General features: G+C 34.6%; 54 protein-coding genes, 2 pseudogenes, 1 riboswitch and 2 other annotated features (1 of these 59 cut by a window edge). Of the genes and pseudogenes, 44 read left to right on the top strand and 12 right to left on the bottom strand.

What is annotated here, in order from left to right:
* The 7 genes from hflX to ACK1U5_RS09635 all read left to right on the top strand — a co-directional run.
* A protein-coding gene (gene hflX, locus ACK1U5_RS09665; RefSeq protein ID WP_065704389.1) for a GTPase HflX crosses the window boundary here: on the top strand, positions 1-315 show its final stretch. 945 nt of this gene lie to the left of the window's left edge; 315 of the gene's 1,260 nt are visible here — the last part of the coding sequence; the start codon falls outside the window, past its left edge; the stop codon is at positions 313-315.
* Positions 316-526: 211 nt separating this feature from the next.
* Complete coding sequence (locus ACK1U5_RS09660; protein WP_001149411.1) at positions 527-1,738, top strand: MFS transporter; 1,212 nt, start codon at positions 527-529, stop codon at positions 1,736-1,738.
* Between the two features lie 10 nt (positions 1,739-1,748).
* Positions 1,749-2,666: a cysteine synthase A gene (cysK, locus tag ACK1U5_RS09655; protein WP_000762273.1), complete on the top strand. Its 918-nt coding sequence runs from the start codon at positions 1,749-1,751 to the stop codon at positions 2,664-2,666.
* Positions 2,667-2,744: 78 nt separating this feature from the next.
* Positions 2,745-3,257: a GNAT family N-acetyltransferase gene (locus ACK1U5_RS09650; RefSeq protein ID WP_000771279.1), complete on the top strand. Its 513-nt coding sequence runs from the start codon at positions 2,745-2,747 to the stop codon at positions 3,255-3,257.
* 92 nt (positions 3,258-3,349) lie between these two features.
* Entirely contained in the window at positions 3,350-4,177 is an 828-nt protein-coding gene (locus tag ACK1U5_RS09645) for a DUF4037 domain-containing protein (protein ID WP_000523213.1), read from the top strand.
* Positions 4,178-4,200: 23 nt separating this feature from the next.
* The gene (locus tag ACK1U5_RS09640) at positions 4,201-4,776 is read left to right on the top strand and encodes a hypothetical protein (protein WP_000505545.1); all 576 of its coding nucleotides are present in this window, start codon (positions 4,201-4,203) and stop codon (positions 4,774-4,776) included.
* A gap of 243 nt (positions 4,777-5,019) precedes the next feature.
* Positions 5,020-5,242: a binding site (T-box leader), on the top strand.
* Positions 5,243-5,541: 299 nt separating this feature from the next.
* Positions 5,542-6,879, top strand: coding sequence for a sodium-dependent transporter (locus ACK1U5_RS09635; protein ID WP_001088188.1), 1,338 nt, complete (start codon positions 5,542-5,544; stop codon positions 6,877-6,879).
* Positions 6,880-6,918: 39 nt separating this feature from the next.
* Here the strand turns inward: ACK1U5_RS09635 and ACK1U5_RS09630 are convergent, their stop codons facing one another.
* On the bottom strand, positions 6,919-7,623 hold the full coding sequence (locus ACK1U5_RS09630) for a polysaccharide deacetylase family protein (RefSeq protein ID WP_000726864.1): 705 nt from the start codon (positions 7,621-7,623) through the stop codon (positions 6,919-6,921).
* 326 nt (positions 7,624-7,949) lie between these two features.
* Between ACK1U5_RS09630 and ACK1U5_RS09625 the strand changes: the two genes are divergently transcribed.
* The 5 genes and pseudogenes from ACK1U5_RS09625 to ACK1U5_RS09605 all read left to right on the top strand — a co-directional run bounded on the left by ACK1U5_RS09625 (position 7,950) and on the right by ACK1U5_RS09605 (position 10,554).
* Positions 7,950-8,213: a CD3324 family protein gene (locus ACK1U5_RS09625; protein WP_000878325.1), complete on the top strand. Its 264-nt coding sequence runs from the start codon at positions 7,950-7,952 to the stop codon at positions 8,211-8,213.
* Positions 8,214-8,373: 160 nt separating this feature from the next.
* Entirely contained in the window at positions 8,374-9,060 is a 687-nt protein-coding gene (locus ACK1U5_RS09620) for a DUF421 domain-containing protein (protein ID WP_001015535.1), read from the top strand.
* Positions 9,061-9,170: 110 nt separating this feature from the next.
* Positions 9,171-9,812: a FusB/FusC family EF-G-binding protein gene (locus ACK1U5_RS09615; RefSeq protein ID WP_000387073.1), complete on the top strand. Its 642-nt coding sequence runs from the start codon at positions 9,171-9,173 to the stop codon at positions 9,810-9,812.
* A 142-nt stretch (positions 9,813-9,954) separates the two neighbouring features.
* Positions 9,955-10,113, top strand: a pseudogene (locus ACK1U5_RS09610) (RCC1-like domain-containing protein); the annotation flags it as partial.
* 240 nt (positions 10,114-10,353) lie between these two features.
* Complete coding sequence (locus ACK1U5_RS09605) at positions 10,354-10,554, top strand: hypothetical protein (RefSeq protein ID WP_000913386.1); 201 nt, start codon at positions 10,354-10,356, stop codon at positions 10,552-10,554.
* A gap of 163 nt (positions 10,555-10,717) precedes the next feature.
* Here the strand turns inward: ACK1U5_RS09605 and msrA are convergent, their stop codons facing one another.
* Together msrA and ACK1U5_RS09595 are read right to left on the bottom strand one after the other, a co-directional pair.
* Positions 10,718-11,254, bottom strand: a complete 537-nt coding sequence (msrA, locus tag ACK1U5_RS09600) for a peptide-methionine (S)-S-oxide reductase MsrA (protein ID WP_001291887.1) — start codon at positions 11,252-11,254, stop codon at positions 10,718-10,720.
* Positions 11,255-11,344: 90 nt separating this feature from the next.
* Positions 11,345-12,103, bottom strand: coding sequence for an SDR family oxidoreductase (locus ACK1U5_RS09595; protein WP_000911808.1), 759 nt, complete (start codon positions 12,101-12,103; stop codon positions 11,345-11,347).
* 545 nt (positions 12,104-12,648) lie between these two features.
* Positions 12,649-12,888, top strand: a binding site (T-box leader).
* Between the two features lie 149 nt (positions 12,889-13,037).
* Between ACK1U5_RS09595 and ilvE the strand changes: the two genes are divergently transcribed.
* The 6 genes from ilvE to ilvA are packed head-to-tail and all read left to right on the top strand — an operon-like array spanning position 13,038 to position 19,938.
* Positions 13,038-13,937, top strand: a complete 900-nt coding sequence (gene ilvE, locus ACK1U5_RS09590) for a branched-chain-amino-acid transaminase (protein ID WP_069605012.1) — start codon at positions 13,038-13,040, stop codon at positions 13,935-13,937.
* Positions 13,938-13,959: 22 nt separating this feature from the next.
* Positions 13,960-15,675 (top strand): acetolactate synthase large subunit, encoded by a 1,716-nt coding sequence (gene ilvB, locus ACK1U5_RS09585; RefSeq protein WP_000813474.1) that lies wholly within the window; start codon positions 13,960-13,962, stop codon positions 15,673-15,675.
* Complete coding sequence (locus ACK1U5_RS09580) at positions 15,672-15,902, top strand: ACT domain-containing protein (RefSeq protein WP_000019916.1); 231 nt, start codon at positions 15,672-15,674, stop codon at positions 15,900-15,902. Before ilvB ends, ACK1U5_RS09580 begins: the two co-directional genes overlap by 4 nt.
* 14 nt (positions 15,903-15,916) lie before the next feature.
* On the top strand, positions 15,917-16,924 hold the full coding sequence (gene ilvC, locus ACK1U5_RS09575; protein WP_069605014.1) for a ketol-acid reductoisomerase: 1,008 nt from the start codon (positions 15,917-15,919) through the stop codon (positions 16,922-16,924).
* 46 nt (positions 16,925-16,970) lie between these two features.
* The gene (gene ilvD / locus ACK1U5_RS09570) at positions 16,971-18,644 is read left to right on the top strand and encodes a dihydroxy-acid dehydratase (protein WP_001255817.1); all 1,674 of its coding nucleotides are present in this window, start codon (positions 16,971-16,973) and stop codon (positions 18,642-18,644) included.
* Positions 18,645-18,675: 31 nt separating this feature from the next.
* Positions 18,676-19,938 carry a threonine ammonia-lyase IlvA gene (gene ilvA, locus ACK1U5_RS09565; RefSeq protein WP_000250325.1) on the top strand — a complete coding sequence of 421 codons (1,263 nt, stop codon included), beginning with the start codon at positions 18,676-18,678 and terminating at the stop codon, positions 19,936-19,938.
* Between the two features lie 80 nt (positions 19,939-20,018).
* Here the strand turns inward: ilvA and ACK1U5_RS09560 are convergent.
* Both ACK1U5_RS09560 and ACK1U5_RS09555 read right to left on the bottom strand, forming a co-directional pair.
* Positions 20,019-20,247 (bottom strand): annotated as a pseudogene (locus ACK1U5_RS09560) (hypothetical protein).
* A 52-nt stretch (positions 20,248-20,299) separates the two neighbouring features.
* Positions 20,300-21,403 (bottom strand): CapA family protein, encoded by a 1,104-nt coding sequence (locus tag ACK1U5_RS09555; protein WP_044584344.1) that lies wholly within the window; start codon positions 21,401-21,403, stop codon positions 20,300-20,302.
* A 204-nt stretch (positions 21,404-21,607) separates the two neighbouring features.
* On the opposite strand from ACK1U5_RS09555, the gene ACK1U5_RS09550 reads away from it, so the two are divergent.
* From ACK1U5_RS09550 to ACK1U5_RS09540, 3 genes are all read left to right on the top strand, one after another.
* The gene (locus ACK1U5_RS09550; RefSeq protein WP_000236035.1) at positions 21,608-22,324 is read left to right on the top strand and encodes a DUF554 domain-containing protein; all 717 of its coding nucleotides are present in this window, start codon (positions 21,608-21,610) and stop codon (positions 22,322-22,324) included.
* Positions 22,325-22,342: 18 nt separating this feature from the next.
* Positions 22,343-23,203 carry a GNAT family N-acetyltransferase gene (locus ACK1U5_RS09545; RefSeq protein ID WP_069605015.1) on the top strand — a complete coding sequence of 287 codons (861 nt, stop codon included), beginning with the start codon at positions 22,343-22,345 and terminating at the stop codon, positions 23,201-23,203.
* A gap of 167 nt (positions 23,204-23,370) precedes the next feature.
* Positions 23,371-24,585: a multidrug efflux MFS transporter gene (locus ACK1U5_RS09540; RefSeq protein WP_000179303.1), complete on the top strand. Its 1,215-nt coding sequence runs from the start codon at positions 23,371-23,373 to the stop codon at positions 24,583-24,585.
* 53 nt (positions 24,586-24,638) lie between these two features.
* On the opposite strand, the gene ACK1U5_RS09535 is transcribed toward ACK1U5_RS09540, so the two are convergent.
* Entirely contained in the window at positions 24,639-25,400 is a 762-nt protein-coding gene (locus ACK1U5_RS09535) for a DODA-type extradiol aromatic ring-opening family dioxygenase (protein WP_025966212.1), read from the bottom strand.
* A gap of 207 nt (positions 25,401-25,607) precedes the next feature.
* Between ACK1U5_RS09535 and ACK1U5_RS09530 the strand changes: the two genes are divergently transcribed.
* From ACK1U5_RS09530 to ACK1U5_RS09500, 7 genes are all read left to right on the top strand, one after another.
* Positions 25,608-26,531, top strand: coding sequence for an alpha/beta hydrolase (locus ACK1U5_RS09530; protein WP_025966213.1), 924 nt, complete (start codon positions 25,608-25,610; stop codon positions 26,529-26,531).
* A 294-nt stretch (positions 26,532-26,825) separates the two neighbouring features.
* Positions 26,826-27,470 (top strand): LytTR family DNA-binding domain-containing protein, encoded by a 645-nt coding sequence (locus ACK1U5_RS09525; RefSeq protein WP_000390207.1) that lies wholly within the window; start codon positions 26,826-26,828, stop codon positions 27,468-27,470.
* 127 nt (positions 27,471-27,597) lie between these two features.
* Entirely contained in the window at positions 27,598-29,112 is a 1,515-nt protein-coding gene (locus tag ACK1U5_RS09520; RefSeq protein WP_000429821.1) for an acetyl-CoA hydrolase/transferase family protein, read from the top strand.
* Between the two features lie 226 nt (positions 29,113-29,338).
* Positions 29,339-29,782, top strand: coding sequence for a GNAT family N-acetyltransferase (locus ACK1U5_RS09515; RefSeq protein ID WP_000701894.1), 444 nt, complete (start codon positions 29,339-29,341; stop codon positions 29,780-29,782).
* A gap of 27 nt (positions 29,783-29,809) precedes the next feature.
* The gene (locus tag ACK1U5_RS09510) at positions 29,810-30,169 is read left to right on the top strand and encodes a YunG family protein (RefSeq protein WP_000342912.1); all 360 of its coding nucleotides are present in this window, start codon (positions 29,810-29,812) and stop codon (positions 30,167-30,169) included.
* 53 nt (positions 30,170-30,222) lie between these two features.
* Entirely contained in the window at positions 30,223-31,548 is a 1,326-nt protein-coding gene (locus tag ACK1U5_RS09505) for a bifunctional S-methyl-5'-thioadenosine deaminase/S-adenosylhomocysteine deaminase (protein WP_002004854.1), read from the top strand.
* Positions 31,549-31,701: 153 nt separating this feature from the next.
* Positions 31,702-33,330, top strand: a complete 1,629-nt coding sequence (locus ACK1U5_RS09500) for a peptide ABC transporter substrate-binding protein (protein WP_000823520.1) — start codon at positions 31,702-31,704, stop codon at positions 33,328-33,330.
* Between the two features lie 51 nt (positions 33,331-33,381).
* Here the strand turns inward: ACK1U5_RS09500 and ACK1U5_RS09495 are convergent, their stop codons facing one another.
* Positions 33,382-33,912 carry a GNAT family N-acetyltransferase gene (locus tag ACK1U5_RS09495; protein WP_000483972.1) on the bottom strand — a complete coding sequence of 177 codons (531 nt, stop codon included), beginning with the start codon at positions 33,910-33,912 and terminating at the stop codon, positions 33,382-33,384.
* 142 nt (positions 33,913-34,054) lie between these two features.
* Here ACK1U5_RS09495 and ACK1U5_RS09490 point away from each other — a divergent pair, with 142 nt between their 5' ends.
* The 3 genes from ACK1U5_RS09490 (at position 34,055) to ACK1U5_RS09480 (ending at position 36,751) form a co-directional block, all read left to right on the top strand.
* A complete protein-coding gene (locus ACK1U5_RS09490; protein ID WP_000414525.1) occupies positions 34,055-34,753 on the top strand; it encodes a response regulator transcription factor in 699 nt (232 codons plus the stop codon).
* A complete protein-coding gene (locus ACK1U5_RS09485) occupies positions 34,719-35,819 on the top strand; it encodes a HAMP domain-containing sensor histidine kinase (protein ID WP_113710724.1) in 1,101 nt (366 codons plus the stop codon). Before ACK1U5_RS09490 ends, ACK1U5_RS09485 begins: the two co-directional genes overlap by 35 nt.
* A gap of 71 nt (positions 35,820-35,890) precedes the next feature.
* Positions 35,891-36,751: a M23 family metallopeptidase gene (locus ACK1U5_RS09480; RefSeq protein WP_000265535.1), complete on the top strand. Its 861-nt coding sequence runs from the start codon at positions 35,891-35,893 to the stop codon at positions 36,749-36,751.
* Positions 36,752-36,810: 59 nt separating this feature from the next.
* On the opposite strand, the gene ACK1U5_RS09475 is transcribed toward ACK1U5_RS09480, so the two are convergent.
* On the bottom strand, positions 36,811-38,106 hold the full coding sequence (locus tag ACK1U5_RS09475; protein WP_069605017.1) for an Nramp family divalent metal transporter: 1,296 nt from the start codon (positions 38,104-38,106) through the stop codon (positions 36,811-36,813).
* 473 nt (positions 38,107-38,579) lie between these two features.
* Between ACK1U5_RS09475 and trhO the strand changes: the two genes are divergently transcribed.
* Positions 38,580-39,539, top strand: a complete 960-nt coding sequence (trhO, locus tag ACK1U5_RS09470; RefSeq protein WP_000246218.1) for an oxygen-dependent tRNA uridine(34) hydroxylase TrhO — start codon at positions 38,580-38,582, stop codon at positions 39,537-39,539.
* A gap of 250 nt (positions 39,540-39,789) precedes the next feature.
* Here the strand turns inward: trhO and ACK1U5_RS09465 are convergent, their stop codons facing one another.
* Positions 39,790-41,265: a hypothetical protein gene (locus ACK1U5_RS09465; protein ID WP_000387425.1), complete on the bottom strand. Its 1,476-nt coding sequence runs from the start codon at positions 41,263-41,265 to the stop codon at positions 39,790-39,792.
* A gap of 175 nt (positions 41,266-41,440) precedes the next feature.
* On the opposite strand from ACK1U5_RS09465, the gene panE reads away from it, so the two are divergent.
* Positions 41,441-42,385: a 2-dehydropantoate 2-reductase gene (gene panE, locus ACK1U5_RS09460; protein WP_001221896.1), complete on the top strand. Its 945-nt coding sequence runs from the start codon at positions 41,441-41,443 to the stop codon at positions 42,383-42,385.
* A 64-nt stretch (positions 42,386-42,449) separates the two neighbouring features.
* Here the strand turns inward: panE and ACK1U5_RS09455 are convergent, their stop codons facing one another.
* The gene (locus tag ACK1U5_RS09455; protein WP_000031873.1) at positions 42,450-42,578 is read right to left on the bottom strand and encodes a hypothetical protein; all 129 of its coding nucleotides are present in this window, start codon (positions 42,576-42,578) and stop codon (positions 42,450-42,452) included.
* Between the two features lie 140 nt (positions 42,579-42,718).
* Positions 42,719-42,865, top strand: a riboswitch (cyclic di-AMP (ydaO/yuaA leader).
* Positions 42,866-43,009: 144 nt separating this feature from the next.
* Here ACK1U5_RS09455 and ACK1U5_RS09450 point away from each other — a divergent pair.
* From ACK1U5_RS09450 to ACK1U5_RS09430, 5 genes are all read left to right on the top strand, one after another.
* Positions 43,010-44,836: an APC family permease gene (locus tag ACK1U5_RS09450; protein WP_000254887.1), complete on the top strand. Its 1,827-nt coding sequence runs from the start codon at positions 43,010-43,012 to the stop codon at positions 44,834-44,836.
* A gap of 598 nt (positions 44,837-45,434) precedes the next feature.
* Positions 45,435-46,595, top strand: a complete 1,161-nt coding sequence (nheA, locus tag ACK1U5_RS09445; RefSeq protein ID WP_000751833.1) for a non-hemolytic enterotoxin NHE subunit A — start codon at positions 45,435-45,437, stop codon at positions 46,593-46,595.
* Positions 46,596-46,632: 37 nt separating this feature from the next.
* On the top strand, positions 46,633-47,841 hold the full coding sequence (gene nheB, locus ACK1U5_RS09440; RefSeq protein WP_000162975.1) for a non-hemolytic enterotoxin NHE subunit B: 1,209 nt from the start codon (positions 46,633-46,635) through the stop codon (positions 47,839-47,841).
* 107 nt (positions 47,842-47,948) lie between these two features.
* The gene (gene nheC / locus ACK1U5_RS09435) at positions 47,949-49,028 is read left to right on the top strand and encodes a non-hemolytic enterotoxin NHE subunit C (RefSeq protein WP_001171982.1); all 1,080 of its coding nucleotides are present in this window, start codon (positions 47,949-47,951) and stop codon (positions 49,026-49,028) included.
* Positions 49,029-49,259: 231 nt separating this feature from the next.
* Complete coding sequence (locus ACK1U5_RS09430; RefSeq protein WP_000432987.1) at positions 49,260-49,886, top strand: LysE family translocator; 627 nt, start codon at positions 49,260-49,262, stop codon at positions 49,884-49,886.
* 123 nt (positions 49,887-50,009) lie between these two features.
* Here ACK1U5_RS09430 and ACK1U5_RS09425 read toward each other — a convergent pair whose 3' ends face one another.
* The gene (locus tag ACK1U5_RS09425; RefSeq protein ID WP_000637518.1) at positions 50,010-50,321 is read right to left on the bottom strand and encodes a heavy metal-binding domain-containing protein; all 312 of its coding nucleotides are present in this window, start codon (positions 50,319-50,321) and stop codon (positions 50,010-50,012) included.
* Positions 50,322-50,450: 129 nt separating this feature from the next.
* Positions 50,451-51,104 (bottom strand): CPBP family intramembrane glutamic endopeptidase, encoded by a 654-nt coding sequence (locus ACK1U5_RS09420; protein WP_001009300.1) that lies wholly within the window; start codon positions 51,102-51,104, stop codon positions 50,451-50,453.
* A 640-nt stretch (positions 51,105-51,744) separates the two neighbouring features.
* Here ACK1U5_RS09420 and ACK1U5_RS09415 point away from each other — a divergent pair.
* The 6 genes from ACK1U5_RS09415 (at position 51,745) to ACK1U5_RS09390 (ending at position 57,669) form a co-directional block, all read left to right on the top strand.
* Positions 51,745-52,335 carry a TetR/AcrR family transcriptional regulator gene (locus ACK1U5_RS09415; protein ID WP_000169648.1) on the top strand — a complete coding sequence of 197 codons (591 nt, stop codon included), beginning with the start codon at positions 51,745-51,747 and terminating at the stop codon, positions 52,333-52,335.
* Positions 52,336-52,694: 359 nt separating this feature from the next.
* A complete protein-coding gene (locus ACK1U5_RS09410; RefSeq protein WP_000409785.1) occupies positions 52,695-53,642 on the top strand; it encodes a sugar-binding transcriptional regulator in 948 nt (315 codons plus the stop codon).
* 304 nt (positions 53,643-53,946) lie between these two features.
* Complete coding sequence (gene deoC, locus ACK1U5_RS09405; RefSeq protein ID WP_001017441.1) at positions 53,947-54,618, top strand: deoxyribose-phosphate aldolase; 672 nt, start codon at positions 53,947-53,949, stop codon at positions 54,616-54,618.
* 102 nt (positions 54,619-54,720) lie between these two features.
* Entirely contained in the window at positions 54,721-55,902 is a 1,182-nt protein-coding gene (locus ACK1U5_RS09400) for a NupC/NupG family nucleoside CNT transporter (protein ID WP_000876192.1), read from the top strand.
* A 36-nt stretch (positions 55,903-55,938) separates the two neighbouring features.
* A complete protein-coding gene (locus ACK1U5_RS09395) occupies positions 55,939-57,240 on the top strand; it encodes a pyrimidine-nucleoside phosphorylase (protein ID WP_069605412.1) in 1,302 nt (433 codons plus the stop codon).
* 33 nt (positions 57,241-57,273) lie between these two features.
* Positions 57,274-57,669 (top strand): cytidine deaminase, encoded by a 396-nt coding sequence (locus tag ACK1U5_RS09390; protein ID WP_000516778.1) that lies wholly within the window; start codon positions 57,274-57,276, stop codon positions 57,667-57,669.
* The last annotated feature ends 2 nt before the right edge of the window (positions 57,670-57,671 follow it).

Raw genomic sequence — 57,671 nt, 5'->3', positions numbered from 1 at the left:
AATATTCCAACGATCTATGCTTATAACAAATCAGATATGGTGGATGTTGAAATTCCGAAAGTACAAGAAGACCGCGTGTATTTATCTGCGAAGAAACATGTTGGAATTGAAGAGCTTGTAGAAATGATTCGTTCCCATATTTATAAAGAATATACGAAATGTGAAATGTTAATTCCGTATGATCACGGACAGGTAGTTGCGTATTTCAATAATCATGCGCACGTTTTATCAACGAGTTATGAAAATGAAGGTACGAAACTAGAAGTGGAATGTAAGACGAGCGATTATGAGAAGTATAAGCGTTTTGCAATTTAATGTAAGAGGCAACCCAGTTTGTGATTGGGTTGCCTTTTTCTATAATGTTTTACTGCTGAAAGTTACAAGGATGCAAGTCAATGATGGGAGTTAAGTTATATTTCTGGAAAAAGAAATGAAAGCAGTATAGAATAGAAATGTTTCAAAAGTCAGAATTTATTACACCTACTGTAATAAATATATATTTTGTACAGAAAGGAGCGATTCACATATGCAGGCAGTTTCACAAAAAAACACAGTAGAAACACCGACAATATATCGAATATTATTTGCGATTAGTTTCGGACATTTTTTAAATGATTCGATGCAAGCAGTTGTGCCGGCGTTGTTTCCTATTTTGGAAAAAACGATGAATTTATCCTATATGCAAGTAGGGTGGATTGCGTTTGCGTTAAATATGACGTCATCGATTATGCAACCGGTGTTTGGTATGTATTCAGATAAGAAGCCGTCACCATTTTTATTACCACTCGGTATGTTTTCAAGTATGCTTGGAATGATTGGACTCGCGTTTGCACCAAACTTTATTATTGTTATTATTTCTGTTTTATTTATTGGCTTAGGTTCCGCAGTCTTTCATCCAGAAGGCGCTCGTGTTGCCTATATGGCGGCAGGTGCAAAACGAGGGTTAGCGCAAGCGATTTATCAAGTTGGGGGAAACACGGGGAATTCTTTAGCTCCTATTTTTACAGCGCTAATTTTCGTTCCACTCGGTCAAATTGGTTCATTAGGTTTTACAGCATTTGCAGCAGTAGGAATTGCATTATTAATTTTCGTATCGAATTGGTACAAAAATGAATTAGCAACCGGCGCTGTAAGAAGGAAGAAGAGAGCTGCGCTTGAGGCGGAAAATGCAATTGTAAGTACACACATTAAATTTGTTATTATACTTCTTGTTTTTCTTACTTTTGTGCGCTCTTGGTACGGTGCCGGTATCGGGAATTTCTATCAATTTTACTTAATTGAGCATTATGGTTTATCTATAAAAAATGCCCAGTATTTCGTATTCGCATTTATGATTGCTGGTGTGTTAGGCACTTTCTTCGGGGGACCGTTAGCAGATCGATTTGGTAAGAAAAACATCATCGTATTTTCAATGTTAGGTTCAGCGCCACTTGCGCTGTTATTACCACATGTCTCACTTGTGTGGGTCGTACCTTTATTTTTATGTATCGGTTTTATTAGTTCAAGTAGTTTTAGTGTAATTGTTGTATACGCGCAAGAGCTTGTTCCGGGAAAAGTAGGGATGGTATCAGGTCTAATTGTAGGTCTTGCGTTCGGCCTTGGTGCTCTAGGTGCTGTAGTACTAGGAAAGTTAGCTGATATATATAGCCTTCAGTTCATTATGATATTATGTAGTTGTTTACCGTTAATTGGACTTACTTCATGGTTATTACCAAGTGATAAGAAAACGATAGAATAGGGGATGCACTATGAAATTATGTGAAAACGTAACAGAATTAATAGGAGATACACCTGTCGTCCGATTATCTAAATTTATTCCGGAAGACGCAGCGGACGTGTATGTGAAACTAGAAATGTTTAATCCATCACGTAGTGTGAAAGACCGTGCTGCTTATAATTTACTTCACGTTGCAGAAGAAAATGGTCTCATTAAACCAGGGGATACAATTATTGAACCGACAAGCGGGAATACAGGAATTGGTTTAGCGATGAACGCAGCAGCTAAAGGGTATAAAGCGATTTTAATTATGCCAGACAATATGTCAAAAGAGCGTATTAATTTATTGAAAGCATACGGGGCAGAAGTAGTTTTAACACCAGCAGAACAAAGAATGCCAGGAGCAATTGCGAAGGCGTTAGAACTGCAAAAACAAATACCGAATAGTTTTATCCCGCAACAATTTGAAAATCCAGCTAATCCGAATATTCACCGTTATACGACTGCACTTGAAATTTACGAACAAATGGATGGAGAGCTTGATGCTTTTGTTGCAACGGCAGGAACAGGCGGAACGATTACAGGGACTGGTGAAACGTTAAAAGAGAAATTGCCAAACTTATATATTGCAGTAGTGGAACCGAAAGGATCTCCCGTTTTATCCGGTGGTGTACCAGGTCCTCATAAACTAGTAGGAACAAGCCCAGGATTTATTCCGAAAAACTTAAATACAGAAGTGTATAACGAAATTATTCAAATTGCAGACGAAGAGGCTTTAACGACAATGAGAAACTTAGCTAGACAAGAAGGATTATTAGTTGGGCCATCTTCTGGAGCATCTGTTTACGCTGCAATCATGATAGCGAAACGTCTAGGCGTTGGTAAAAAAGTTTTATGTATTGCGCCTGATACAGGTGAACGTTATTTGAGCATGGGGTTATTTGAATAAAAAGGATAGAAACACCTTAATAGTGAATAGCTGCTATTAAGGTGTTTGTTTTATGGAATGAAGAGGGGGAGAAGAACAATGAAACTATTAAAACCAATCCATGAATATAGTGAGCGTATTACGGCGTATAGACAAGCGTTTTTACACTCAGGGGAACAACCACATGGAAGTAGTTCTTTACAAAACTTTGATTCTCTTGATGAATGGTTTGAAAAAGTGAGTAAACAAGAACTAGGAGAAAATTTACTAGCTAATCGAGTGCCATCTAGTCAGTTTTTAAGTTTTGAAAAAGGGGAACTTATAGGTTTTGTGAATATTAGACATAGATTAAATCCAGAATTATTACGGGAAAGCGGTCATATTGGATATAGTGTCCATCCGAATAAACGTCGCCACGGTTACGCTACGAAACAACTACAACTTGCATTAGCTGAAGCGCAAAAATTAGGATTGCAGAAAGTATTAATAACTTGCGATAAATCCAATATCGGTTCTGCTAAAACGATTCAAAAGGTTGGAGGTGTGTTAGAAAATGAAGTAGTTTCTTCTCGTACTGGTGAAGTTATTCAGCGCTATTGGATAGAAATATGATTAAGTAGGAATTTGAAAAGGTAATGCAAGCTGTAATATCGAAATAGATAAATGAAATATAGGGGATTACTGCAATTTTAGGGGGAAATGAAATGGGATTAAAAGAGAGAGCGATAGAGATGTCAGAGATTTATAGGCAAAATCCGAAAGTAGAAGCTATTATTTTAGCGGGTTCAGTAGCTAGAAAGCTTGAAGATGAACATTCAGATATAGAATTACATATTTTATGGTCAACACCGCCGGAAGATGAGGATCGTAGGGCCCCTATTTATCATATTGATGGGAAAATATTATCGTATCATCCGTATGAGGAAGAAGAATGGTCGGAAACGTATTTAACGAAAGAGGGAATTAAATTAGAGATTAGTAACTTTTTAACAGAGACAGTAGAGAAAGTAATTTCGGATGTGGTGGATCAATATGATATAAATTATGAAAAACAATGTATTGTATCATCCATTCATGATGGTGTTAGTTTGTATGGAGAAGGGAAAGTGAATGAATTAAAAGAAAAAGTAGCGGCATATCCAGATGAACTAGCAAAACTGATGATTTCAGAAAATCTATGGTTAAGTAATCGTTGGCACAATCGAAAGGCGCTTTTAAAACGGAAAGATTGGCTTATGCTTTATGACGTTATTTGCGAAGTACAAAGGAACGTATTCGGTGTTTTATTTGGTTTGAATAAAATGTACGTACATCATCCAGCGTTTAAATGGATGCCTAATAATGTGGAACGAATGACTATTAAACCTGAAAAATTATATGAACGTATGGCGGACACATTAATAGGGAATCCAGAAAAAAGTGTGCAGGAGTTAGAGTTGCTAATAGAAGAAGTGTTGCAACAAGTTCATACATACGCGCCAGGAGTAAATGTGGATGAGCAAGAAAAATCTATTTTTTATTTTGTGAAATAGAAAATAGTAATAAGGGGGAAGTTATGGGTTTTTTTAATAGGTTTTTTAAAAAAGTTGAAAAAGTAAATGAGCAAGAAGCTACTCTTCATGAATTAAGTGAAGAATTGTATGTTGAATCACCGGTAGAGGAAGCGACTAGTTACTGGGTATCAATGGCACAAAATATAATTGTTAATGCTGTAAAAGCGGCTGACAATGATGTGGAACGTGCCTTCGTGTTATTGAATTTGAAGAAAGGTGAGGCTTCATTTGATATTTTTTATCAAATAAATGGGCAATTGTATTTCTGGGATCAGCTAGAAAATGAGACGATAAGAAATAGAATTCAGAACGAGTTGTTACCGCAAGCTCCAGAAGTTTCAAATGCAGTAAATGAGCAATTTCGTGGAGCTGATCACCCTATAATTTCGTTCGCACAATTGCAGTTTGAATGGGAAACGAAAGCCTGGTTCTCACATATAATTTGGGAAGATAGCCTTGCTGCTCAATTGCCCAAAACTCAAATTCTAAATGAATGGTTTCGTGTAATTAAAGAAGAAACAAAAAATAGACCACTGGATAGTGATGCGAAATTTTCTTGGTATCCATCAAACTCTTAAAAAATGAATACAGAGAGACAGGTTATGTTTCTAGATGATTTGTATTATTGAATAAGTATCAATAATACGTAATTCTTTTTCTATTGCCTGTTAGAATTCGTTATGTACTAAGCTACTTGTTTTCTAAACTAAAACTTATATTTCGAATTTTTAAATAGATTGTAATACATAAAAATTCGAAATATAAGTTGACACTATTTTTAATGTGTGATAAAAATGATAGTAATCAATTCGGAAAATAATATTTGGGCAATGAAAGGGTATAGTAGTGAATATCTCCCTATTTCAGAGAGCTGATGGTTGGTGTGAATCAGTATATAGATTATTCATGAAGTTCGTCCTGGAGCATCTTTCATAAATCTCATATTTTGAGGAAATGAAAGACGGTAGTTTATACCGTTATCAAATAAAGTGGTGAAGATTTTTTCACAACTAGGGTGGTACCGCGATATTTATCGTCCCTACGTATTTACGTAGGGACGTTTTTTATTTAGGTCCTAACTTTGGTGTGGCTTCATAACTAGGGTGGTACCGCGATATTTTATCGTCCCTACGTTTTTGCGTAGGGGCGTTTTTATTTAGGTGGTTTCTTAGTGTTCTTCACAACTAGGGTGGTACCGCGATATTTTTGTCGTCCCTACGTATTTACGTAGGGGCGTTTTTTTATTATTAGGGAGGAAGTGAACGTATTAGAAAAGAGTATTGATAGAACAATATAAATACCGAATTGTAACAAAGAAAAAGAGATAGAGAGGAGATTAACAAATGAATTCACAGCAATGGACATCGAAATTAGGTTTCGTATTAGCTGCAGCAGGTTCGGCAATTGGTCTTGGGGCGATTTGGAAATTCCCATATATGGCCGGCATTGGAGGAGGCGGCGCGTTCTTCCTAATTTTCATCGGTTTCACATTATTAATTGGTTTACCACTATTATTAGCTGAATTCGTTATCGGAAGAAGTACACAAAAAGAGGCCGTTGATGCATATAGAGAAATCGCACCAAAAACATTATGGCCATGGTTAGGGAAATTAGGAATTGTAACTTGTTTCATACTACTTTCTTTCTACAGTGTTGTAGGAGGCTGGATTTTATTATACTTATGGAATGCAATTACAGGTAGACTATGGGAAGGAAATGGGGCATACGAAGCTACGTTTGGTGAAATCATTTCCAATCCATATTTAGCAGTTGGGTCACAGCTATTATTCATCCTAATTACTATTTTCATCGTAAGTAAAGGTGTACAAAATGGTGTTGAAAAAGTAAATAAATATTTCATGCCAGCATTATTCGTTTTATTCTTTGTTTTAATCGTTCGTGCACTTACGTTAGATGGTGCTGGAGAAGGAGTTCGTTTCTTCTTACAACCTGACTTCTCACATGTAACATCAGAAGTTATATTATACGCAATGGGGCAATCGTTCTTCTCATTATCTGTCGGGGTAGCCGTTATGGTAACGTATAGCTCATACTTACCGAAAGAAGAAAGCTTACCACGTTCAGCATTTTCTATCGTAGCCTTAACTCTTGTTATTACATTACTTGCAGGACTTGCAATTTTCCCAGTAGTGTTCGCATTTGGAATGGAACCATCTCAAGGACCTGGGCTATTATTTATCGTACTGCCAGCTATTTTCAGTAAAATGGCATTCGGAAAATTATTCTTCATCGTTTTCTTATTACTATTCTTCTTTGCTACTATTACATCAGCAATTTCGATGTTAGAAATTAGTGTTGCATCGTTAACATCAAAAGGTAAAGGGAAACGTGAAAAAATGGCCTTAATCGTAGGGTTATTAATCTTCGTTGTTGGGGTACCATCAGCATTATCATTCGGTATATTAAGTGATCTGAAGATTTTCGGGAAGACAGTCTTTGATTTAGCGGACTATGCAGTAAGTAACGTATTAATGCCACTTGGTGTATTATTAGTTTCTATCTTTGTTCCTTTAAAAATGAAGAAAGATGTATTAATGAAAGAGCTAGGTGTAAGTAAAAATAAAGGATACAAAGTATTTGTGTTATGGTTATTCTTACTTCGCTTTATCGCACCAATTGCGATTATTATCGTATTCTTAAATGTACTTGGCATTATATAAATAGAAAGGTAGCGTATCATACAAAGATACGCTACCTTTTTATTTTGCTCTTTTTTGCAGTTCGTTTACCGTTACGAACTGATATCCCTTCTTAGATAAAGAATCTAAAATACCTTCAATCGTTTGTAAATTTTCATTAGACTCATCATACATAGAGTGCAGTAAAATGATAGAACCTGGTTTTACATTTTTATTAACGTATTTAATTTTATCAGCCGCAGATTTATAAAAAGTATCGGGCTCAAGATCCCATGTGATTGTTTCGATATTGTTTTTATTTAAATAATATGGCAGCCCTATTAACTTCTTACCGTTAGGGGGCCTAAAATCAATTTCGCCTGTAAATCCTGTTTGGCGGATTAATGAATTCGTTTTTTCTATTTCACCTTTAATAAAAGAAGGTGTTTTGAAAACCATTCTATTATGAGAATATGTATGGTTTCCAAGTTGGTGCCCAGATTGCGCGATAGCTTCTCCTAACGATAAATTTTTCTCTAATTCATTTCCAATTAAAAAGAAAGTAGCTTTAGCGTTGTATTTATCTAGTAGCGGTAATATTTGTTTTACATTGTTAGTAGGGCCATCATCAAAAGTTAAAGCGATCACTTTTTCATTTGTTTCTACACATTGTGTTAAATTTCCAAATAATTGAAAGCTTCTTGCGTTCATCAATTTGTATGTTCCGAATAATGCCGTGATAATAAAAAATAGTGTAACGATCGTAATGATAATTTTTTTCTTCATAATGTAACCTCACAATGATTTTTGATTCAATTAAAAAGTATTATATCAAACTAAGTAATTTCGTGCTTTAAGAAGGGCGTGGATGCAAGGAGAAGGAATTTATCATATAATAAAATACAAAAGGTATATTAGGAGGTGTTTATATGGCGATTATAATTCAATTGCCAGACACTGCAACGTCTCATGCAAAGCCAAGTATGGAAATGGCGATACTTTGCGTGAGGTAGACAAGTAATATACAATCGCCTATATGAGCTCGTATCATTTTTTATATTTGGCTTTGCACCTTATTGAAATGAACCATAAAAAATAAGGGGCGAGCAGAAATGAAATACGTAAAAGCTAATGCTGTTTTACCGGAGAGTTTAATTACTGAAATTCAAAAGTATATACAAGGTGAAACAATTTACATTCCGAAACAAGAAACGAAACATTATAAATGGGGTACACGATCTGGCGGAAGAAAACAATTAGATGAAAGAAATAAAGCAATTAAAGAAGCGTTTAAAAGTGGGATTGCTATTCATCAACTTGCAGAAGAATATTTTCTTTCTGGGGAAACGATTAAAAAGATTGTGTATTCTAAATAAGAGGAAAAGAGTCTGATTCATATATTACTTTGAATCAGACTCTTTTTGTTTTATATGTATTGGATATATGAAGTGTGAACGGGCATGATAATAGAAAAAATGTGCCGTTTTTTTATTAAATGCTATACAGAACATTTGAAGAGTAGAAAGGTGAACATATATGAATCATATTGGACAAATAACGATAGAGCTTTTAATTGGTTTTTTTGTTCTATTAATTGCTACAAAAATATTAGGGAAAACACAAATATCTCAGCTAACGCCCTTTGATTTTATTTCTGCAATCGTCCTAGGTGAGCTCGTTGGAAATTCAATATATGATCCTAAAATTAAAGTATGGTCTATTTTATATTCAGTATTTGTTTGGGTAATTTTAATTTATACTATTGAAGTGATAACACAAAAAGTAAGAGGGACAAGAAGGTTTTTTGAAGGATATCCTTCAATTATTATTCGTAATGGAAAGATTGATCGTGAACAATTAAGCGTAAATCATTTGGATATAAACCAATTACAACAAATGCTTAGGCAACAAAAAGATATATTTTCAATCCGAGAAGTTGAATATATGATATTGGAACCTAACGGAAACATAAGCGTTTTGAAAAAAAGTAAATACGAATCTCCTACTGTAAATGATTTAAGTTTAAAACATAAGCCTGTATACTTACCAATTTCATTAATTAGTGATGGAAAAGTAGTTAAGGATAATTTGAGGGAAGCGGGATTTGATGAAGGGTGGCTTTATAAACAAATAAAGCAAAAAGGAATTACTAAATTTGAAGACGTATTATATGCGGAATGGAAAACAGATGATGGCTTCTTTTGTCAGGAAATGCAGCGGTAGAGAATAAGTGATATATGTAATGTTTGTTTCTAAGTTATCTTTTACATATCAAAAAACGTAATCATTGTATACAATAAAACTAGATCAACAATTTGTATGGAGTGATAAAGATGGAAGCGTTTATTAGAAGTGATCAATATAATTTTATAAAATCACAAGCTTATATTTTAGCAAACGGGCATGCAACGGCAAATGATAGAGGTGTAATTCAAGCGTTAAAATCGCTTGCGATTGAAAAGATAATACATGTATTTGAGAATTTAACGGATGAACAGAAAGAGTTAATTGATACGGTATTAACAGTTCAAAATAGAGAAGATGCAGAATCATTTTTAATGAAAATAAATCCGTATGTAATTCCGTTTCAAGAAGTTACAGCACAAACATTAAAAAAGTTATTTCCTAAGGCGAAAAAGTTAAAACTTCCTGATATGGAAGAAATGGATATGAAAGAAATATCTTATTTAAGCTGGATTGATAAGGGATCAAGCAGGAAATTTATTATAGCGAAAAATGATAAAAATAAATTTGTTGGTCTGCAAGGAACGTTCCAAAGTTTAAATAAAAAAAGCATTTGTTCATTATGTCATGGGCATGAAGAAGTAGGAATGTTTTTAGTTGAAATTAAAGGCGATGTACCAGGAACTTTCGTTAAAAAGGGAAACTACATTTGCAAAGATGGTGTAGCTTGCAATCAGAATATGAAATCGCTAGATAAATTGAACGATTTTATTGACCGCTTGAAGAAATAACGAGAAAACCTCTAGTATTTAAACTGGAGGTTTTTATTTTTTAAAGAAGTAAAATAAACTTTCTTTGTAAATGTAGATTTATAATGAAATTTGATAAAAATATCTATTATGATACAGTTGCTTATATGCAAGGAGGTAAAACATGGATTACCTTTTATCGAAAGAAAAAGTGAAGCGATGGCCCAAAGATATGATAGCGGCGGGGCGTTGTCATACTGTTGGCCTTAAATCGGATGGCACGGTAGTCGCGGTAGGTAATAATGAATTTGGCCAATGCGATGTAGGTAGCTGGCGCGACATTCGGTTGCCTGGCAAATAGTCAATTTACAATAAATGATTAGTAATATTATTCTATTTTAGGAGTAATTATGGAATAGGATATGTAGAAAATAATTAAACTTAAATCTACTGAATAAGAATCTCTTTTGAAAAGGGATTCTTATTATTTTTCATAAAATGAGGGTCTAAATGGAATTTTTGAACAAACTATATTTCAAAATTACAGTAGAAGATATAAATAAAGTATAGAGGAGATAAAGAAATGCTTAAAAAGTTTTTGCTTTCTTTACCGGATGTTTTACTTATATGTATCGTTCTTTACATAACGTACACAAATTCTTTTAGTTTTGGACAGATGTTAGTAATTTCAATTGCAATCGGAATTATTGGTGGTCTTGTTATAAGGATTGGTAAGGATGTATTTATGTATATAAGGTGGACAATGAAACAGAGGAAATCTTGAATACGTTGTATTGCTATTAGGAGGAGATGAAATGACTAAGAAAAAGAGTAGAGTGAAAAATGAAGTAGCGCTTTGGGCATTAACAGCGGTTGTTCTCATCATTGTATGGTACTTTTATCAAAAATAAAAACGCATCGTATTAAAAAAGCACGATGCGTTTTTATTATTTTTTTTGCCAATTTTCTTTAATAAAGTCTTCACGACCAGATTCCTTTTGCTCAGTAGCATATTTCTCTGGATTCTTTTTATAGAAATGTTGGTGGTATTCCTCTGCTGCGTAAAAAGGTGCAGCAGGACGAATTTCAGTCACGATTGGATCTTTAAACATACCGCTTTCTGTAAGAGCTTGTTTTGATTTTTCAGCAAGCCCTTTTTGTGTTTCGTTATGATAAAAAATAGCGGTACGATAAGATGGACCACGGTCAAAAAATTGTCCGCCATCATCAGTTGGATCGATTTGTGGCCAATATAAGTCTAGTAATTTCTGATAAGGAAAAATAGAAGGATCGAATGTAATTTGAACAACTTCTAAATGTCCAGATGTTCCAGCTTTTACTTGTTCATATGTTGGGTTTTCTACATGACCTCCTGCATAGCCAGAAAGTACTTTATGAATACCAGGAAGTTCATCAAATGGTTTTACCATGCACCAAAAGCAACCGCCTGCGAAGGTTGCGAGTTCGTATGTTTTTTCGGACATTGCTGTAATCCTCCTAAATGTATATGTTTTATATAGTATTATATAAATTGTTTTATTGCGCAATAAAAAAGATTTGAAAATATATGTTTTTTATAAACAAGATCCTCCGCTCACATCAATTAATTGTCCAGTTACCCAGCGGCTGTCTGGAGAAGCAAGGAATGCAGCAGTATCGGCAATGTCTTCTACTTCACCTAAGCGATTGAAAGCGGAAATAGTAGTAGCGTACTGCTTCATCATCGGGTCGCTCAAGAGTTCTGCATTCATATCTGTTTTAATAAATCCTGGAAGTATTGCATTCACCGTTATTCCTCGTGCTCCAAGCTGTTTTGCTAGCGTAAAAGTCATTGTATTAATAGCGCCTTTCGTCATACTATATGCAACAAAATCAGGTAAAGAAATGCGGGTGGCAGCGGATGAAATATTAATAATTCGGCTATTGTCACGTAAACGTGGCAGTGCTTGTTGAATGATAAAGAATGGTGCTTTTGCATTTACTGAAAACATTCTATCAAAAAATTGTTCAGTCGTTTCTTCAATAAAAGCACCAGGACCAATGCCAGCATTGTTTATTAAAATATCAAATTGTGTTTCACCAGTGCGCTTTTGTAATTCAGTATCTAAAGCGTTATAAAGGTTTTCTACACCGTGTAAGGATTCTAAATTTGCGCCGATAGAAAAAGCTTGGCCACCATCTGATCGAATTTCATGAACAGTTTCTTCAGCGTCATCTTTTCGATTACCGTAATGAACAGCAACCAATGCACCGTCATTTGCTAAACGTTTAGCGATCGCTCGTCCAATTCCTCGGCTTGCTCCTGTAACTAACGCTACTTTCCCTTTTAACATAGTTTCCTCATCTCCTCATAAACTTTATAAGTTTTTCTTTATGTAGTAATGCAAACATACTTAAGTAATATATGAGTGTATGTAAGTAATGCATTCCAATTTTGATTTGAGAAAAAATAAATAGAATGAATTTTGATTTTTTTGAGAAAACATGTTGACAACGAAAAGAACAACGTCCTATAATACGTGTAACAAATAAAAGTTAATTAAGAATTTTCTAACTTTATATGTTGTATATGCAAAGAAGAGGAAAGTAGATGATTATGATCGTTTCAGAGAGCTACTCCAAGGCTGTGAGGGTAGTAACAATCGAATCATTGAAGATCACCTCGGAGCATCGCTTGCGAAAGGGAAACTGAGTAGAGGGCGGCGGCATCGTCTCCGGTAAAAGGACGGAGGTCTGATTGGACCTACAAAGCTTATATTTCGTGAGAAGTATAAGGAAGCTGAGTGGTAACGCGAAACTCTCGCCTCAGCAATCAAAGCTACTAAATTGTAGTAGTTGATTGCTGAGGCGAGAGTTTTTATTTTTAAAAATAGAAGAAGAGAATGCGTAGAAGAGGAGAGTAAATGATAAAGATTGTTTCAGAGAGCTGCCCCGAGGCTGTGAGGGTGGTAACAATTCACTCATTGAAAATCACCTTGGAGCACTACTTTTGAAAACTAGTAAAAAGTAGCGGGGTTGTTCCCGATAGAAAAACAAAAGTCTAATTGGACTTGCAGAGCTTATATTTCGTGAGAAGTATAAGGAAGCTGAGTGGTACCACGATTCCCTCGTCTCAGCAATGGATTGCTACAAGTATGTAAGTAATCGATTGTTGAGACGAGTATATTTTTAAGATTTATATACTGAATATTCTGTTAAAATTACTCATCTCAGCAATCGATGTAGAAATAGATTGCAAAAATAGAGAAAAAAGAGGAGCGATGTGAGATGGGAAACCAGTACATTTACATGAATGGGGAATTTGTAGAAAAAGAAAAGGCAGTTGTTTCAGTGTATGATCACGGTTTTTTATACGGAGACGGTGTATTTGAAGGGATTCGTAGTTACGGAGGAAATGTATTTTGTTTAAAAGAACATGTGAAACGATTGTATGAATCAGCGAAATCTATTTTACTAACAATTCCAATGACGGTAGAAGAAATGGAAGAAGCAGTTTTACATACACTCCAAAAAAATGAATACGCTGATGCTTATATTCGCTTAATTGTCTCAAGAGGAAAAGGTGACTTAGGACTCGATCCGAGAAGTTGTGTGAAGCCGAGCGTAATTATCATTACAGAACAATTAAAGTTATTCCCACAAGAATTTTATGATAATGGGCTAAGCGTTGTATCTGTTGCATCAAGACGTAATACGCCAGACGCGTTAGATCCACGTATTAAGTCAATGAATTATTTAAATAACGTACTTGTAAAAATTGAGGCGGCACAAGCAGGAGTGTTAGAGGCTCTTATGTTAAATCAACAAGGATATGTTTGTGAAGGTTCTGGCGATAATGTTTTCGTTGTGAAAGATGGAAAAGTATTAACCCCGCCATCCTATTTAGGGGCATTAGAAGGTATTACGAGAAATAGTGTTATCGAGCTATGTGAACGACTGAGTATTCCGTGTGAGGAAAGACCATTCACTCGCCATGACGTATATGTAGCGGATGAAGTATTTTTAACAGGAACAGCAGCGGAGTTAATTCCAGTTGTAAAAGTTGATTCGAGAGAAATTGGAGATGGGAAACCAGGAAGTGTAACGAAACAATTGACCGAAGAATTTAAAAAATTAACGAGAGAAAGAGGAGTACGTGTTCCCGGGCTGACGGAAAGCTTAGCATAAATAAGGAGAGGAGTTAATTGAAATGAAGCAGCAGTATACAGCGTATGAGAAGTTACAGTGTGAAGAAATGACAGGCGCTGGGCACGTGATTCAAGGTTTGAAGAAATTGGGTGTAACGACCGTTTTCGGCTATCCAGGCGGAGCGATTTTACCAGTATACGATGCGTTATACGAAAGTGGTTTGAAACATGTTTTAACTCGTCATGAACAAGCTGCCATTCATGCGGCTGAAGGATATGCGAGAGCTTCTGGGAAGGTCGGGGTAGTCTTTGCTACCTCTGGCCCAGGGGCGACAAATTTAGTTACGGGCTTAGCAGACGCTTATATGGATTCGATTCCTTTAGTTGTCATTACCGGCCAAGTTGCAACGCCTTTAATTGGTAAAGATGGATTTCAAGAAGCGGATGTTGTCGGAATTACAGTACCTGTTACGAAGCATAATTACCAAGTTCGTGATGTAAATCATGTATCACGAATTGTGCAAGAAGCTTTTTACATCGCCAAAAGCGGACGACCGGGACCAGTATTAATCGATATTCCAAAAGATGTTCAAAATGCAAAAGTCACCAGTTTCTTTAATGAAGAAGTTGATATTCCGGGGTACAAACCAGAACTTGTACCAGACAGCATGAAACTTAGAGAGGTGGCTAAAGCAATTTCAAAATCAAAGCGTCCACTTCTTTATATTGGAGGAGGTGTCATTCATTCAGGTGGATCCGATGAACTCTTCGAATTCGCAAGGGAGAACCGTATTCCAGTCGTTTCAACTTTAATGGGACTTGGTGCATATCCACCGGGAGATCCATTGTTTCTAGGGATGCTTGGTATGCATGGGACATACGCTGCTAATATGGCGGTAACAGAATGTGATTTACTACTTGCATTAGGTGTTCGCTTCGATGATCGTGTAACAGGGAAATTAGAACTTTTTTCTCCGCACTCGAAAAAAGTACATATTGATATTGATCCTTCTGAGTTTCATAAAAATGTAACTGTAGAGCATCCGATTGTTGGTGATGTGAAAAAAGCGTTACACATGTTGTTACATATGTCTATTTATACACAAACAGATGAATGGCTTCAGAAAGTAAAGGCATGGAAAGAAGAATATCCACTTTCTTATAAGCAAAAAGAATCTGAGTTAAAACCACAGCATGTGATCAACTTAGTAAGTGAATTAACGAATGGTGAAGCGATTGTCACAACAGAAGTAGGACAGCATCAAATGTGGGCTGCTCACTTCTATAAAGCAAGAAAACCTCGGACGTTCCTTACCTCTGGAGGATTAGGAACAATGGGGTTTGGGTTCCCAGCGGCAATTGGTGCTCAGCTTGCAAAAGAAGAAGAACTCGTCGTTTGTATTGCAGGTGATGCTTCTTTTCAAATGAACATTCAAGAACTACAAACAATTGCTGAAAATAACATCCCTGTAAAAGTATTTATTATAAATAACAGATTTTTAGGGATGGTAAGGCAATGGCAAGAAATGTTTTATGAAAATCGTTTATCAGAGTCAAAAATTGGCTCACCAGATTTTGTGAAAGTGGCAGAAGCTTATGGAGTGAAGGGATTAAGGGCGACAAATTCAACAGAGGCGAAACAAGTGGTGTTAGAAGCATTTGCTCACGAAGGTCCTGTCGTAGTTGATTTTTGTGTAGAAGAAGGTGAAAACGTATTTCCGATGGTTCCGCCAAACAAAGGGAATAACGAAATGATTATGAAGAGGTGGGAAGAATGAGTCATACTTTTTCACTCGTTATTCATAACGAGCCAAGTGTCTTATTACGTATAAGTGGAATTTTTGCTCGGCGTGGCTATTATATTTCTTCTTTACATTTAAACGAAAGAGATACGAGTGGCGTTTCTGAAATGAAACTCACAGCAGTTTGTACTGAAAATGAAGCGACATTACTTGTTAGTCAGTTGAAAAAATTAATTGATGTACTGCAAGTAAATAAATTATAAGGGGTGTATGGAGTATGAAAACGTATTATGAGAAAGATGCAAATGTAGAGTTATTACAAGGGAAAACAGTTGCGGTAATTGGTTATGGATCTCAAGGGCATGCGCAGGCACAAAATTTACGTGATTCAGGTGTGGAAGTTGTAGTTGGTGTTAGACCTGGTAAATCGTATGAAGTAGCAAAAGCAGATGGATTTGAAGTAATGTCTGTTTCAGAAGCGGTTCGAACCGCACAAGTTGTACAAATGTTATTGCCAGATGAACAGCAAGCACATGTATATAAATCAGAAGTAGAAGAGAATCTCCGTGAAGGACAAATGTTACTTTTCTCACATGGATTTAACATTCACTTCGGCCAAATTAATCCGCCAAGTTACGTAGATGTAGCAATGGTTGCGCCAAAAAGTCCAGGTCATCTCGTTCGCCGTGTATATCAAGAAGGAAATGGTGTTCCGGCATTAGTCGCAGTGCATCAAGATGCGACGGGAACAGTGCTACATGTAGCATTAGCGTATGCAAAAGGTGTAGGTTGTACACGTGCGGGTGTAATTGAAACGACATTCCAAGAAGAAACCGAAACGGATTTATTCGGTGAGCAAGCTGTACTTTGCGGCGGGGTAACTGCACTTGTGAAGGCCGGGTTCGAAACGTTAACGGAAGGTGGATATCGTCCTGAAATTGCATACTTTGAATGTTTGCATGAATTAAAGCTAATTGTTGACTTAATGTACGAAGGTGGATTAACGAATATGCGCCATTCTATTTCAGATACGGCAGAATTTGGAGATTATGTAACAGGATCGAGAATTGTTACAGATGAAACGAAGAAGGAAATGAAGCGTGTTCTGACAGAAATTCAGCAAGGTGAATTTGCGAAGAAATGGATTTTAGAAAATCAAGCAGGGCGTCCGACGTATAACGCAATGAAAAAAGCAGAACAAAATCATCAATTAGAAAAAGTGGGGGCAGAGCTTCGTGAAATGATGAGTTGGATTCATGCACCGAAAGAATTAGTAAAGAAATAGAGTGAGAGAGTATAAATGAAAAATATGTAAGAGGGGATTTGACAAGATGAGAAGTGACATGATTAAAAAAGGTTTTGATAAAGCGCCGCACCGTAGTTTATTAAAAGCAACTGGTTTGAAAGATGAAGATTTTGATAAACCTTTCATAGCGATTTGTAATTCTTTTATTGAAATTATTCCAGGGCATAAACACTTGAACGAGTTTGGGAAACTTGTAAAAGAGGCAGTTCGTGCGGCGGGTATGGTACCATTTGAATTCAATACAATTGGAGTTGACGATGGTATTGCGATGGGACATATCGGTATGCGTTATTCTCTTCCGAGTCGTGAAATAATTGCAGATTCAGTAGAAACGGTTGTAAATGCACACTGGTTTGACGGCATGATTTGTATTCCAAACTGTGACAAAATTACACCAGGTATGATGATGGCTGCACTACGTATTAATATTCCGACTGTGTTTGTTTCAGGCGGCCCAATGGCAGCAGGAAAAACATCTAAAGGAGAAGTTGTTGATCTGAGTTCCGTTTTTGAAGGAGTAGGAGCTTATCAATCTGGGAAAATTTCAGAAGAAGAATTAAAAGATATTGAAGATCATGGCTGTCCATCTTGTGGCTCTTGTTCGGGTATGTTTACCGCGAACTCTATGAATTGTTTATGTGAAGTGTTAGGTTTAGCTCTTCCTGGTAACGGGAGTATTTTAGCAATTGATCCAAGACGTGAAGAGTTAATTAAACAAGCAGCAGAGAAATTGAAAATTTTAATTGAAAGAGATATTAAACCAAGAGACATTGTAACGGAAGAAGCAATTGATGATGCGTTTGCGCTTGATATGGCGATGGGCGGTTCAACAAATACAGTGTTGCATACATTGGCGCTCGCGCAAGAGGCTGGATTAGATTACGATATGAACCGTATTGATGCCGTTTCAAGACGTGTACCACATTTATGTAAAGTAAGCCCTGCTTCCAATTGGCATATGGAAGATATTGATCGTGCGGGCGGGATTAGTGCAATTTTGAAAGAGATGAGCCGGAAAGAAGGAGTACTTCATCTTGATCGAATAACTGCTACGGGGCAAACATTAAGAGAAAATATTGCTGAGGCAGAGATTAAAGATAAGGAAGTTATTCACTCTCTTGAAAACCCTCATAGTGAGGAAGGAGGATTGCGTATATTAAAAGGCAACCTTGCGAAAGATGGAGCGGTTATTAAAAGCGGTGCAACAGAGGTAAAGCGTTTTGAAGGACCTTGCGTTATTTTTAATTCACAAGATGAGGCACTTGCTGGCATTATGCTTGGGAAAGTGAAAAAAGGAGATGTAGTTGTCATTCGTTATGAAGGACCAAGAGGTGGCCCTGGTATGCCAGAAATGTTAGCACCAACATCAGCAATTGCTGGAATGGGATTAGGTGCTGAGGTTGCATTATTAACGGATGGACGTTTCTCTGGAGCTTCACGTGGAATTTCAGTAGGACATATTTCACCAGAAGCAGCAGCTGGTGGAACGATCGCACTTCTTGAACAAGGGGATATTGTATGTATTGATGTTGAAGAACGCTTGCTAGAAGTAAGAGTGAGTGATGAGGAATTAGATAAGCGTAAAAAAGAATGGAAACGACCAGAACCGAAAGTGAAAACTGGCTGGCTTGGACGTTATGCACAAATGGTAACATCGGCGAATACAGGGGCTGTTCTGAAAATCCCACATTTTGATTGAGCCAATTTAAAAAAGATAAGGATGATATATAATGGTGCAAAAGGTAAAGGAGAGAGTGAAAATTGAAGATATCTTAATGGCTCATAATTGCATGAAAGATATCGTTATTAAAACACCGTTACAACGTGATACAGTTTTATCTGAGAAATATGATTGTGACGTTTATGTAAAACGAGAAGATTTACAATTAATTCGCTCTTTCAAAATTCGTGGTGCATACAATTTGATTCAAAGTTTACCGAAAGAAAAGTTACAAAACGGTGTTGTTTGTGCAAGTGCTGGTAATCATGCGCAAGGAGTTGCTTATACATGTAATTTATTGAAGATTCCGTCGAAAATATTTATGCCCACAACAACACCGAAACAAAAAGTATCACAAGTACAATTTTTCGGTGGTGATTTCGCAGAGATTGTATTAGTTGGTGATACATTCGATAGCTCTTTCCAAGAAGCACAGTGTTATTGTGAAGAAAATAGAATGACATTTGTTCATCCGTTTGATGATCCGTATGTAGTTGCTGGTCAAGGGACAGTGGCAGTTGAAATTATGCATGATATGGAGAAACCGGTTGATTATATCTTTACGGCAATCGGCGGTGGTGGATTAGCATCAGGTGTTGGTACATATGTAAAAGGTGTTAGTCCTACTACAAAGGTTATTGGTGTAGAACCGATGGGAGCTGCCTCTATGAAAGAGGCTTTTCTTCAAAATGATAATGTCGCATTAGAGAAAATAGATAGTTTTGTTGATGGGGCAGCGGTTAAAAAGGTAGGAAAGTTAACTTTTGAAACTTGTAAAGATGTAATTGATGACATCGTTTTAGTACCAGAGGGGAAAGTTTGTACGACGATTTTAGAACTGTATAAGAAAAATGCGATTGTAGCTGAACCGGCTGGTGCACTCTCTATTGCAGCACTTGATTTATACAGTGATGAAATAAAAGGTAAAACAGTTGTATGTACGCTAAGTGGTGGAAATAATGACATTGATAGAATGCAAGAAATGAAAGAACGATCTCTCATTTATGAAGGGTTAAAGCATTATTTCATCATTGAATTCCCACAGCGTTCAGGCGCGTTAAGAGAATTTCTTGATAAAGGATTAGGGCCAGAAGATGATATTACTCGTTTTGAGTATATTAAGAAACATAATAAGGAAAATGGTCCAGCATTAGTCGGAGTAGAGTTAAAACATAAAGAAGATTATGAGCAATTAATTACTCGCTTTAAAGAAAATAATATTCAATTTATGGAGCTTAATAAAAACCCTGTTTTGTTTGATTTGCTTATTTAATAGAAGGGAAGAATAAGCATCTAAATAAAAAAGATAGATACAAGCGAGGAAATATAGTGCTTGTTCTATCTTTTTTATAGTTAAACTAGATACTCATTAAATTCAAGAAGAATAAAGCTAGTTAACCAAAAAAATATCGCAATGCGAATAATTACATACATAGTAAATTCAAAGGTAGTAAGTTTTCGTTCGCGTTTTATTTTTTTTTAGAAATCTAACAGAAAAAACTGAACATAAAAGTAGAACGGCTATAGACATTTTATAAATATTTTCTAACAAACTTACATTTTCTAATAAGTTTTTCAGCATGTTTATCACCTATTCTATAAAGTAGATTACAGAGAAATAGATCTTGAGCTGTCTAGTTTCGTTTATTTTTTATTTTCCCTGTATCATCAATTTCTACATCAGTTGAAATTGTTTGTAAATATTGAAGAGCTTTTTTCTTTTCTTCCTCATTTACAGGGGAAACTTGGTTGTTGCGAATGATATAAGGATTGAATGACATTTGGACATCCTTTCCTTTAAAAGTTAAAGTTAATACGCCAGTTTCGGCGCTTTTTCCATTCACATAACTTGGGAATAAAAAGTTACCTAATGAGTAAGCGATAGGAACTTTATTATAATACTCAAACCCTTGTAACCAATGTGGATGGCTTCCGACAATCGCGTTAGCTCCTGCTTCAACCATTTTAGGTACATATTGCTTTTGGTATTCTACCGGACGGTTTGATTTTTCAACGCCCCAATGCATATAGACGATTAAATAGTCTGCATCTTGTTTTTGTTCTTTAATTGTTTTTGTTACAAGATTTAAATCATAGCCATTCGCAACGCCAGGTTTATTCTCACCAGCTACCCAATTAGAATCAGGCATAAATCGAACGAAGGAAAGAAATTTAAACTTTTTCCCTTTTACGGTCATTTCTCGTGCAGTATATGCATCTTTTGCATTTTTTCCGGCTCCAATGTAAGGGAACTTTAATTTTTCTACGTGAGAAATCGTATCTAATAATCCATCTTGCCCATAATCAAGTGTGTGGTTATTTCCAATATTTACGATGTCATATCCAGTGTTTTTAATAGCTTGTAGTGTAGATGGATCACTTTTAATCCAAAACAGTTGCCCAGGTGCTTTCTTTTCTTTCGTTGTAAATGCCGATTCTAAATTCACAAAAGAAATATCAGCTTTTTTTATTTCTTCTTTTACATGTTGGAATGGGTAATCAGCCCCATTCTTTTCGATTATAGGACGTAATTGCCAATCAAACATTGTATCACCAGAGAAGGTGAGTGTGATTTCTTTGTCTTCTATTTTCTTTTCGCTTTTTGAAGCGGTTTTACTAGATTTGTTTTGCAAATCGGGTTTGTCTTTTGCTTTTGAAATAAAAGAGTAATTGATTAATAAAACAATCGGTGTAATGAAAAAGGCTATTAACAAAAATCGTTTTAGTAAAGTTTTCATATATACCTTCCCTTTTAATATTATCCCGCAATTAAATTAACACTGAATCTATTAAAGGTAATTAAAGTTACAAAAAAACAGCGGGTTATGTAGCGGAAAACATTTGTTAATATTCTCAATATTAAGTTAACATATAGATAACCTGTAAATCAATGTATAAACCAAAATATAGAAATAAAGAATTCGAAGGGTGAAGAATGAGAAATGGTTATATTAGGAGCAGTTGTAAATGGGATTTGTATTATATTTGGTACTTTACTTGGTAAATTATTTAGTAGGATTCCAGAAAGTATGAAAGGGACGATAATGCACGCAATCGGTTTAGCGGTTACTGTGCTTGGGCTTCAAATGGCATTAAAAAGTGAAAACTTTCTTGTTGTCATACTGAGTTTAGTGATTGGTACGGTAATTGGAGAATGGTTACAATTAGAAGAAAAGTTAAAACATTTAGGGGATTGGCTAGAAAATAAAGTTGGATCGAAGGGGAAAGGAAGCATATCAGAAGGTTTTGTAACAGCTACTTTAATTTTTGCAATTGGTGCGATGGGGATACTTGGTGCACTTGACAGTGGGATTCGCGGAAATCATAATATTTTATTTACCAAGGCAATTATCGATGGATTTATTTCTATTATATTAACGACAACTCTAGGAATTGGCGTAGTATTTTCGGCGATTCCAGTTGTTTTATATGAAGGTGGTATTGCAGTTTTTGCAACACAAATTAATAGTTTTGTCCCAAAAGAATTAATGAACCAATTTATAGTGGAGATGACGGCTACGGGCGGCATTATGATATCTGCTATCGGATTAAACTTACTCGGATTTATTAAAATTAAAGTGGCAAATTTACTTCCAGGTATATTAGTAGTGGGTGTAATTGTTTCAATTATTTATGGTTACGGTTTGTTAGTAAATTAGTAGAGGGTGGAAACACATATGGAGGAATTTCAATTTACAAAACGTGTGCATAAAATATTGGAGATTGCAGCAGAAGAGAGTGAGTATAACATAATTCACCCGGTCCATCTGTTTATAGGTATGTGTAAAGAAGGTACAGAAGTTTGCGCTGAGTTATATATGTATTTGTTTCATAAAGTCGGTCCAGATTTTTTAGAAAAACTTTCGTTACGAAAACGATTCGATTTACATAATCAAGAGTATAAAAAAATAGGGCAATATAAACTATCTTATAAGGCGATAGAAATTTTACAAATAGCGAAGAAACGTATGGAACGCTTTCAGCAAGTAGTAATCAATGAAGGACATATTATGTATGCGTTATTTCGTGTAGATACAGATATTGGCGAATTTATACATACACAAATGCAAGAAGATATATTACGTATTACAGCTGCACCGAGAGACTTAGCGGTTGATTTAAATAGTTTTAAACCTACTTATAACACATTATTTTGTCATGTAAGAAGAGCTAGTCCTTCTGATTTTGATAAGTTATCACGATTTGTGGCGGCTGAATTTTGTAAACGGTGGTTACAGTCGGTTGATTACGGATTTCGGACATATAATGAAAAGTTACCTATCTATATTGCACAGCAGGAGGAAGTAATAGTTGGTTTCGCCTGTTACGATGTAGTGAGAGGAAAGAAAGGATTGTTTGGTCCAATGGGCATAGCGAAACAAAATCGTGTGAAAGGTGTAGGAAAAGAATTATTGTATCATTGTTTATATAATATGAAGCAAGATGGATATGAATATGCGATTATTGGACAAGCAGGTCCCATTGAGTTTTACGAGAGAAATTGTAATGCTCGTTTAATACCGATAGATAATAAGTAACCAACTTCATATAGAGGAGTTGGTTTTATTATGAAAATGATGTAGAGATGTAGTGGTTTTTACTAGAAAATAGCGGGTTTTGTAGTAAATCTTGCATAAAAAGCAAATTACTAAACTTTTTACAAGAAAGGGTGTAGAATGGGTATCTAAAGAAAGAAGGTGTGAAAATGGCCAGCTGGAAACGAAATTTAATGATTTGTTGGCTAGGTTGTTTTACCACTGCAGCCGGTATGAGTTTAGTAATTCCTTTCTTATCTTTTTATATTGAGGAATTAGGAGTAACTGGCACTTCAAGTATTGCACAGTGGTCGGGACTTGCATTTGGTGTAACATTTTTAATGGGTGCGATCGTATCGCCAATATGGGGAAAGCTTGGTGATATACATGGACGGAAACTGATGCTTATTCGTGCTAGCCTCGGTATGGCAATTATTATGACGCTTATGGGGTTTGTAACGGATGTATATCAATTAGTCGCACTAAGATTTTTAATGGGAGCAGTATCTGGTTTCCTTTCAACCGCAATGACATTTATTGCAGCAGAAACTCCGAAAGAACATTCAGGTTGGGCAATTTCTACAATTTCAACTGGTGGCGTGAGCGGTTCTTTACTTGGTCCATTACTTGGTGGATATTTGTCTGAGTTAATTGGAATGCGTCATGTCTTTCTTGTTACAGGAGCTTTTTTATTCCTTTCCTTTCTCATCGTTTTTTTCTTCTTGCATGAAGAAAATCACTCTGCTCAAGCAAAAAAAACACAGCCGAAAAAAGTATGGACGATGGTCCCAGCGAAGCATTTAATTATTAGTTTATTTGTAACAACATTTATTATTCAACTTGCTAATATGTCAGTTCAACCAATTGTTACATTGTACGTGAAAAATTTAGTAGGTCCTCATACTGCACATATTGAAACAATTGCGGGAGCAGTTATGTCAGCAACAGGATTAGCCGTTATTTTGGCAGCACCAAGACTAGGAAGATTATCAGATCATATCGGTCCTCAAAAAACGTTAGTTGTAGCGTTATTTGCTGCAGGAATTATTTTTATCCCGCAAGCATTTGTAACCTCAGCTTGGCAACTATTAATTCTTCGATTTTTATTAGGTATCGCACAAGCAGGATTATTACCTTCCGTACAAACTCTACTAAAACAACATACACCAACCCATGTTACGGGACGGATATTTGGATATAATCAATCATTTCAGTTTTTAGGAAATATGATTGGTCCAGTGCTCGGGGGACAAATTGCAGCACATGCAGGCTTCCAATATGTTTTCCTCTCTACATCATCACTATTATTTATTGCGTGTATCTGGGTTTATTTTCATAATAAGAACGAAGAGGTATCAGAGAAACGACATTTGGAAGTTAGTTAACTAAGTGAATGAAAAAGAAAAAGGATGAAGCAGCATGTGCTTCATCCTTTTCTTTAAAATCGAAGACAAAGATAACTTAATGTACCAAGCTCGTAACTACGGTGAATGACTTCACCGCTATTTTCACCACTTCCCATAGCGATAAATAAAGGAACAAAATGTTCTGCTCTTGGTACTGCTAATTGTGCATGAGGAGCATTTTTCTCCCAATTAAACAATGCATCTTTATCGTTATGCTGCATATGTTTAATAATCCAATCATCAAATTCAATTGCCCATTTTTCAGGTGTAGTTTGATTCCATTTCAAAGCTCGTAAGTTATGGACGGTAACACCACTCCCGATTACTAAAATATCTTCTTGTCCGAGTCCTTTAAGTGCTTCTCCAATTTTAAATTGTTCTTTTGCAGAAAGGAATGGATTGACTGATATTTGCACGACAGGAATATTTGCTTCTGGATATATGCGGTGCAGGAGTGTCCATGAACCATGATCTAAACCTCTCGTCATATTATGATGGACTGAAATACCTTTGTTCTTAAATTTTGTTTCTAACATAGATGCAATGCTAGAAGAGCCTTTCGCACGATATTTGATTTCGTATAACTCAGGGGGAAAACCTCCAAAATCATAAATTGTTTCATACTCGTTATCTGATGAGGAAATCGTTAATACTTCACTTTCCCAGTGAGCAGTGAAAATAACAATTGCTTTCGGTTTATATGTTTCTCCAAGTGTTTTTAAAAATCGTGTATAGTCTGTATCTTGAATAGCGAGCATAGGCGAACCATGTGCTAAAAATAATGATGGCATCATAATAGTAGAAACCTCCTAAAAATTATATAGTTACTTTATGTAAGTAACTATATAATTTTATTTTCGGTTCGTCAACATAATAGTTATTGAGCTAATTGGAAAAGTGAGTCATTTGTCATAATGAAGGCAATTGCATATAATACATAGTAAGAAAAATGAATCGATATTCATTTTTAAAGATACATAATAGAGTTGGGAGCTGACGAAATGAACGTACAGGAAAGTTTCGTTACGGCATTGGATGGATCAGAAATTTATTTACGCAAGTGGTTGCCAGAAGGTAAACCGAAAGGGATTATTCAAATTGCACATGGTATGACAGAACATGCAGGTGTTTATACAGACTTTATTGCTGCGTTATTAGAAGCAGGGTATGGTGTTTATGCACATGATCATAAAGGTCATGGGAAAACAGTGAAAAGAGAAGAAGATTATGGTCATTTTAAACCAAATGTAGGTTGGAATGAGGCTGTGTCTGATGTTATTTTTGTATCAGAAACGGTAAGAAAAGAGCAGACATGCCCGTTATTTTTACTTGGCCATAGTATGGGTTCTTTTTTATCAAGACGTGCTGTACAACTTAGAGGCGAATTATATGATGGATTTCTGATTTCAGGAACAGGTGGAAATCCAGGGCTTTTAGGAGTTATTGGTCATAAAGTAGCAACAATCGAAATGAAGTTGCGCGGGGCAAAAACGAAAAGTCCAATGTTAAACTTTTTATCTTTCGGAAACTTCAATTCGAACTTTAAGCCAAATCGTACAAAATTTGATTGGTTATCTTCAGATAATAATCAAGTTGATAAATATATTGCGGATCCGTTATGTGGTTTCATTTGTACGACGAGTTTTTACCGAGAATTATTTTCTGGTGTATTAGAAGTAAATAAACTAGAAGAATACAAGAAGACGCCAAAGAATCTTCCAATACATATATTCTCTGGTGATCGTGATCCTGTTGGCGATATGGGGAAAGGTGTAAAAGAAGTATATGAAAACTATAAAAAATGTGGTGTGAAAGACGTGACACTACGTTTATATGAAAATGGTAGACATGAAATGTTTCATGAAGTAAATAAGGATGAAGTATTTAAAGATTTAATTTCGTGGTTAGATGCGCATAATAAATGAGAAAGATAATCCCAAACTGTTTGTAGTTTGAGATTATTTATTTTACAGAAATACGGGCAATAAATTCTTAAATTTACTTTACTTAATAAAAAATAAATCTTATTCTAGAGTCGTTAAAAAAATAAAGAAATATTGTATGAGAGGAAACCTCACTTTTCTGAAGTGAGGTTTTTTGTAGTAACGAAGTAATAGTGAATAAAACTAATTTTAAAAATAATTTAAAATCAAACTATTTATAAAGAAACAGATGCCTGTTCATAATAGTAGTATAATAGTGAATGAGGTGTTAATAGAATGGAAGATAGAACATTAGGTTTATTACTAGATGTTGTTGGTGAATTATTTTCAGATGAAATTTCAATTGCTGTTTCGAATACGAAAGAATATATTTACTATCGGCCAAGTAAACGAATTGATTTAAAGATTAGCGCTGGGGATCCTATAAAGGAAGGAACGATTGCTCATAAAGCGATGGTGATGAATCAAAAAACATCTGAGTTTATGAATCGGGATGTTTTTGGTATTCCTTATCATGGAATGGCTGTACCATTTTCAAACAATGGAAAGCTTGAAGGGTGCGTAACGGCAATTTATCCAGCTTTAACGGATGGAAAGTCAGTCGTTACTTTAAAAACAACAGATGGCTGGATTCCAGTTCCTTTTTCAAAGGTTATGTATTTAGAGGCTAAAGATAAAAAGACGTATGTGAATTCAGAAGAGTTATCAGGAACACATAAATACTCTCTGCAAGAATTCGAATACTTGCTTCCTAAAGATTCATTTATTAGATGTCACCGTTCGTTTATTGTAAATGTTAATCATATTAAAGCGATTTATCCTGATACCCATTCTACTTTTGTACTTTCGATGGATAATGGTGAGAGAGTACCAGTTAGTCAATCATACGCTAGTTATTTCCGTAAGCTTCTAGGATTCTAAATTTTTCTGCTTTAGAACCTAAATTTGCTGTTCTGTCTGAATTTTCGTTATTGTATACTAAAATCCCTATTTTGATAGTGTAAATGTGTAAAATAATTATGAATATTCAATGAGAGAGGGATTACATATGGAGAATAATTTAGATAGAATCAGAGATCAACGTCTAAAAGATCGGGTAGTTACACCTGAAGAAGCAGCTTCCTGGATTCAAAGTGGAATGACTTTAGGCTTAAGTGGGTTTACACGTGCAGGTGATGTAAAAGCAGTCCCATTTGCGCTTGTAAACCGAGTTAAGAATGATGAATCTTTTAAAGTAAATGTTTATACTGGGGCTTCTTTAGGCTCGGATGTAGACAAATTATTTGCTGAGGCAGGAATTTTAGGGAAAAGATTACCTTTCCAAGCTGACGCGACGATGCGAAAAGGAATTAATAACGGAGACTTTTTATTTGTGGATCAACACTTATCTCATACAGCAGAGTTACTCCGCGCTGACGTTCTGGATATAGATTTCGCTATTTTGGAAGCGGTTGCGATTACAGAGGACGGAATGATTATTCCAACCACTTCAATTGGAAATTCCTTAGCGTTTTCCTTAAATGCTAAGTCTATTATTATTGAAATGAATATGGCTCAATCCACGCAATTAGAGGGACTACATGATCTATATGAACCAGGTAAACAAGGGGAGAGGCTTCCAATTCCGCTTGTGAAAACAGATGACCGAATTGGAACAATCGGTATTCCAATTGATCCTGAAAAAGTAAAGGGAATTGTGTTTACGAATCAATTGGATTCGCCATCGACAATTGTTCCTCCGGATGAAGAAACGGTCATTATGGCACAGCATTTAATAGAATTCCTTCGAGAAGAAGTTAAAATAGGGCGATTAACAAATCGTTTAGCGCCGTTACAATCAGGAATTGGTTCAGTTGCTAACGCAGTATTGCATGGAATGTTAGATTCAGAATTTGAAGATTTAGAAGTGTATTCTGAAGTTTTACAAGATGCAGTTTTTGATCTTATGGATGCTGGAAAAGTCAATTTTGCTTCTTGTTGTTCTATCACGCTTTCTGAAGAGAAAATGCAACAAGTATTTTCTAACTTTGAAAAATATCGTGACAAATTAATGATGCGTCCGCAAGAGATTTCCAATCATCCTGAAATCATTCGTCGCCTTGGATTAATCTCAATTAATACTGCATTAGAATTAGATATATACGGAAATGTTAACTCTACTCACGTTTTAGGTACAAAAATGATGAATGGAATTGGTGGGTCTGGTGATTTTGCAAGAAATGCACGCCTAGCTATCTTTGTTACTAAATCGATTGCGAAAGGTGGTAACATTTCAAGTATTGTTCCTTTCGTTTCTCATGTAGACCATACTGAACATGATGTAGATGTTATTGTTACTGAACAGGGGTATGCCGACTTAAGGGGACTTGCGCCAAGAGAAAGAGTGGAACTTATTATTGAGAATTGCGCACATCCAATGTATCGTGATCAACTACGTGCTTATTACGAAGAAGCAAAAACAAGAGGTGGACAAACTCCTCATATTTTAGAAAAAGCTTTTTCTTGGCATACGAATTATGCTAAAAATGGAACAATGCTTGAAGCGGTAGTAGAAACTGTATAGGTTTGTATCGTACGAAATAGTAAAACGAATGAGTGAGTTTGAAGATTAAATTTTAGAAAAAGAGAACACCAACTTTTAGGGATGGTGTTCTTTTTCTTTAAAAAAATTGTACTGGTTATAATAAAGATTTATAAAAATAACCTCTAATTTATGAAAAAAAAGGTTTTTTGAAGTGCTTTCCGAATCAATTTAGTAGTTTACATATCGAAGGTGAGGAGAAAGAATCATGAAGATAAGAGAAGCGTTATTAAGTGAAGCAAATGAATTAAGTGAATTCGCACTACAATCAAAAGCAACGTGGGATTATAGTGAAGAATTCATACTTGCTTGTAAGGAAGATTTAACAATTACAGAAGAATACATAAAAAATAATTTTGTATATGTTTTAGAAAACGATAATGCGAAGATTGGTTTTTTCTCATTTTTACGTAATGATAAAGCTCTCGATTTCTTGTACATTCATCCTGATTACAAAGGAAAAGGTTACGGGAAAATACTTTGGGAGTACGTAATAGAAAAAGCCAATGAACTAGGATTAAAAAGTTTTACGATTGATAGTGATCCGAATGCAAAAGGATATTACTTGAAAATGGGGGCACAGTTAATAGGAGAGACACCATCAACTGTCTTTAAGGGTCGTGTACTGCCTCTTTTGAAATATGATGTGTAAAACTATTAATAGTAGGGGAAGATTAGAATGGATGATGTAAAGGAAAAAAGAATATATGAAGCACTAATAAAATCGTGGTCGATTGAAACGAGTTCAAAGTGGACAATTGAAAACCCAGCAAAGGGACAGTGTGGTGTAACGGCTCTAGTCGTTCAAGACATATATGGAGGAGAAATTAAAAAGACAAAAGTAAGAGAGGTATGGCACTTTTATAACTTTATAGATGGGCAGAGATTTGATTTTACAGAGACTCAATTCAATGGGAAATTGAATTATATGGATGTGGAATCAAATCGGAAAGAAGCATTTGCAGATACAAATGAAAAACAATATAGCATTTTGAAGGAAAAAGTAACGAAAGAATTCAAATTATCTTTTGACTCTTAATCTTTAATAAGTTACTATAATGGTGGTAACTTATTAAAGGGAACTTCATAGAGTTGAAAGGGGAAATACTTTTGAAAACAACTTATGTAAACGCTACAATTGTAACGATGAATGAACAAAACGAAGTGATAGAAAATGGATATATCATTGTAGAAAATGATCAAATTATAGATGTAAAGAGCGGAGAATTCGCTAATGATTTTGAAGTAGATGAAGTAATTGATATGAAAGGAAAGTGGGTTTTACCAGGGCTTGTAAATACACATACACACGTTGTAATGAGTCTCCTAAGAGGTATTGGCGATGATATGTTATTACAGCCGTGGCTTGAGACGAGAATTTGGCCACTGGAAAGTCAATTTACTCCCCAAATTGCGGTCGCTAGTACGGAATTAGGATTACTTGAGATGGTGAAAAGTGGTACAACATCATTCTCTGACATGTTTAATCCAATTGGAGTAGATCAAGACGCAATTATGGAAACGGTATCAAGGAGCGGGATGCGAGCTGCTGTTTCAAGGACTTTATTTAGCTTCGGAACGAAAGACGATGAAAAGAAAGCGATTGAAGAAGCTGAGAAATATGTGAAGCGTTACTATAACGAAAGTGGCATGTTAACTACGATGGTTGCACCACATAGTCCATATACATGTAGTACAGAATTGTTAGAAGAGTGCGCACGGATTGCAGTAGAGAATCAAACGATGGTTCATATCCATCTTTCTGAAACAGAGCGTGAAGTACGTGATATTGAAGCACAATATGGAAAACGTCCAGTAGAATATGCAGCGAGCTGCGGATTGTTTAAACGACCAACAGTTATTGCACACGGTGTAGTATTAAATGAAGATGAGCGTGCATTTTTAGCAGAAAATGACGTTCGAGTAGCTCATAATCCGAATAGTAATTTAAAACTAGGTTCTGGTATAGCGAATGTAAAAGCGATGCTAGAAGCAGGAATAAAAGTAGGAATTGCAACAGATAGTGTTGCATCTAACAATAATTTAGATATGTTTGAAGAAATGCGCATAGCGACTTTACTACAAAAAGGTATTCACCAAGATGCAACAGCTTTACCAGTTGAAACAGCTCTTACACTTGCGACAAAAGGAGCTGCTGAAGTAATCGGGATGAAACAAACAGGATCACTTGAGATTGGAAAATGTGCTGATTTCATTACAATTGATCCGTCTAATAAGCCTCATTTACAACCAGCGGATGAAGTGTTATCACACCTTGTATATGCTGCTAGTGGAAAAGATATAAGCGATGTAATTATTAACGGAAAACGTGTCGTTTGGAATGGCGAATGTAAAACGTTAGATGAAGAGCGTATTATATTTGAAGCAAGTCGTTATAAACGAGGTTTGCAAAGATAACTAATTATGTGGCAGTTGAAAAAGCTATCCTTTTAAAAGGATAGCTTTTTTCTTGAACGAATAAATATTCAAAAGAATGTCGCATCTTTCTGTTCATATTTCTGCTATAATATATAACGCTTTATAATATTTTATACTTAAGGAGAACAACTCATGAAGCGAAAAAAGAGCCATTTAATGGTAATGGCACTTGTTACATCTTTATTATTAACAGCTTGTAATAATAAAGCGAATAAAAGTGATACAGAGGTTAAAAAACAAGTGTTAAATGTAACAGTATCAGAAGAAATTCCTTCTCTGGACACTGCGAAAACGATGGATGGTACATCAGCACACGTTATGCAAAACATATTTGAAGGGTTATATGTATTAAATGATCAAGATCAGCCTACTCCAGCAGTAGCAAAATCGTTTAAAAGAAGTGAAGATGGTAAGAAATATACATTTAACTTGCGTAAAGATGCAAAATGGTCAAATGGAGATAATGTAACAGCAAATGATTTTATATTTGCATGGAAACGTGCAATTAACCCTGAAACGGCATCTCAATATGCATACATGCTCTTTTATGTGAAAAATGCGAAAGAGATTAATAAGGGAACAATGCCTCTTGATGCACTTGGGGTTAAAGCAATAAATAATTATACGTTAGAAGTTGAACTGGAACAGCCAGTTCCGTATTTTTTACAGTTGTTAGCACTACCTATATACTTACCACAGCATGAATCATTTTTGAAAGAACAAGGAAACAATTATGCATTGGAACCTAGTAATCTCATATATAACGGGCCATTTGTATTAGAAAAATGGAAGCATGAACAAGAGTTTCAATTAAAGAAGAATGCTGCATATTGGGATCGAAAGAAAGTGAAATTAGACGAAATAAACTTTCATATCGTAAAGGATACAATGACAGCTGTAAATTTATATGAAGCCGGAGATTTGGATCGAGTACCTATTAATTCGCAAATTGTAGACAAGTATAGAGGGAATAAGGAATTACATATGTCGAGTGATCCTGGAATTGCCATGCTTCGTTTTAATGAAAAAAATACCGCGTTAGCAAATAAAAAGGTGCGTCAATCTATTTCATTAGCGTTAAATAAAGATGATTTCGTTGCTCACTTTATTAATAACGGAGCAAAGCCTGCAAGTGGGCTTGTACCAGTTGGTCATGTAAATGAAGTGACCGGTAAAGATTTTAGAAAAGAAAACGGAGATCTTTCTTCATATGATTTGCAAAATGCGCAAAAGATTTGGAAAGAAGCGAAAAAAGAGCTTGAAGTAGAGCAAGTAAACCTCGAGTTTTTAACGTTTGAACAAGATAATGCAAAACGGATGGCAGAATATATAAAAGGTGATTTAGAAAAGAATTTGCAAGGACTCACGATACAAATTAAACAACAGCCATTTAAGCAAAAATTACAGTTAGAACAAGCAGGTGATTACGATATAACTATGGCAAATTGGGGACCTGACTATAAAGACCCAATTAGTTATTTAGAGTTATTTACGACAGGGAATCCGAATAATAAAATGAATTATTCTAATGTTCATTACGATGAATTAATAAAGAAAGCGAAAACGGATTTTGTACTAGATACGGAAAACCGATGGGAAGCGTTGCGAGAAGCCGAGCAGGTATTATTAGAAGATGCTGCGGTAGCGCCGCTTTATCATATTGGCTCAGCATATGTACAAAAGGATTATGTAAAAGGAATTGAAAAGCATCAATTTGGTGGTATTTATACTTATAAGAATGCTTATATTGCTAATGAATAAATACAAAAAACCTTACTTTTTAAAAGTAAGGTTTTTTACACATGAATTCTATTAAACCGATTTCAATAAAGCGTAAAAATTCGTATCATATGGGACATCATCTTGATACATATAATTTTTTAGAACGCCTTCTTTTTCAAAGCCTAATTTTAATAGTACTTTATTGGAAGCTTCATTTTCAAGAAATACAATTGCTCCAATCCGCTTTAAATGAATCGTATGGAAACCGTATGATATAACCTCAGAAACAGCTTCAGTCGCATATCCTTTTCCCCAGTGTTCAGGCAAAAAGGCATAACTTATATTGGCTCGTTTATGCTCAGAAGACCAATCGTGAAAACCAATGGTACCAATGAGTTCTTTCGTGTCTTTTAATTCGATTCCCCATTTTATACCGCTTCTTGCATTGTAACTCAACTTAAAATTATGAATGATTTGCTTCACTTGATCAATATCTTGTAACGGTTTTTGGCCATAATAGCGCAGTACATTAGTATTAGAAAAGCATTGTAGTATACGCGGTGCATCTTCTTCGGTAAGTTCTCTTAAAATGAGTCGGTCTGTTTTCAATATAGGAAACATGCTTTCACTCCATTTCTTTTGAAACTAGAATGTGTTGTTATTATATAATCTAGTCTGAAAATAAAGATTATTCAAGAGGGGAGTATGGTTTTAATTTATGATAAAATTGATTGTGGAATATATTTCAAAAAGAGGTTTGTATATGGAGAAAAATTCAATTTTAATTGTAGATGATGATCAAGATATTGTTCAATTTATAAAAGTGAATCTAATGCAAGAAGGTTTTAAAGTTTTTAGTGCTCATAACGGAGAAGAGGCTTTAGAAATAATAAATAATAACAGTATTCAACTTGCTATTTTGGATATTATGATGCCACAAATGGATGGGATAGAATTGTGTAGAAGGATTAGAGAGAAACATAGTTTACCAATTATGTTTTTAAGCGCGAAATCATCGGATGTCGATAAGGTAATTGGATTTAGTACTGGGGCAGATGATTATATTGTGAAGCCGTTCAGTACAATTGAATTTATCGCAAGAGTGAAAGCTCAATTAAGAAGGTATACATATTTCAACCAAAATGCTGTCCAAGTAATGGAAAAGAAAATAAATATTAGAGGTTTAGAAATAGATGAAGCGTCGAGAACTGTAATGTTATATGGAGAAACAATGAATCTTACGAAAACTGAATATGATATTTTACACTTAATGGCAGCCGCAAGGAATCGTGTGTTTACAATTGAAGAAATATATGAGAGCGTTTGGAACGAAAGAGCCTATGAAAGTAATAATACAGTAATGGTTCATATTGCAAGATTGAGAAATAAAATTGAAGAGAATCCAAAAGAACCGAAGTTTATACAAAATGTTTGGGGAGTCGGATATAAAATTGAAGATTAGATCTTTACAGGGTATTAGGGCGAAAATTTTTTTAGCTTTCATATGTAGCATCTTGTTAGCGACTGTAAGTATAATAGTGCTTCAAATTTTAGTTGGAAATATATATAGTCATGTTAATGCGTTAGAGGAAAAATATTCATTTTTATACTTTATAGTTTTTTTGATTTTTACTACGACATACTTTGCATGTATGACAAAAACAATGATGAAAAGATTGTCTGAAATTAATAAGAACGTGAAGGAAATAAGTAATGGTAATTTTGAAGTACATATACCTATTTCAAAAAATGACGAGATTGGTGAATTAGCGACGAATGTAAATAGAATGGCCAAAAGTTTAAAAGAGTCTATCGAGAATGAAAAAAAATCACAGGAAATGAAAAATGAAATGATTAGTAATATTTCTCATGATTTACGAACGCCAGTAACATCTTTAATCGGTTATGCGGACCTGTTAGGAAATAAACTCCATTCGAATGGAGAAGAATGTGAACAGTATGTAAGTATATTAAAGCGAAAAAGTTATGAATTAAAACATCAAGTAGATGATTTATTAGAATACTGTCAAATAAATTATAGAGAGATTGAATTACATAAAGATGAAGTAGATATGAAAGCATTAATTGAACAAATCATGATTGGCTTTGTACCACAATTAGATGATGCTAATATGAGCTTTTATATTAAAAGTGATGAAGTGCTGTATGTAGAAGTTGATGTGGCACTTATAGTGAGACTATTTGAAAATATAATAGGTAATAGTATTATGTATGGAAAAGATGGAAAGGAAATTATAATTGGAATTTCCAATAAAACAATGAATGTTGAAGTAGAAATTAAAAATTTTGGACAATGTATTCCGGAAGAGGACCTTCCTTACGTTTTTGAGAAATTTTATCGTAGTGAAAAATCACGTAGTTCTTATACTGGTGGGAAAGGAATGGGGCTTGCAATTTCAAAAAGTATAGCCGAGCTCCATCAAGGGGATCTAACTGTACGTAGTAACGATAAAGAAACAGTTTTCACTGTGAAATTACCGCAGTATAAAAAAGTAAGAAAGTCGTAAGTATTTCTTTTATATGTCGTAATTTTTACTTTGTATCATTGAGAAAAAGGATATGAGAGTAGGGATGCGACATGTGGAAGAAATTTTTATTAGTGATTATAGTTTCTTTTTTAATTATAAGTTGGATCTTAGTTTATGTAGCTAATGGTGTTACATCAGTTTTTGTTTGGTGGAGTATTCAGGCTTTTAGTTTTATTTCAGTTTTCCTCTTGGTAGGATCAGTAATAATATTTTTTTGGAAAGGCATTTTTAGAAAGCGGATAGATAGAACGCTATTTTTAATCATTCTGTTTTCTATCATTGGAGCTTGGCCTGTCGGTTGGTTTGCTAATATAGGTAGAATTGCTTACCCAGCAGATATACAATCTATGAGTCCTAAAGCAGTAGTTCGTGTTCCTTTGAATGAACGAGCATTAATAGGCTGGGGCGGTGATCAGTTAGAAACGAACTATCATGTTATAAAGCCAAATGAAAGGTGGGCATATGATATCCTCATTCCACCTGCTGAAGTGAAAAGTAGTAAGTTAGAGGATTACGGAATATATGGAGCGAAAGTAATGGCACCAGCTTCTGGGACGGTTGTATCAATCAATAATGATGAAAAAGATTTAATTCCCGGATTGGATGATTTTCAGTCAATGGCAGGGAATTACATATATTTACGGATAGATGAAACAGAGACATTTTTGATTCTTGCCCACTTAAAGAAAGGGTCCATTAAAGTTAGAGAAGGACAACGTGTAAATGAAGGAGAATTTCTTGCTCAAGTCGGTAACTCAGGAAGTTCAAGTGAGCCACATTTACATATCCATCATCAAAGGCAAAATCCGTCTAAGGTAAGTATGTTTTTTGCGGAAGGATTGCCACTTTACTTTCGAACTGAAAATGGTGTCATGATGCCGGAAAGAGGGACATACATAAGTGGTAACTAGAAGAAAATCATTTCATCCAAAAAGGGTATTCCAAATTAAAATTGGAATACCCTTTTTCATTATCCTACAAATGTTTGATACAGTAAGAAGATATTTAAAATGATAACGAGTGCGGCAATTATCCAAGCGATAAATGTTGTTATACGGTGGTTAACGAGTGCACCCATAATCTTTTTGTTACTTGTAAACATAATAAGTGGTACTAGCGCAAATGCAATACCGAATGATAAGACGACTTGGCTCATGACTAGAGCGTAAGTTGGATTTACACCTAAAGCGATAATAACTAATGGTGGAATCATTGTAATAAATCGGCGTAAGTATAACGGAATATGCATGCGAATGAAACCTTGCATAATAATATCACCCGACATTGTACCGACAGAAGAGCTAGATAGTCCTGCTGATAAAAGTCCAATTCCAAATAATGCAGCTGATACAGGACCTACTAAATTGGTAAATTGAGTGTAAGCAACATCTAAATCTTCAACGTGCAAGCCGTTTTTAAAGAATAGTGCAGCAGCAACAATTAACATACTTGCATTAATTGCTCCAGCAATAACCATTGCAATAATAATATCGATAAATTCGAAACGAAAAATCTTTTTCTTTTGTTCGTCATTTGTGCCGACCACGCGGCGTTGTGTTAAGGCAGAATGCAAGTATATTGCATGCGGCATAACTGTTGCACCTAAAATCCCTGCTGCAAGTAATATACTGTCTACACCTTGGAATTTTGGAATAAATAGTCCTGAAAGAAGGGGACTTAATTCTGGTTTTGCATAAAAAACTTGAATCCCAAAAGCGATTACTACAATGAAAATCATTCCTGTAATAATAGCTTCTAGTGGACGAAATCCTCTACGTTGAAACTCAAGAATAATAAATGATCCGGCTGCAGTAATTAAAGCGGCAGGTAGCATCGGGATTCCAAATAGTAAGTAAAGCCCCAAAGCAGCTCCAATAAATTCCGCTAAATCTGTAGCCATAATAACTAGTTCACCTTGTATCCATAAGCCGATAGACACAGGCTTTGGAAAGTTTTCACGAGCTATTTCGGGTAAATTGTTTCCTGTAGCAATTCCTAATTTAGCTGATAAAGTTTGGATTAATACAGCCATTAAGTTAGAAGCGAGTATAACCCATAATAGTAAATATCCATATTGTGAACCAGCTGCGATATTGGTAGCAAAGTTGCCAGGATCAATATAAGCAACGGACGCGATAAAAGCGGGTCCTAAAAATGGTAACAGTCTTTTCCAGCCTTTTGTTTCTCCACTTAAAGCTAAGTGAGCTGATTGTACAGTTGTACTTTCAGAAGGGAGATTTTCATCTTTTGTTATATCTTTATTCATAGTAGTTTTCCCCTTTAAAATGTTAACTTGATGAAATTATTGTATTTATTCTTACTCATTATTTCAATACATTTAAATATGTTATATGGTAATTTCATTTGAACACGAAAGTTTCCTTAATGCAAATTATATGCCTTTATACAATGGATGGTGTGATAACGTAAAATGAATTGGGAGTTTATGGTGTGATGACATGGGGAAACATAGTGAATTAAAGGGCTGTTTTTGAAATTTATGTGAACATAAAGCCGATAATACAGCATATTAATTGATGGAATTGCATTTGTATGATATATAATATATTGGGATTACAACATAACCATAGTGTTTTGGTGTGTAATCTTGTTTTTTATTTTTGTTAACTGATAGAAAATAGTATAAAGAAAATGGGATTCATTTTCTTATTATATATGTTTTGATATGAACGTTAACTTATACATGATTTAAAAAATTAGATAGGTGGTAGAAATACATTGGCAACTACAAAACCATACAGAGTATTACTATATTACATGTACACAACAATTGAAAACCCAGAAGAATTCGCGGCAGAGCATTTAGCATTTTGTAATTCACTTGAATTAAAAGGAAGAATTCTTGTAGCAAAAGAAGGTATTAACGGAACTTGTTCTGGAACTGTAGAACAAACAGAGAAATACATGGAAGCAATGAACAATGATCCACGTTTCGATGGCATCGTATTTAAAATAGATGAAGCTGATGGTCATGCATTCAAGAAAATGCACGTGCGTCCTCGTCCAGAGTTAGTTACACTTCGTCTAGAAGATGACATTAACCCACACGAAATAACTGGGAAGTATTTAGAGCCAAAAGATTTTTATGAAGCAATGAAACAAGAAGATACAGTTATCATTGATGCACGAAATGATTATGAATTTGATTTAGGTCACTTCAAAGGTGCGATTAAACCTGATATCGAATCATTCCGTGAATTACCAGATTGGATTCGTGAAAATAAAGAAGTACTTGAAGGTAAAAAGATTTTAACTTATTGTACAGGCGGAATTCGTTGTGAGAAGTTTTCTGGTTGGTTAGTTCGTGAAGGCTATGAAGATGTAAGTCAGCTTCACGGCGGAATTGTAACGTACGGAAAAGACCCAGAAGTACAAGGTGAGCTTTGGGATGGACAATGTTACGTGTTCGATGAGCGTATCGCTGTACCAGTAAACCAAAAAGAACATGTTATCGTTGGTAAAGACCACTTTACAGGTGAACCTTGTGAGCGCTATGTAAACTGTTCAAATCCAGAATGTAATAAGAAAATTTTATGTTCTGAAGAAAACGAAGCGAAATATTTACGTGCATGTTCTAATGAATGTCGTGTAAGTCCACGTAACCGCTACGTAATACAACATGAATTAACGGAAGAGCAAGTAGCTGCTGCATTAGAGCAAATCGAAGCAGGGAAGTAAACTGAATTCGTATAATAAAAGGGGTACTCCAAGTTTAATTTTGGAGCACCCTTTTTTTATTATCCGGCCCTTTTATTTGTCGGTTTTTGTCGGTAAGTCGATATATTAAAAAAATCGCTGATATATTTTGAGTTGCGCTGATATATCTTAAAAATCGCTGATATATTTCGAGTTGCGCCGATATAATCGGAAAATCGCTGATAAAAATTTCACTTACTGCAGCGCACCAAGAATTTGAAAATAACTTTCTTTAATTTTTATCTTCTTTCTCTTTAACGGCAGAAAGTACAGTTTGTTTTACCCAAGCTTTTCTTCGTTTATGCTGTAAACCCCATTGGTATAAACTTTGGGCTCCTAAAATAAGTGAAATGACAATGCCGCTAATCGCAATTAATAGAGCGAAAAATTCAAGAGGTGACGATATTTTGTTTGAATCGGTGTTTCTTAAAAGGTCAATCATAGTAAACCCTAACATTTGGCCCACTACAGAGTAGAGCGTTAAAATTAATAATAAGAGGCTATCTTTTTTAGAGGCGACATTTTCTTGATATTTAAACAAACTATCAAGATTTTGTTTCGCGTTCGAGTATAGAACCTCAATATTAAAAAGTTTTCTTAAGCGGAAGAAAATATCTTCACTTTGTGATTGGGATACTAATTCTAAAGAAAAATAATTAGCAGTGAACGAATTGATCGAATAAATTAATTTCTCTATTTCATTAGTATCTTGTTCAATGTTTAGCTCAGCATAGGCGTTTGCCATTTTTAATAAAACAATTTTATGGAATAGGTTTAATAATAAAGCGTAATAAAATTCCCCGTACATTTGACTAGCAAGTTTAGCGATTTCGCGTTCTCCTTCATTTGTTACACATGTAAAAATATGTTCTTCCATTATGAAATAACGATTTGGAGCCCATCTCTGGTAAGCGTGTTTTTTTAAATAGTCATGAATGTAAGGAAGGTTATTTGCACTCACATATGGCTTACCATCACTTGTTAATCCGGAAAGACTAGAAGTACGATAAACATCCACTTCATTAAGTTCCATACCTTCTTTTAGTGACAATAAAGTTTGGACGTACATTCTTTGGTCTTCGAAGAAAGGGAAGGTTTGAAAGTATGAACTTCTTAATCTCTTCTTTTCAAAGAAATCAGTTACGCCATGAAATAAATAACCAAAAATGAATTTTTCAACTTGGGAATACTTTTTTCCGTTACATTCAATACAAATAGTCTCATTTGTATCATTTTTAGTTTCAAGTACACGGAAGCGAGCAGCGAATTCGATTGCTTCAGATAAAGTCATGTTTGGAGCAGTGTTTACTTCTGTTCGAATTGTTAAGAAGCCAAGTTCATAAGGACAAAGTGTTACATCAATAGAGTGTATCTTGAATGGGATTGAAATAAGGTTTGTTGTTAAATATCCAGTTAAGTTAAGGTCCTTTGAATAACGTTGCAAGCCCTTTTGATGCTCTGAGTGAGGAAAGAGAATTTTATTTGTAAATGAAAGATAGTATGCTTCCATATTTTGATGTGAAACTTTAAACTCCCCATAATATGTATTTTCATCATAGAGATGATCAAGCCGAAAAGGACGGAAATCGTTTTTTTGTAAGAAAGGGAACATATTTTGTTCATATCCAGCTTTAAAAGAAAACGGGAATATAAATTGAAATATAGCTGTTGCTACATCTTTTTCCTCAATTGCTTGTATTGCCTCCATCTACATTGTTTCCTTTCCATATATGCTATAGAAACAACATGCCCAAATTTATTTGAAAATAACCACTGTTTTATACTCGATTGAGAGTGAAAATTCAGCTTATTTAGCAGAGGACATGTATAATGTTATGTATACTAAAAGTTATAAAATTGTATTTTGAAAAGGGGGATGCTGTATGCGGATTTTAGTATTAGGCGCTGGTGGAGTCGGAGGATTTTTTGGTGGCAGATTAGTCGAAAAGGGAGAAGATGTTACATTTCTTGTTCGTAGTAAACGGAAAAAACAATTAGAGGAAAGAGGACTTGTAATCCGAAGTGTTAACGGGGATTTTTCCTTTCAACCGAAATTAATAACGAAGGAAGAGAGAACTTCTCCATTTGATGTCATTTTATTTTCAACAAAAGCGTATCACTTAAACGAGGCAATTCAAGATTTGAAGCCGTTTGTTGGCGAAGGTACTGTAATCATTCCATTGTTAAATGGTATCGCTCATTTATCACTATTACAAAAAGAATTCGGCGAAGAAAAAGTACTTGGCGGTTTATGCTTTATCGAGACGACGTTAAACGATCAAGGAGAAATTGTACAAACTAGCGCTGCCAACAGACTTGTGTTTGGAGAAATTAAGTCTCAAAATTCAGAGAGAGTAAAGCATATTTCTAAAGCATTTGCAGGTACGAAATCTAGTTTTGTTTTAAGTGAAAATATTACGCAAGATATGTGGCATAAATATTTATTTATTACTGTAATGTCCGGTGTGACAACGTTAATGCGTGCACCAATTGGACCAATTCGTGAAAGTGAAGGCGGCCGTGATTTTATCCGTAATGTATTTGAGGAATCTGTACAAATTATGAAAGTATTAGGAGCTCCAATAAAGGTTAATATTGCCCAGGAACATATGAAAACAATTGATAAAATTTCGTATGATATGAAGTCATCGATGCAACGTGATATGGAGAAGGGTTCGTTTATTGAAGGGAAGCACTTGCAAGGATATTTACTGGATGTAGCAGAGCAATTTTCTATAGCGGCACCATTATTAGGCACTATATATCAAAATTTAAAGGTGTATGAAGAGATGACCTTTAACAGATCTGTAATAGAATTAGATGTATGAAAAAATAAAAAAGATAGCAATATATAAGTGTATTGCTATCTTTTTTATTTTTTTGTATGACAAATTATTTATTTCTTTTCGTTCTATCTGTCAAATTTATTTCCTGTTCACGTTTACCATATAACTGATTAATTTCATTTGCTACTGCATCTAAATATGAATCGGAAAAAATAGGCTTCTTTTCTTTAGACATAGGGGTCTCCTTTGCGGATTTTTTAGTATTCATTATGTATATTTCTCAGTGGATTATGCACAATCATTTTAATTTTTTTCTTATTAAAAATTTTTGTTTACTTTTTGAAAATAAAGGAGTATTATAATCCACAGTTTCAATTTTCTAAATCGCTGAAACCGCATGGTACGGGGGACCCGTTTTTACGGATCAGTACATAATCCGATGGGGTGAATCCTTAAAAAAGGTAGGGCTACTCATAGGCCCGAATCCGACAGCTAACCTCGTAAGCGTTATATTGAGAAGGAAGGTGGAGCTTGTGCGACAAAAAAAATAATGTCTACAAGTCTATTTCGCTATGGCTTGTAGACATTTTTTGTTTTCTGAGTAAATAGTTTACTGGCTGCAACAAGCAGAAAAGTTCGTACAAAATTATTGGAGAGTGGACAGCATTGGTTTCATCTATTAAAAGATTTTTAATTGGAAGACCGTTAAAATCAACGGAGCTTGGAGAACAAAAGCTTAATAAAACGAAAGCTTTAGCTATTTTATCTTCTGACGCATTGTCATCAGTTGCTTACGGTCCAGAGCAAATTTTAATTGCTTTAGCAGGTGTTGGAGCGATCGCTTATTGGTATTCCATTCCGATCGCTGTTGGGGTATTAGTATTATTGACAGCCCTTATTTTATCTTATCGTCAAATTATTTTTGCTTATCCGCATGGCGGGGGAGCGTATGTTGTATCAAAAGAAAATTTAGGGATGAATCCAGGCTTAATTGCTGGAGGATCTTTATTAGTTGACTATATTTTAACTGTTGCGGTAAGTGTGTCCGCTGGTACAGATGCAATTACGTCTGCGTTTCCTAGCTTACATGCACACAACGTAATTATTGCGGTTATATTTGTTATATTAATTACGATATTAAATTTAAGGGGAGTAACTGAATCAGCTTCCGTTTTAGCATATCCTGTTTATTTATTCGTTTTAGCACTATTTATATTAATTGGTGTGGGCATATATAATATTTTAACTGGTCATGTTTCACCCACTTTACATGCGCCAATTGGTACACCAGTTGCAGGGATTAGTTTATTTTTATTACTAAGAGCATTTGCATCAGGTAGTTCTGCTTTAACAGGTGTTGAAGCAATTTCAAATGCAATTCCGAACTTTAAAGATCCTGCGCCAAACAATGCTGCAAAAACATTGCTTGCAATGGGTGCATTACTTGCTGTGTTATTTTCAGGAATTGTATTTTTAGCTTATTATTACGGAGTGACTCCGAGTAAAGAAGTAACAGTTGTTTCTCAAATTGCTGAACAAACATTTGGACGTAATTTCATGTACTATTTCATACAAGGTACAACAGCTTTAATATTAATTCTTGCTGCTAATACAGGTTATTCTGCATTTCCTTTATTAGCGGTTAACCTTGCAAAAGATAAATTCATACCGAGAATGTTTACGATTAGAGGAGACCGCCTAGGTTACTCAAACGGTATTATTATACTTGGAGTTGCTTCGATTATTTTAATTGTAGCTTTCCAAGGGCAAACAGAACATTTAATTCCACTATATGCAGTAGGTGTATTTATTCCATTTACACTTTCTCAAACAGGGATGGTATTAAAATGGCTTCGCGAAAAGCCTGAAGGATGGGCTTTAAGATTAACGGTTAATTTAATTGGTGCAGTTATTAGTTTTATCGTAATGAGCATGTTCTTTTTAACTAAATTTGCACAAGTTTGGTCGATTCTTATTTTCTTACCAGTTATTATCTTCTTATTCCATCGAATTAAGAAGCATTATGATGCAGTGGGTGATCAATTAAGTTTAAAAACTTGCGAGCCTCTTATTCCAATTGAGGGGAATGTAATTGTCGTTCCTGTAGCAGGTATGACGCATGTAGTAGAAAATTCATTGAACTATGCGAAATCGCTTTCGGCAGATCAAGTTATCGCAGTATATGTTGCTTTTGACAGAGAAGAGGAAAAGAAATTTGAGGAGAAATGGAAGAAGTGGCAACCTGAAGTAAGGCTTGTTACATTACATTCTCATTATAGAAGTATTATTCAGCCGCTAACGAAGTTTATCGATACAGTGCAATATAAGGCAAGTGAATCGAATTACCGTGTTACGGTCGTTATACCACAGTTCATTCCGAAAAAAGGTTGGCATAACATTCTTCATAATCAATCCAGTTTACTTATACGTGCGTATTTACTTTATAAAAGAAATGTTGTTATTACGACAGTTCCATATCATTTGAAAAAATAAGAAAATTTTTTAAGGATAGCTTCGCGAAAATGAAGCTATCCTTTTTGTGTATATGCTATGCATAATTGCATATGGGGTTAAAAATTATACTAATATAACTTCATTGGTTATTTGAAAGTAGTGTTTTCTGTTGTGATATGTAGATATTTCAATCGATAAAGTGAATCGGATTATATTTTGAAATAAGGACATGAAAGCTTGAAAATAAAGGGAATGAAAATACTTCTTTACGATATATAAACAGCTGTGTTTAAATGACCTTACAGTACAAAACTTATATGAAAACAAAATGAAATTTCATATTTACGTATGTTGTTTAGTTTGAAATGAATAATATTTTTATGTAATATATTCACTGTGTGAATGTGGGAATTTCGATGAAATAGAAAATTTATACAATATTATTCATACTAAACACATATGAAAAATAATGAAATGTTTTGTGACGATAAGTAAGTACTGTAGCAATACGAGAGAGGTGGTTCATACATAGATCACGTTGAGAACGTTCTCTATTTTAACCATCTCAAATTATGGGCAAGAAAATAGAATAATAAAATGCGATAGTAATAGTTGCTAATACATAGGAGGAGTTAAAGTGAAAAAGACTTTAATTACAGGGTTATTGGTTACAGCGGTATCTACGAGTTGCTTCATTCCTGTAAGCGCTTACGCTAAGGAGGGGCAAACGGAAGTGAAAACAGTATATGCGCAAAATGTAATTGCTCCAAATACATTATCCAATTCAATTAGAATGTTAGGATCACAATCACCGCTTATTCAAGCATACGGATTAATTATTTTGCAACAGCCAGACATTAAGGTAAATGCGATGAGTAGCTTAACGAATCATCAAAAGTTTGCAAAGGCGAATGTACGAGAGTGGATTGATGAATATAATCCGAAGCTAATTGACTTAAATCAAGAGATGATGAGATACAGCACTAGATTCAATAGTTATTATAGTAAGCTCTATGAACTAGCAGGAAATGTAAATGAAGATCAGCAAGCAAAAACAGATTTTATGAGTGCATATGGAAAATTACAATTGCAAGTACAGAGCATCCAAGAGAGTATGGAGCAAGATTTATTAGAGTTAAATCGATTTAAAACAGTATTAGACAAAGATAGTAACAACTTATCAATTAAAGCCGATGAAGCAATAAAAACACTGCAAGGATCAAGTGGAGATATTGTGAAATTAAGAGAAGATATTAAAAGAATTCAAGGGGAAATTCAAGCTGAACTAACTACTATTTTGAATAGACCTCAAGAAATCATTAAAGGTTCTATTAATATCGGTAAACAAGTATTTACAATCACAAATCAAACTGCACAAACGAAAACAATCGATTTTGTTTCTATCGGTACTTTAAGTAATGAAATTGTAAATGCTGCAGATAGTCAAACGAGAGAAGCAGCTCTTCGCATTCAGCAAAAGCAAAAAGAGTTATTGCCACTTATTCAAAAGTTATCACAAACTGAAGCAGAGGCGACTCAAATTACATTCGTTGAAGATCAAGTAAATAGCTTTACAGAATTAATTGATCGTCAAATTACAACTTTAGAAACGTTATTAACGGATTGGAAAGTTTTAAATAATAATATGATTCAAATTCAAACAAATGTTGAAGAAGGCACGTATACAGACAGTAGTTTACTTCAAAAACATTTTAATCAAATTAAAAAAGTAAGTGATGAAATGAATAAGCAAACAAATCAATTTGAAGATTACGTTACAAACGTTGAAGTACATTAAATAGAAAAATAATTAGCGATATAGGGAGAGAAGAAAAATGACAAAAAAACCATATAAAGTAATGGCTCTATCAGCACTTATGGCAGTATTTGCAGCAGGAAATATTATGCCGGCTCATACGTATGCAGCTGAAAGTACAGTGAAACAAGCTCCAGTTCATGCGGTAGCAAAAGCTTATAATGACTATGAAGAATATTCATTAGGACCAGAAGGCTTGAAAGATGCAATGGAAAGAACAGGTTCAAATGCTTTAGTAATGGATCTGTATGCTTTAACAATTATTAAACAAGGTAATGTTAACTTTGGAAATGTATCGACTGTTGATGCAGCTTTAAAAGGAAAAGTGATTCAGCACCAAGATACAGCTAGAGGAAATGCGAAGCAATGGTTAGATGTATTAAAGCCACAGCTTATTTCAACGAATCAAAACATCATTAACTACAATACAAAATTCCAAAACTATTATGATACTTTAGTTGCTGCGGTAGATGCAAAAGATAAAGCGACTCTTACGAAAGGCCTAACTAGATTATCAAGTAGTATTAATGAAAATAAAGCGCAAGTGGATCAGTTAGTAGAAGACTTGAAAAAATTCCGAAATAAAATGACGTCGGATACGCAAAACTTCAAGGGTGATGCAAATCAAATTACATCTATATTAGCTAGTCAAGATGCAGGAATTCCGCTTCTACAAAATCAAATTACAACGTACAATGAGGCAATTAGTAAATATAATGCAATTATTATCGGTTCATCTGTTGCGACAGCTCTAGGACCAATTGCAATTATTGGTGGTGCAGTAGTTATTGCTACGGGCGCAGGAACACCGCTAGGAGTCGCATTAATTGCAGGTGGTGCAGCAGCTGTAGGCGGTGGTACAGCTGGTATCGTATTAGCGAAGAAAGAACTTGACAATGCACAAGCTGAAATTCAAAAAATAACTGGACAAATTACAACTGCTCAATTAGAAGTAGCTGGGTTAACGAACATTAAAACACAAACTGAGTATTTAACAAATACGATTGATACTGCAATTACAGCGTTGCAAAACATTTCAAACCAATGGTATACAATGGGATCGAAATACAATTCTTTACTTCAAAATGTGGATTCAATTAGTCCAAACGATCTTGTTTTCATTAAAGAAGATTTAAACATTGCGAAAGATAGCTGGAAAAACATTAAAGACTATGCAGAAAAGATTTATGCTGAAGATATTAAAGTAGTAGACACGAAAAAAGCATAATTGAATACGAATCGTTAGAGCGTTAAGTGTTGATGAATGATTTGAAGCTCCTGTTCAGTTGTGAGCAGGAGCTTTTGATATCCTTATAAAGAGAATAGGTGAAAAATATGCAGAAACGATTTTATAAAAAATGTCTTTTAGCGGTAATGATTGCTGGGGTGGCAACGAGTAACGCATTTCCTTTACATCCTTTTGCAGCAGAACAAAATGTAAAGGTGCTACAAGAAAATGTGAAAAACTATTCTCTTGGACCAGCAGGATTCCAAGATGTAATGGCACAAACGACATCAAGTATATTTGCAATGGATTCATATGCAAAATTAATTCAAAATCAACAAGAGACGGATTTAAGTAAAATAAGTTCGATTAATAGTGAATTTAAAGGGAATATGATTCAGCATCAAAGAGATGCAAAAATTAATGCAGCATATTGGTTAAATAATATGAAGCCTCAAATTATGAAAACAGATCAAAATATTATAAATTACAATAATACTTTTCAATCGTATTATAATGACATGTTAATAGCGATTGATCAAAAGGATAGTGGAAAATTAAAAGCGGATTTAGAAAAGTTGTATGCGGATATTGTAAAGAATCAAAATGAGGTAGATGGATTATTAGGAAATTTGAAAGCTTTTCGCGATAGAATGGCGAAAGATACAAATAGTTTCAAAGAGGATACAAATCAGTTAACAGCGATATTGGCAAGTACGAATGCTGGTATTCCAGCTCTAGAGCAACAAATAAATACATATAACGATTCGATTAAAAAGAGTAATGATATGGTCATTGCTGGTGGCGTACTTTGCGTAGCTCTAATAACATGTCTTGCTGGCGGGCCGATGATTGCGGTTGCGAAAAAAGATATCGCAAATGCAGAAAGAGAAATCGCCAATTTAAAAGATAGAATTTCAGGAGCACAAGCAGAAGTCGTAATTTTGACTGATGTAAAAAATAAAACAACAAACATGACAGAAACAATTGATGCAGCAATTACAGCACTACAAAACATATCAAATCAATGGTATACAGTAGGTGCAAAGTATAATAATTTATTACAAAACGTAAAAGGAATTAGTCCGGAAGAGTTTACGTTTATAAAAGAAGATTTACATACAGCGAAAGATAGCTGGAAAGATGTAAAGGATTATACAGAAAAATTACATGAAGGTGTGGCAAAGTAAACAGTGGACTAGTTCTGCTGTTTATTTTTCATCCTGTTTTTTGTGAGAGTTGAGCTTGCAATTATATATAAGTTTGTCATGTGTTTTATCAATGTGGCTATTGGGTAATAGTTAATCAAATTGATACGAATAACCTAAATAAATTTCTGATCAAGTCTTTTATATGTAATGTTTTAATGAAAAAAGCTATACTGTAAGCAAAACTAAAAATTGGAGAGGAAATACTACAACATGGAAAATTATCTATTATTTATCCTTACAGCAATGTTAATCATAATCATGCCTGGTCCTGGTTTTGCACTAGTTACAAAAAATACTATCTCGCATGGTAAAAATGGCGGGATAAAGACTGTTTTAGGAACGATATCTGGAATGATGATTCATACAATAATGGCTACGTTAGGACTTTCTGCTATCTTAATGAAATTTGCTATGTTATTTACATTTATAAAATATGCTGGGGCTGTTTATTTAATTTATTTAGCTGTAAAGTCAATTAAAAGTGCCTTACATAAAAAAGAAGATATGTCAGGTTCAGCAGAAATGGACTCTAAGGATATTGGGGCAATTAAAAGCTTTAGACAAGGATTTACTACGGCAATTTTAAATCCAAAAACCGCTGTATTTTTCCTTAGTTTTTTACCCCAATTTATTGTGAGTAATCAAAATCATTTCCTCCAATTTCTTTTATTAGGAGTCACATTTACGACTTTGACAGCAATATGGTATTTACTTTACATCTCACTCATACGTCAATTAAGAACTTTTTTAAGAAAAGAAAGAGTGAACCGTACAATAGAGGGTATTACAGGCGCCGTATTATTAGTATTTGGAGTTAGATTGTTTTTCCAAAAATAAATATGTAGATAAAACGAGAAATAAAAAAGTTGATTATTTCTCGTTTTATTCTTTAAAATCTGCAACAGAATCAGGATTTCCCCTCAAAGTATAAATTCCAAGAGGAACCGTTTTTTTATTTACTTATATACGTACAGCTGTACCACTGACAGCAACCATTAACATTCCATCACGAACAACTTCGTAATCTACGTCAATACCAACGATAGCGTTCGCACCTTTTTCTTTTGCAAGTTCTTTCATTTCGCCCATTGCAATATCACGAGCGTCTTTTAGTTTACTTTCGTAAGCACCAACACGGCCACCGACAACATCACGAACGGAAGCGAATACATCGCGGACAATATTTGCACCCATAATAGCTTCACCATTTACAATATCAATATACTCAATAATCTCTTTACCTTGAATTCCAGAAGTTGTTGTTACAATCATGACTGACACTCTCCTAATATTTTATAATTTTTGATTAGCTTTCTTATGTCATAGAAAAAGTAGTTCTGGTGCCAAAAATGCTTGATAGAAACATAGAATATTTTTGGCATCAGAAACAAGTCTAGTTTCTTACAGAATGAAAGCAAGGCAATTGTTTAACATATGTATCGCTATAACATATGCAATGGATCTTTTAGAAATAAGATAAGCCGCAGTAAGTATCAACGATCCAGGTAAATAAATAGCAATATCTGAAAGTTGGTTCGTATGAAGAAGTGTAAAAATCATAATCGAAATGATAGATGCAATAGCAGTACCAATATGGTAAGAAAAACGATTTATTAATATGTGGCGAAACACAATTTCTTCAAGTATTGGACCCAGAATACCAAATACAAGCAATGTAAATACAAGCGGTACCTCTGCACCCGTTTCAAGGAGCTGCTCTTGGTTCTCTGGTTGACCAGTTGCTAGAAAATACATAACACACTGTTCCACAATTAACGTAAATAAAACTACCATAGGAATACTTACTATTTTCAAAATTGTCTTCTCTTTAAAATAAGTAAAACTTTCAATAATTTCTTTCCTAAAGCAAATGATTCCTACAATAGCAGGTACAGTAAAACCGATGGCACTAAGAACAAATTCTGATTCAACTAAATTGACATTAGCTAAAAGTGATATGCCAAATAGTATGTACAAGCCAATTTGAAATGGTACAAACAGTGTAAAGATTATTAGCATAATGATTTCTTTTTTATTCATTTTTATAAAGTTCACTGTATTGCCCCCATAATTAAATTACCTATAATTTTTGATTTTTCTTTCTGCATAACGCTCTCCTTCTAAATATATTTATATAAGATTATAAACCGGACGGTTCGGTCCGAATCGAAATCTAATGATACTACAAGTTTCTAGTTTTTTAAACCCTTTTTATAAAGTATTAACAAAATCAAAATGGAAAAAAGCAAATATATTTATATTTCAGTTGCTTTGTTACAATTTAATTCCAGTAATCATTAATGGTTAATCTTTTATAGAATGAAGTGAAAGTGGGAGTAGTTCAAACACTTTAGCTAAACATATTAATAAAAATTATATATAATAATCATATGTCTATACATTAAAATTAACTATATATTTTTACACCTCTACGATTTTAGATAAAATTAGTTGTATAATATGACTGAACTAAACAATTGGTCATGTCGTTTTGACAGAAGATTCACTTAATTTATGTAGGTAATACAATTTGATTAACTTCTTTTCAAACCGTATTCTTTGAGGTTTCCATAAGATAGGGATTGATAAGATATTTCTGTTCCAAACTTATTTATACTTACAAAAAAATTAAGAAAATAGAGGGTAAACATTACCTAGAATATTAGGATCGTTTTCATTAGGAGGATTACAAAGCATGACTAAAGTTGATAAGGTTAAAGAAAAAATTATTGAAACATCTTTATATTTATTTAATACTAATGGGATAACTCGCACATCCATCCAGGATATAATGACAGCTACTGAACTACCTAAAGGATCTATTTATCGTAGATTCAAAAGTAAAGAAGAAATTGTCCTTGCTGCCTACGACAAAAGTGGTGAGATTATGTGGAGTCATTTTCATAAAGCAATGGAAAATAAAAAGACAGCAATTGATAAAATCCTTGCAATTTTCCTTGTATATCAAGATGCAGCTAATAATCCTCCTATTGCTGGAGGCTGTCCATTACTTAATAGTGCCATTGAAAGTACTGGAGTATTTCCAGAATTACAAAAAGCAGCAGCAAAAGGTTATGATGATACAGTAATGTTAATGGCTTCTCTCATAAAAGAAGGAATAGAGAAACAAGAATTTAAAGAAGATATAGAGGTTATATCACTCGCTTCCTTTCTTGCCTCTTCAATGGAGGGGGCTATTATGGCAAGTCGAGTATCTAACGATAATATACACCATCATTATTTTATTGAACAAATAAAACATCATCTTTTCACTTATTCTAAATAAGTGAGAACTTGCATTGTTTCCATCCAATTTTTATAAAATTAAATTGAGTAAATACCCCTTATAAATAGTAACTTCTGTTTATAAGGGGTATTTGAATAGTTTTTAGATGATGTTTCATGTTTCTTATTGAACGGCTTTGTTATCGTTACTACAGAAAAATGTGAATTAAATGTTAATCGATTTACATGTTTCAAGCGTATCTATATTGAGTTTGTAAATCTACACAATAAGTTTTCATTATATATTAAGTGTAGTAGAAGTTCAGATAGATAAAATTCGGTAGTCGAATTTTTTTGCATAAAGCTGTATAATGCTTGTAACGAAAGGGAAATACAGGAAGGGATTTGTAATGAGTTACTATGGAAAAAGATAAACAACAATTAAGCGTTGAAGTTGCAAGATTATATTATCAATCAGATTATAGTCAGCAAGAAATTGCTAACAAATTAAATATTTCAAGACCAACAATTTCTAGATTGTTAAAGTATGCGAAAGAAAAAGGGTTTGTTCAAATTAGCATCGCTGATCCATTTGCGGATTTAGATAACGTTGGGAATTTACTGAAAGAAAAATACAACTTGTTAGAGGCACATGTTGTATTTTCTCCAGTACCGGAATATGCAACGATTACAGAGTATATAAGTAAATATGCTGCTGAGTATATGGAAAAGACAGTTAAAAACGGTGATATTGTTGGTGTAAGCTGGGGAATGACTATGTATGAAATCGCTAGAAAAATCGTACCGCAACATGTAAAAGGGGTAGAGGTTGTCCAGCTAAAAGGTGGTATTAGTCATTCAAGTGTAAATACATATGCGAATGAAACGATAGCTTTATTTGCAGATGCTTTTCAAACGACGCCAAGAAATCTACCTCTTCCAGTTATATTTGATAATGCAGTGACAAAAGAATTAGTAGAGCAGGATCGACATATTCATCATATTATCGAAATGGGGAAGCAAGCGAATATTGCAATTTTCACTGTAGGAACAGTGCGAGACGAAGCGCTATTATTCCGATTAGGTTATTTCGATAAGGGTGAAACGAGTTTACTCAAAAAACAATCGGTTGGTGACATTTGTTCACGATTCTTTGATGGGGACGGAAATATTAGTAGTGAAGAAATTAATAAGCGGACCATTGGAATTGAGTTAGAAGAACTGAAATTAAAGAAACGTTCTATTTTAGTTGCAGGTGGTAATAGAAAAATCAAAGCAATTGATGGTGCGTTACGTGGCGGGTATGCAAATGTATTAATTATCGATCAGCATACAGCAAAAGAATTGTTACATTATCAAAAGGATTAGAAATAAAAGGCGTTCTCAAGATGTTAATTTTGAGAACGCCTTTTATTTTGTTATGTATGAATGATAGGAGTTTTTTGAACACAAGTTGCCTTTTTAAAAATAATTATGGATATGGAGATACATACTACCATTGTTAACATAAAAATTTTGATTATATATCTGAAATGTTCTTTGGTAGAATGCGCTTTATTTACTACAAGAAAATTCCTTTTAAAAAAGAATGAACAAAATTTCAAAAGTGTATTTACATTTGTTCAACTAAGAGTTAGAATGAAGTTGTTAAAAGATATGAGGAGTGAAGATAATGAACATTGCAAAGTTAATTGACCATACAATTTTAAAAGCTAATACTACTAAAGAAGATGTTATGAAAGTAATTGAAGAAGCAAAGGAATATAAATTCGCTTCTGTTTGTATTAACCCAACATGGGTAAAATTAGCGGCTGATGAACTAGCTGGACATGATGTAGACGTTTGTACTGTAATCGGTTTCCCATTAGGAGCAAGCACGACTGAAACAAAAGCATTTGAAACAAAAGATGCTATCGCAAAAGGTGCAACTGAAGTTGATATGGTAATCAACGTAGGCGCTTTAAAAGATGGCGACAACGAACTTGTTGAAAAAGATATTTATGAAGTAGTACAAGCAGCAAAAGGAAAAGCTCTTGTAAAAGTAATCATTGAAACTTGCCTATTAACAGATGAAGAGAAAGTACGCGCTTGTGAATTATCAGTAAAAGCTGGTGCTGACTTCGTAAAAACTTCAACTGGATTCTCAACTGGCGGAGCAACTGCTGAAGATATCGCATTAATGCGTAAAACAGTAGGACCAAACGTTGGTGTAAAAGCATCTGGTGGCGTTCGTACACGTGAAGATGCAGACAAAATGGTAGCTGCTGGAGCTTCTCGCGTTGGAGCAAGTGCTAGTGTTGCAATCGTATTAAATGATGCAAAAGGTGCTACAGATAACTACTAATCATTAATGAAGTCAAAAGCAATAGATACACAAAGTAAAGTGTATCTATTGCTTTAATAATTAAAAAAAATGTAAGCGGATACGAATGGGAGGAGACGGCTTATGAAATACTTAATCGGTGTTTTAGGCCTCGTATTGATTTTAGGTATCGCTTGGCTTGCTAGTAATGATAGAAAAAAAGTCAAATATCGCCCAATCATAACGATGGTTATATTACAATTCATTTTGGGATTTTTATTATTAAATACAAGTGTAGGGAATATATTAATTAGTGGAATAGCAGATGGTTTTGGAGAGTTATTAAAATATGCTGCTGACGGTGTGAATTTTGTATTTGGTGGATTAGTAAATCAAAAAGAGTTTTCGTTCTTTTTAAGTGTATTAATGCCAATCGTATTTATCTCGGCACTAATAGGTATATTACAACACATTAAAGTATTACCTATTATTGTGAAATCTATCGGTTTAGCATTAAGTAAAGTAAATGGAATGGGGAAACTAGAATCATATAATGCAGTTGCTTCTGCGATTTTAGGACAATCTGAAGTGTTTATTTCAGTTAAGAAACAACTAGGGTTATTGCCAGAGAAAAGAATGTATACATTATGTGCATCTGCAATGTCTACAGTTTCTATGTCTATCGTTGGATCATATATGGTGTTATTAAAACCACAATATGTTGTAACCGCTTTAGTGCTTAACTTATTCGGTGGCTTCATCATTGCTTCTATCATTAACCCGTATGAAGTTACTGAGGAAGAAGATATGTTAGAAGTGCAAGAAGAAGAGAAAAAGACTTTCTTTGAAGTATTAGGTGAATACATTATAGACGGATTTAAAGTTGCCATTACAGTAGCAGCTATGCTAGTCGGTTTCGTTGCTCTTATCGCATTCATCAATGCAGTATTTAAAGGTGTAATTGGTATCTCATTCCAAGAAATCCTTGGTTATGTATTTGCACCATTTGCATTTATTATGGGTGTGCCTTGGCATGAAGCAGTTAATGCAGGAAATATTATGGCAACAAAATTAGTATCAAATGAATTTGTCGCTATGACAGATTTAGCACAAGGAAACTTTAATTTCTCAGATAGAACGACAGCGATTATATCTGTATTCTTAGTTTCATTTGCAAACTTCTCTTCAATTGGAATTATTGCAGGGGCAGTTAAAAGCTTAAATGAAAAGCAGGGGAATGTAGTGGCAAGATTTGGTTTGAAATTACTATTCGGTGCAACGTTAGTAAGTTTCTTATCAGCAACAATCGTTGGCTTATTATTTTAATAGATTCGTATAATATAAAAAGGAATGGTGATTGTAATGAGAATGGTAGATATTATTGCAAAAAAACGTGACGGCAAAGAATTAACGACTGAAGAAATCAAATTCTTTATTAATGGATATACAGACGGAAGTATTCCTGATTATCAAGTGAGTGCACTTGCAATGGCAATCTTCTTTAAAGATATGACAGATCGCGAACGTGCAGATTTAACGATGGCGATGGTTGAGTCTGGTGAAACGATCGACTTATCAGCAATTGAAGGAATTAAAGTAGATAAACATTCAACTGGCGGTGTTGGTGATACTACAACATTAGTATTAGGACCATTAGTTGCTGCTTTAGATGTACCAGTAGCAAAAATGTCTGGTCGTGGTTTAGGACATACAGGCGGAACAATTGATAAATTAGAAGCGGTAGAAGGATTCCACGTTGAAATTACGAAAGAGCAGTTCATTGATATTGTAAACCGTGACAAAGTAGCTGTTATTGGACAAACAGGAAACTTAACACCTGCAGATAAAAAGATTTATGCATTACGCGATGTAACAGGAACGGTTAACTCAATTCCTCTCATTGCAAGTTCAATTATGAGTAAAAAAATTGCAGCAGGTGCTGACGCAATCGTACTTGATGTAAAAACAGGTGCTGGTGCATTTATGAAAACAGAAGAAGATGCAAAAGAATTAGCACATGCAATGGTACGTATCGGAAATAATGTAGGACGTCAAACTATGGCTGTTATTTCAGACATGTCACAACCGCTTGGTTTTGCGATTGGTAACGCTCTAGAAGTAAAAGAAGCGATTGATACGTTAAAAGGTGAAGGTCCAGAAGATTTAACAGAATTAGTACTTGTATTAGGTAGCCAAATGGTCGTACTTGCGAAAAAAGCAAATACGTTAGAAAAAGCTCGTGAAATGCTAATTGAAGTGATGAAAAACGGAAAAGCAACTGAGAAGTTTAAAGAGTTCTTAAGCAATCAAGGCGGAGATAGCTCAATTGTAGACAATCCAGAAAAAATGCCACAGGCGAAGTATGTAATTGATGTACCTGCAAAAACTTCAGGTGTTATTTCTAACATTGTTGCAGATGAGATTGGTATTGCAGCTATGTTACTTGGTGCAGGTCGTGCAACGAAGGAAGATGAAATCGATTTAGCAGTAGGATTAATGTTACGTAAAAAAGTTGGCGATGCAGTAAAAGAAGGCGAGCCATTCGTAACAATCTACGCAAATCGTGAAAATGTAGAAGATGTAAAAGCAAAAATTTATGAGAACATCTCTATCGCTGAAACAGCAGTGGCTCCTAAATTAGTTCATACAGTTATTACTGACTAATCATCATTTCGTTTACTTTGAGGGGGAAATAATATGGGTAAGAAAAAATATATTGAAGAAGCAAACAAGATGTTATCGAAAGCGTATATTCCGTATTCTAAATTTCCTGTTGGCGCAGCGTTAGTTACGAAAGAAGGGAAAATCTATACTGGTTGTAATATAGAAAATGCTTCTTACGGTTTATGTAACTGTGCAGAAAGAACAGCAATATTTAAAGCAGTATCAGAAGGTGAGCGCGATTTTAGTTACTTAGTTATTACAGGAGAAACTGATGGACCGATTTCACCATGTGGTGCGTGTAGACAAGTAATTGCTGAATTCTGTGATCCGAAAATGCCTGTATTATTAACGAATGTAAAAGGTGATGAAAAAGAAGTGACTGTTGAGCAGTTACTGCCAGGTGCTTTCTCAATAGAAGATTTAAAATAAAT

This window comes from Bacillus sp. XB1 (assembly GCF_053557995.1).
This window is presented reverse-complemented; position numbering and strand designations above follow the sequence as displayed.

Excerpts from the sequence above, each read along its gene's own strand:
- ACK1U5_RS09500 (WP_000823520.1), top strand. The coding sequence starts at position 31,702 with ATGAAGCGAAAAAAGAGCCATTTAATGGTAATGGCACTTGTTACATCT.
- ACK1U5_RS09645 (WP_000523213.1), top strand. The coding sequence starts at position 3,350 with ATGGGATTAAAAGAGAGAGCGATAGAGATGTCAGAGATTTATAGGCAA.
- ACK1U5_RS09430 (WP_000432987.1), top strand. The coding sequence starts at position 49,260 with ATGGAAAATTATCTATTATTTATCCTTACAGCAATGTTAATCATAATC.
- ACK1U5_RS09395 (WP_069605412.1), top strand. The coding sequence starts at position 55,939 with ATGAGAATGGTAGATATTATTGCAAAAAAACGTGACGGCAAAGAATTA.
- deoC (WP_001017441.1), top strand. The coding sequence starts at position 53,947 with ATGAACATTGCAAAGTTAATTGACCATACAATTTTAAAAGCTAATACT.
- ACK1U5_RS09555 (WP_044584344.1), bottom strand. The coding sequence starts at position 21,403 with ATGAAAACTTTACTAAAACGATTTTTGTTAATAGCCTTTTTCATTACA.
- ACK1U5_RS09535 (WP_025966212.1), bottom strand. The coding sequence starts at position 25,400 with ATGATGCCATCATTATTTTTAGCACATGGTTCGCCTATGCTCGCTATT.
- ACK1U5_RS09415 (WP_000169648.1), top strand. The coding sequence starts at position 51,745 with ATGACTAAAGTTGATAAGGTTAAAGAAAAAATTATTGAAACATCTTTA.
- ACK1U5_RS09425 (WP_000637518.1), bottom strand. The coding sequence starts at position 50,321 with ATGATTGTAACAACAACTTCTGGAATTCAAGGTAAAGAGATTATTGAG.
- ilvD (WP_001255817.1), top strand. The coding sequence starts at position 16,971 with ATGAGAAGTGACATGATTAAAAAAGGTTTTGATAAAGCGCCGCACCGT.
- nheB (WP_000162975.1), top strand. The coding sequence starts at position 46,633 with ATGACAAAAAAACCATATAAAGTAATGGCTCTATCAGCACTTATGGCA.
- ilvA (WP_000250325.1), top strand. The coding sequence starts at position 18,676 with ATGGTGCAAAAGGTAAAGGAGAGAGTGAAAATTGAAGATATCTTAATG.
- ACK1U5_RS09635 (WP_001088188.1), top strand. The coding sequence starts at position 5,542 with ATGAATTCACAGCAATGGACATCGAAATTAGGTTTCGTATTAGCTGCA.
- ACK1U5_RS09660 (WP_001149411.1), top strand. The coding sequence starts at position 527 with ATGCAGGCAGTTTCACAAAAAAACACAGTAGAAACACCGACAATATAT.
- ACK1U5_RS09485 (WP_113710724.1), top strand. The coding sequence starts at position 34,719 with ATGTTTGGGGAGTCGGATATAAAATTGAAGATTAGATCTTTACAGGGT.
- ACK1U5_RS09400 (WP_000876192.1), top strand. The coding sequence starts at position 54,721 with ATGAAATACTTAATCGGTGTTTTAGGCCTCGTATTGATTTTAGGTATC.
- ACK1U5_RS09580 (WP_000019916.1), top strand. The coding sequence starts at position 15,672 with ATGAGTCATACTTTTTCACTCGTTATTCATAACGAGCCAAGTGTCTTA.
- ACK1U5_RS09520 (WP_000429821.1), top strand. The coding sequence starts at position 27,598 with ATGGAGAATAATTTAGATAGAATCAGAGATCAACGTCTAAAAGATCGG.
- ilvC (WP_069605014.1), top strand. The coding sequence starts at position 15,917 with ATGAAAACGTATTATGAGAAAGATGCAAATGTAGAGTTATTACAAGGG.
- ACK1U5_RS09490 (WP_000414525.1), top strand. The coding sequence starts at position 34,055 with ATGGAGAAAAATTCAATTTTAATTGTAGATGATGATCAAGATATTGTT.
- ACK1U5_RS09525 (WP_000390207.1), top strand. The coding sequence starts at position 26,826 with ATGGAAGATAGAACATTAGGTTTATTACTAGATGTTGTTGGTGAATTA.
- cysK (WP_000762273.1), top strand. The coding sequence starts at position 1,749 with ATGAAATTATGTGAAAACGTAACAGAATTAATAGGAGATACACCTGTC.
- nheC (WP_001171982.1), top strand. The coding sequence starts at position 47,949 with ATGCAGAAACGATTTTATAAAAAATGTCTTTTAGCGGTAATGATTGCT.
- ACK1U5_RS09510 (WP_000342912.1), top strand. The coding sequence starts at position 29,810 with ATGGATGATGTAAAGGAAAAAAGAATATATGAAGCACTAATAAAATCG.
- ACK1U5_RS09650 (WP_000771279.1), top strand. The coding sequence starts at position 2,745 with ATGAAACTATTAAAACCAATCCATGAATATAGTGAGCGTATTACGGCG.
- ACK1U5_RS09640 (WP_000505545.1), top strand. The coding sequence starts at position 4,201 with ATGGGTTTTTTTAATAGGTTTTTTAAAAAAGTTGAAAAAGTAAATGAG.
- ACK1U5_RS09630 (WP_000726864.1), bottom strand. The coding sequence starts at position 7,623 with ATGAAGAAAAAAATTATCATTACGATCGTTACACTATTTTTTATTATC.
- ACK1U5_RS09540 (WP_000179303.1), top strand. The coding sequence starts at position 23,371 with ATGGCCAGCTGGAAACGAAATTTAATGATTTGTTGGCTAGGTTGTTTT.
- panE (WP_001221896.1), top strand. The coding sequence starts at position 41,441 with ATGCGGATTTTAGTATTAGGCGCTGGTGGAGTCGGAGGATTTTTTGGT.
- ACK1U5_RS09595 (WP_000911808.1), bottom strand. The coding sequence starts at position 12,103 with ATGTTAAAAGGGAAAGTAGCGTTAGTTACAGGAGCAAGCCGAGGAATT.
- ACK1U5_RS09550 (WP_000236035.1), top strand. The coding sequence starts at position 21,608 with ATGGTTATATTAGGAGCAGTTGTAAATGGGATTTGTATTATATTTGGT.
- ACK1U5_RS09625 (WP_000878325.1), top strand. The coding sequence starts at position 7,950 with ATGAAATACGTAAAAGCTAATGCTGTTTTACCGGAGAGTTTAATTACT.
- ACK1U5_RS09620 (WP_001015535.1), top strand. The coding sequence starts at position 8,374 with ATGAATCATATTGGACAAATAACGATAGAGCTTTTAATTGGTTTTTTT.
- ACK1U5_RS09515 (WP_000701894.1), top strand. The coding sequence starts at position 29,339 with ATGAAGATAAGAGAAGCGTTATTAAGTGAAGCAAATGAATTAAGTGAA.
- ilvB (WP_000813474.1), top strand. The coding sequence starts at position 13,960 with ATGAAGCAGCAGTATACAGCGTATGAGAAGTTACAGTGTGAAGAAATG.
- ACK1U5_RS09390 (WP_000516778.1), top strand. The coding sequence starts at position 57,274 with ATGGGTAAGAAAAAATATATTGAAGAAGCAAACAAGATGTTATCGAAA.
- ACK1U5_RS09615 (WP_000387073.1), top strand. The coding sequence starts at position 9,171 with ATGGAAGCGTTTATTAGAAGTGATCAATATAATTTTATAAAATCACAA.
- ACK1U5_RS09455 (WP_000031873.1), bottom strand. The coding sequence starts at position 42,578 with ATGTCTAAAGAAAAGAAGCCTATTTTTTCCGATTCATATTTAGATGCA.
- ACK1U5_RS09475 (WP_069605017.1), bottom strand. The coding sequence starts at position 38,106 with ATGAATAAAGATATAACAAAAGATGAAAATCTCCCTTCTGAAAGTACA.
- ACK1U5_RS09480 (WP_000265535.1), top strand. The coding sequence starts at position 35,891 with ATGTGGAAGAAATTTTTATTAGTGATTATAGTTTCTTTTTTAATTATA.
- ACK1U5_RS09495 (WP_000483972.1), bottom strand. The coding sequence starts at position 33,912 with ATGTTTCCTATATTGAAAACAGACCGACTCATTTTAAGAGAACTTACC.
- msrA (WP_001291887.1), bottom strand. The coding sequence starts at position 11,254 with ATGTCCGAAAAAACATACGAACTCGCAACCTTCGCAGGCGGTTGCTTT.
- ACK1U5_RS09545 (WP_069605015.1), top strand. The coding sequence starts at position 22,343 with ATGGAGGAATTTCAATTTACAAAACGTGTGCATAAAATATTGGAGATT.
- ACK1U5_RS09530 (WP_025966213.1), top strand. The coding sequence starts at position 25,608 with ATGAACGTACAGGAAAGTTTCGTTACGGCATTGGATGGATCAGAAATT.
- ACK1U5_RS09410 (WP_000409785.1), top strand. The coding sequence starts at position 52,695 with ATGGAAAAAGATAAACAACAATTAAGCGTTGAAGTTGCAAGATTATAT.
- ilvE (WP_069605012.1), top strand. The coding sequence starts at position 13,038 with ATGGGAAACCAGTACATTTACATGAATGGGGAATTTGTAGAAAAAGAA.
- ACK1U5_RS09605 (WP_000913386.1), top strand. The coding sequence starts at position 10,354 with ATGCTTAAAAAGTTTTTGCTTTCTTTACCGGATGTTTTACTTATATGT.
- ACK1U5_RS09465 (WP_000387425.1), bottom strand. The coding sequence starts at position 41,265 with ATGGAGGCAATACAAGCAATTGAGGAAAAAGATGTAGCAACAGCTATA.